The organism is Pseudoblastomonas aquimaris, from assembly GCF_035481675.1.
Classification (GTDB): domain Bacteria; phylum Pseudomonadota; class Alphaproteobacteria; order Sphingomonadales; family Sphingomonadaceae; genus Alteriqipengyuania_B.
On record NZ_JAYJJW010000001.1, the window covers coordinates 166,216 to 223,886 of the forward strand.

Below are 57,671 nucleotides of genomic sequence, written 5' to 3' on the forward strand. Positions count from 1 at the left end.
CAATCGCGTGCCATGCGGCGGTCGAGCTGGCGACAGATGCCAAGCCACCAGTCGTACGCCTCGCGGTCGCCGGCGAAGAATGCCTCCTCCGCGCGCCCCTTGGCATGGCGCGCTGCGGCGATTCCGTGCTGCGCGAAATGGCGCAATGCCTCGTAGACGAGCTTGTCGTTCCGGTCCGCCGAAGGGTTGTCGTTGGCGGGGCGGGACAGGCGCACCGCACATACGCGGCGGACCACCGGGTGGGTGGAGGCGGCAGTGGTGGCGGCGGCGAAACGGATGGTCATGGGACGGGTGCGATCCTGGTCAATCGGGCGCTTCGCCACAGTGGCTGCGCCCGGGTATGAAGATGCCCTAGGCGCAGCCCTGCTAAGGCTTTGTGTGACGCTATGGTTATGAAAGTGTCACTGCGCGGTTTTCGCTCCGCGCGAAGAATAGCGCGGCAGTCAGTCGCCCGATTTCGGACGGTCGAGCCACTGGCCGGAATTGGCGTATTCCGGCTTCACCTCGCCCGAGCCGGGCAGCTTGTCGGCGCGGAACAGCGCATCGCCGCCGCGTTCCTCCACCGCGCGCGAGTATTGCGGCGGCGGCGTATTGGCGACGGCGCGGCCTGCAGCGCCCGCGCCGGTTGCGGGGGGAGTGGACGCGCCCGGCCCTGCGGCGGGTTTCGCCGAGTCCGCGCTCTCGTAAGCCTTGGCGATGGCCAGCGGATCGGTCGTCAGGCTGTCGTCGATGGAAGCGCGGGCGCGGGGCGATGCGGAAGGCTCGTACCCCGCATAGGCGAAGCGGAAGGCGCCCGGCTGGCCCGCGCCGCCCTTGAAGGCGTAGAATCGGTGCGCGCCGATGGTGCCGAGGTGGTGCAAGCTGGGCGCCCAGTAGGGATAGATCGCGGTCGTGTGGTAATGGGTCGCAAGGCCGACGGGGCGGTAGACTGCGCCGGCCAGCGCGGAGCGGGCGACCGCCTGCGCACGGGCCCAGAACACGCGCGACGGGGTGCGCCGCAAGCTGCCGTCGCAGGTGAAGCTGAACTGGCACCCGGTGCGCCGCTCGCTGCCCTGGAAGACCACGCCGCACACGCTGTTGGGATAGGACCGGTGCGCCACGCGGTTGAGCACCACCTGCGCCACCGCGCGCTGGCCCGCATCGGCCTCGCTCGCGGCTTCGTAATAGATCGCCATCGTCATGCACTTGAGCGCGCGGGCCGAGGTATCGCCGCCGCCGAGCGCGACGAGCGGTGCAGCCACGGCGCCCACGCCGGGGATCTCGCTCGTCTCGGTTTCCACCAGCACGCCTTCGGCATTGGCGGTGGAGGCGACTTGCGTGAAATCCGCATCGGACGGCGCGACGTAGCCTTCGTCCTCGAGGTAATAGAACGCCGAACCGGGGAAATTCTCGCCCGCCGTTTCGAACGGCATCGGAGCGATTTCCGCCGGTACGTCCCTGGCCGCGTTCCACTCCCGCTCGGCCGCCATGGCGGGCAGGGCGAGCGCCGCGGCAAGCAGCGCGATCCGCCGTCCGCGCATCGGCTTGTCCGCCTTCTGCGCCGCCCGCGCTTCCTTGCGCTGCCGGCGCGCGGTCGCCAGCCGTGCGGACATCGCGGGTGTCATGGCAAGGGTGGGGACGGAATGGATCAAGCGGGCTCCGGTTGCGGCGTGGGGCGCGCCTCGGCGCGTAGCGTGCGCAGCCGGGTTTCGCAGCCGCCCCGCATCGCCCGTCCCTTAACGGCACGCCGCCCAGCAAATCGTTAACGCGCGGGTAGGAGCGGTCAGGCGTCGCTGGGCCTTGCCTCGCCGCGGCGGCGGGCGTAGGGGCGCGGGCAGCGTTACAGGTCAAGGGAAGTGAGGCGAGAAACCTCCGCTGCCCCCGCAACTGTGACCGGATGGATCGCCGCCACGATGCCACTGCGACAAGCGGGAAGGCGGCGGCGATCGACGATCCGGTCGAGCCAGGAGACCTGCCTGCAACGCGTCGTTCGGCTGCGGGCGGGGTGTACCGACAGCGAAGGGAACCGCGCGCGTAAATTGGCGCTGCGGCGATCTTTCATGAGCGGCAGGTGTGTCGTGATTGAAAGGGAAGAACCTTGCGTAAATACCTGTTTTTGTTCGGCGCTGCGGCGCTTGTCCCCGGCGTGGCCCACGCGCAGGAGCGCGACCGCGAAGTCGAGTTCTGCTATCCCCCCGGTCCCGATGGCGTCCAGTTGCTTGCCGGCTGCGCGTACGAAAACCTGATCGTTGTTCCGGGGAACTTGCCCGATGAGACGGGCCGCGGCGTCACCGTCCTCGACCGCGAGGCTATCGAGCAGGTGCAGGGCGCCGACATCGTCCGCGTGCTTGAGCGCGCCCCTGCCACCACTTTCAGCCGCAACGGGGGACCCGGCAGCTTCACCGGGGTGCGCGTGCGCGGGGCGGAGGCGGAGCAGCTGCTGGTGCTGGTCGACGGCATCCGCGCCGCCGATACCGCCAGCCCGGGCGGGGGCTTCGATTTCGGCAACCTGCTGTCCGGCAATCTCGAGCGGATCGAGCTGCTTCGCGGATCCAACTCGACGATCTGGGGCAGCGATGCGATTGCCGGCGTCCTTGCCGCACGGAGCGTGGGGGGCGATTTCACGCGCATGAGCGCCGAAGTCGGCAGCCGCGAAAGCCTGTACGTCACCGGATCGGCGGGCTTCGATGCCGGGCCATACCGCGCCGCGCTCTATTCGGGCCTTGCGCGCAGCGAAAGCTTCTCCTCCGCCGCAACGGGCACCGAGGCCGACGGGTTCGATCAGGTGACCGCCGGCGCAAACGCCTCGCTCGATCTTACCCGTAATTTAAGCGCCATAGGCTCGGTCCGCTACAGCCGCGGCGAACTGGAGATCGACGGTTTCCCGGCGCCCGACTTCACGCTGGCGGACACGGACGAGACGCAGGAAACGCGGCAGGTCTTCGCCCGCGCCGGGCTGGTCTATGACGACGACCGCCTGCGGATCGTGCCGAGCTACCAGGTCGCCGATACAGAGCGCGCCAATTTCGATCCCGCTTTCGGCACCGATCCGACATACACCACCGACGGCACCAGCGAGCGCGCCGAACTGCGCGGGCGCTGGGGAGCGACCGATGCGATGACACTTCATTTCGGCGGCGAACTGGAATGGCGGCGCTTCTCCACTCTGTTCGACGACGAGCAGCGTGACGATACGCGCGCCGCCTATATCCAAGCGGAATACCGCGCCTCCGGTTTCGAACTGGCCGCCGGCGCGCGCGTGGACGATCACAGCGTCTTCGGGAGCGAAGTCAGTTTCGGCGGGGACCTGACCTACGCAATCAGGAGAGGGCTGCGGTTGCGGGCCTCTTTCGGCGAAGGGTTCAAGACGCCGACGCTGTTCCAGCTGTTCAGCGATTTCGGCAATCGTGCGCTGCAGCCGGAGCGCAGCCGCAGCTACGACGCGGGAATCGTCTTCTCCGACCTCGGGACGGTCGATCTCGGCCTCACCGTCTTCCGCCGCGACACCGAGAACCAGATCGAATTCGCGAGCTGCTTCGGCTCCAGCGACCCGATCTGCACCGACCGGCCGTTCGGCACCTACGACAACATCGGCGTGGCGCGGGCGCAGGGGATCGAACTGGAGGCATCCTACGAGCCGGTCGAGGGGCTGCGCCTGCAAGGCGTCTATGCCTATATCGATACCGAAAACCGCACGCCCGGCGCGGCGAATGCGGGCAATGTCCTTGCCCGCCGGCCGCAGCATGCCGCGACCTTGGTGGCGGATTACCGCCTGCCGTTCGGGCTGGAGCTGGGCGCGGACTGGCGCATTGTGAGCGAAAGCTTCGACGATGCGGCCAATGCGGTGCCGCTGGCAGGCTATGACATCGTCACCCTGCGCGCCGCGATGCCGCTGTATGAGGGCGTCGATCTGTTCGGCCGGGTCGAGAACGTGTTCGATACCGACTACCAGACCGCCGCCGGCTACAATTCGACCCCGCGCGGCGTGTTCGTGGGCATCCGGGGAGAGCTTTGAAGCGGCTCGCCGCCCTCGGCCTGCTGGCGCTCGCGGCGTGCGGGCGGGGCGAGGCTGCGGACGATGGCGAGGCGCTGCGCATCGTCAGCCTCAATCCCTGCACCGATGCGATCCTTGCCGAAATCGCGCCCCAAACACTCGTCGCCGTCTCGCACTACAGCCTCGATCCGCGCGCCTCGTCGATGGACGTCGCCGACGCGCGGCGGTTCGGCGCGACATCGGGCACGGTGGAGGAAATCCTCGCGCTGGAGCCGGATATCGTCGTCGCCTCGACCTTCATCGCGCCCTCCACGGCGGGTGCGCTGGAGCGGCTGGGCATCCGGGTCGAGCGGGTCGGAATTGCTTCGACGGCAGAGGAAAGCGCCGCGCAAGTCCGCGATCTGGCACGGCTGGCAGGGGCTATGGAGCAGGGCGAGAGACTGGCCGCGCGGATGCTGGAGCATGAGGGTGCCACCGGCAATCGCCCCACCGCGCTGCTGTGGCAACAGGGCGGTATCGTGGCCGGCGGGCAGTCGCTCGTCGCGGAGCAGCTGGAGCGCGCCGGTTTTGCCAACCATGCGGCGATGCGCGGTCTGGGGCAGGGCGCTTACCTCCCGATAGAGCGCGTGCTGGCCGATCCGCCCGACGTGATCATTGCCGCAGGCGGGGAGCGGGCGCTAAACCACCCTGCGCTGAAAGCGCTGCCCGATGTTCATTACGCCTCGCTCGACCCCGCGCTGCTCTATTGCGGCGGGCCCACGGTGCCGCGGCTGGCAGCACGGCTGGCCGCGATCCGGGCAGAGCTGCCGTGAGCCGAGCCAACCTCGTGCTGCTGGCCCTGCTGGCCATTGCCCTGCCGCTGTCGCTGCTTGCCGGGCGGGTCTGGATCGACCCGGCGACAACGCCCAACGCAGCCGTCATCCTGATGGAGCTGCGCCTGCCGCGCGGCCTCCTCGCCATCGTGGTCGGAGCTGGGCTGGGCGCGGCAGGCGCGGCGATGCAGGGATATTTGCGCAACCCGCTTGCCGATCCCGGCCTGTTCGGCATCGCGCCGGGCGCTGCCCTTGGCGCGGTGGCGAGCTTCTGGTTCGGTTATGCAGCAAGCGGCTGGCTGCTGCCGATATTCGCGCTGGCGGGCGCGGGCGGAGCCATGGCGCTGCTCGCCCTGATCGCGGGGCGCACCGGCGGCATCGCGCTGTTCACGCTTGCCGGGCTGATGATCGCGAGCCTCGCGGGGGCGCTCACCAGCCTTGCCATCAGCCTTGCCCCCAACGCCTTTGCGATGAGCGAGATCGTGACCTGGCTGATGGGCGCGCTGACCGACCGGGGGTGGGACGACGTGTGGCTCGCCGCGCCGCTGGTCGCGCTGGGCATCGCCTTCCTCGCTCTGGCGGGGCGAAGCCTCGACGCGCTCACGCTGGGAGATGCGGCTGCGCGCAGCCTCGGCACGCAGCCGGGCCGCTTGCTCGCGCTGCTGGTGCTCGGCGTAGGTCTCACCGTGGGGGCGGGCGTGGCGGTGGCGGGGATCATCGGCTTCGTCGGGCTGATCGTGCCGCACCTAGTGCGCCCGCTGACCGATCGCCGCCCCTCGCAACTGATCCTGCCGAGCGCGCTCGCGGGCGCGTTGCTGGTACTTGTGGCGGACAGCATCTGCCGCGTGCTGCCGCTGGTGACCGAACTGCGCCTCGGCATCGCGCTCAGCCTGATCGGCGCGCCGTTCTTCCTCGGCCTGCTGCTGCGGATGAGGAGGGGGCTGGCGTGACGCTGGGTACGACGGACCTTACGATAGGGCAGCGCCTCCGCGATGTCTCCGCCATGGTGGAGCCGGGCCGGATCACCGCGATTTGCGGGCCCAACGGCGCGGGCAAGTCCACGCTGCTGTCTGCATTGGCCGGACTGCTGGCGCCTGACAGCGGGACGGTGTCGCTGGACGGCGAAAGCCTCGCCGCCCTCCACCCGCGCGAGCGGGCGAAGCGGATCGGCTACCTGCCGCAAGATGGCGAGGTCGCCTGGGACGTCGCAGTGAAAAGCCTCGTCGCGCTGGGGCGGCTGCCGCACCGCGATCCCCAGAGCGACCGGGGAGAAACTGCCATCGCCCGCGCCATCGGCGCGCTCGACCTCGAAGCTTTCGCGGACCGGCCCGTCACCAAGCTGTCGGGCGGAGAAAAGGCGCGGGTGCTGCTCGCCCGGGTGCTGGCGGGGGAGCCCGACTGGATCCTCGCCGACGAACCGCTCGCCGCGCTCGACCTTGCCCACCAGCTGACCTTGCTCCGCCACCTGAAGGCAGAGGCCGACAGCGGCGCAGGCGTGGTGATCGTCCTCCACGATCTCGCGCTGGCGATGAACCACGCCGACCGCGTGCTGATGCTGGACGCAGGCCGCCTCGTCGCCGATGGACCTCCCGGCGACGCCCTGTCCGCCGAAACGATCCGGCAGGTCTGGCAAGTGCCTGCGCGCTGGATCGGCGATCCGGGCGCGCGGGCGCTGGTGGTCAGTCCACCCGACGAAGGGTGAAGTTGTTCTCGCCTGCGGTCATCAGCATCTGCCCGCCGGCGAGCTTTTCGAAACGGGGCGAGGCGCGCATGGCGTCCAGCATACGCGCTTCCCCGTCCACCCATTCGCCGCGCTCGGAAAATTCGGGACAGGTCGGCTCGGGTGAAGGAGTGCTGGTGGCGATGGCCGCATCGTCGAAGCTGACGGCGACGGTGTAACCGGGACACGGCGAGAAGCTCAGCGCATCCGCGCCGATGGTCAGGATGGCGCCTTCGTCGATTGCGAAGCCGCGCATGCCCCGCTCGTTGACGATGGCCGTCTGGATCGGATGCCAGCGCCCGGCCAGCTGCTCGATCGTCGGCACGAAGGCGAGGCGGCGCTGCTCGGGGCGTTCCAGGACCAGCTCCTTGCCAGCCTTCGACAGCACCAGCTGACCATCTTCGCCGCGCGAAACTTTCGCGCCGTTCTTCATGAAGAGGAAGAACTCGGTCTCCAGCTCGTCGAGGTTCTCGCAATACATCGCGGTGGATTCGATTGATTGGTCGTCCGGCCCCCGAAGCGTGCCGTCCGGACCCAAGGTCGTTTCGCTGCCCGACCAGTTGCAGCCGAGCCGGTAGCCGGTCCCTTCCGGTCCGAAGGTGACGAAAGCCGTGCGGGACGCGCTTTCGCCGATGCGGAATTCCGGCTGCCAGTCGCCGAAGCGGACCACGTCCCATTCGCCCGCGATGTCTTCGGCGCTCAGCGTGGCGTTGTCATCGGCGGGCTGTCCGTTGCCGCATGCGGCCAGCAGCACGAAGGGCGAGAGAACAGCAAGCAGGCGGGGCGTCATGACGTGGCGAAGTCCGTAGTATTCAACTTCGCGCCGCCATGCGCCCCGCCGCTTGTCGGGAATCTCAACCGCCCGTTTCGTCGGACCCGTCGGCTTCCGCATCCGCGCTGGACCCGTCGAGGCCCTTGGCGGACAGCAGCGCGTCGATCTTAGGATCGCGGCCGCGGAAGTCGCGGTACATCTGGAACAGTTCTTTCGTCCCGCCCTGGCTCAGCACCGTGGCGCGGTAGTGGTCGCCGTTTGCGCGAGTGAGGCCGCCATTCTCGCGGAACCACTGGCGGCTGTCGTGGTCCAGCATTCCGGTCCACAGATAGGCGTAGTAGCCAGCCGAATAGCCGCCGGCGAAGATGTGCCGGAAATAGCTGGAGCGATAGCGCGGCGGGACGAGGTCGGTCTCGAGGCCGAGCTCTGCCAACGCCTGCGCCTCGTAGGCATCGACTTCGGCCGGCGTGTCGATTGCGGCGGCCTCGGCTGCCGAGAGCGAATGCCATTTCATGTCGAGCAGGGCGGCGGTCACGGTTTCCCCGTAGCTGTAGCCCTGGTTGAACTTGCTCGCCGCCTCGATCTTGTCGATCAGGTCCTGCGGGATCGTCTCGCCCGTCTGGTAGTGCTTGGCGTAGTTCTGCAGCACTTCGGGCCAGGTCGCCCACATCTCGTGCACCTGGCTGGGATATTCCACGAAATCGCGTGCCACCGCCGTGCCGGACAGGCTGGCATAGCGCTGGTTGGCGAACAGGCCGTGTACCGCGTGGCCGAATTCGTGGAACATGGTGATGACGTTGTCGAAGGATGCCAGTGCGGGTTCGCCATCGGCCGGCGGGGCGATGTTGAGCACGTTGTAGATGACCGGCTTGGTGCCTGCCATTTTCGACTGTTCGACGAAGTTGCTCATCCACGCACCGCCGCGCTTGTTGTCGCGCTGGAACGGGTCGAAGTAGAACAGGCCGAGCTCGCTGCCGTCGGCATCGTACACGGTATAGACGCTCACCGTGGGGTGGTAGACCGGGATATCGCTGCGCTTCTTGAAGGTGATGCCGTAGAGCTTTTCGGCCATGAAGAAGACGCCGTCTTCCAGCACGCGATCGACTTCGAAATAGGGCTTCACCGCCTCTTCATCGAGGTCGTAGCGTTCCTTGCGGACCATTTCGGCGTAATAGTCCCAGTCCCACGGGCGGACGGTGAAGTCGCCGCCGTCGGCGCGGATGGCCTGGTTCAGCACGCCCGCCTCGCGCCGCTGCGTGGCGGCGAGGGCAGGGGTCAGCTGGCCCATGAAATCGAGCGCGGTCTGCGGCTCCTTCGCCATGTTGTCGTACATCTGGTAGCTCGCCCAGTTGGGCAGGCCGAAGATCTCCGCCTTGCGCGCCCGCAGCGCCGCCTGCTCCGCCAGGTTTGCACGCGTGTCGGTGCTGCCGCCGCGGTCGGTCCGGCGATAGGAGTTGGTGAACAGCTGCTGGCGCGTGGCGCGCACGTCCAGCGCCGGCATGGACGGCTGCTGCGTGGTGTTCTGCAGCGGGATGACATAGCCCGAAACGCCGCGATCGCGCGCTGCGGCGCGGGCGCTCTCGATCTCTCCGGCGGACAGGCCGGCTAGGGCGGAGGCGTCGGCCACCACCAGCGCCTGGTCCTTGGTCGCCTGCGTCAGCTTCTGGCTGAAGTCGGTGCTGAGTTCGGACAGGCGGGTGTTGATCTGCTTGATTTCCGCCTTCTGCCCTTCGTCCAGCAGCGCGCCGGCGTGGACCATCTGTTCGTAGGTTTCTTCCAGCAGCACCGCGTCTTCGGGCGTCATGCTCATCGCGGCGCGGTTGTCATAGACCGCCTTCACCCGCGCGAATAGCACGGGGTCGAGGCTGATGTCGCCGTAATGCGCGGCCAGCTTCGGGCTGATCTCCGCATCGATGGCATCGAGCGTATCGTTGGTGTTGGCCCCCACGACGGCATAGAACACGCCGAGCACGCGGTTCAGCATCTGGCCGCTTTCTTCCAGCGCCACGATGGTGTTGGCAAAGCTGGGCGCGGCGGGGTTGGCCTTGATCGCTTCGATCTCCGCCTTGTGGATGGCGAGGCCCTGTTCGATCGCGGGCTTGTAGTCGCTGTCGCGGATCTTGCTGAAATCGGGAGCGTGGAACGGCAGTTCGCTGGGCTGCGCGAAGATGCCGGTGCCTTCGGGAATGGCGGTGGCCATCACCGGGTCGCCAGTGGCTTCAAGCGGCTCGGTCATGGCGGCGCATCCGGCAAGAAGGGAGGTCGCGGCGATGCCCGCAAGCAGGTGGGATTTCATGGAGTTCCTTTCGGGAGACAATCTCGATCATCGGCGGCGGTTGAACCGCACATTCGTTGCATTTGCAACCGTCATGGCACCTGCCGCGTTAGGCTGGCATGAACCGCACCGATCTGGAGGCGCGCTGGCTTGCGCTGACCCGCGATGATATGCCGGCCGCGGCCGACGCGCGCGGCTGGCCCGTGCGGTTCGACCATTGCTTCCAGCGCATCCTGCTGGACCACGCGGCAGGCGGGCCGTGGCGCGAATCGATTGCCGCGCCCGCCTATCGCAACGCCACCGACGCGCAGCTGGAGGCGGCGGTGCAACTGGGTGAGGAAGCGTTGTCGGGCGAGGCCGACCTGGCTGCGCTTAACCGCCGGTCGCTCGCGTGGCGGGGGAAGCTGCGGGACTAGCGGCAGCTTCGGCTGCGGCTAGCTGCATCGCTTCGGCCAGCGCCTGGTGGTTGATCGTGACGATGCGCGGCGGGCCCGCTTCCTGCTCCACCGCCAGCCACACCGAGCCCAGATGGAAATCGCCGCCTTGTCCGGCGGTTACGGACATTTCCTGCAAGTCGATCTCGGCCAGCGCATCCAGCACTTCGCTGTCGAACACGGTATTGAATAACACGTCGAGCGCGCTTGCATCGGCAAGTTCGCGGCGATTGCCGTCGGCATCGATATAGAGCAGCGGCAGGCGGACCTGCTCCATCATCGCCTTGCGGTCGCGCGACAGGGCAGCCTTGCGGATATCGGCGATGGCCCGTTCGAACTCGCTCGCCGTGGTGCCGGTCGCGCACGAAATCGCGCCGCCGGTCGCGGCATCGAAGCGGCGGTCGAAATCCCGGTCGGGGTTTTGCTGCTTTTCCCAGATCAGCAGCAGGCAATCCGCGTCACCTGCCTTGGCCAGCAGGGTCTTTGTACCCGCCTCGCGCTTGTCGTTTTTCGGTACAGGCGCTGCCTTTGAATCGGCCTGTTGCGACTCGGCCCGCTCTTCCGCCAGTCCGCATCCGGCCAGCGCCAGGGCGCACAGAAGAGCCGCCCCGCTACGCTTCGCGCGGGTCGGCATAATCGGCATCCACGAAGATGTTTGCGCGCCTGTCACTGCGGTGTTCGAGACCCTTGTACTTGGTTCCGCCCGCATTGGCATAATCGAGCTGGTCGGCAATCGCTTCGTAATCCCCGGCGTCGATCGCCGCATTCAGCTGTGGGCTTTTCGCATCGGAAACGTTTCCGACGCCCACATTATAGACGAGATCGACGAGAGCGTCGAATTCATGCTGGTAGAACTTGGTTGTCCCGGCGAGCTTACGCGCGCCTTCCTCGGCAATACGGATGTCCTTGTCGAGAAAAGCAAGCGCCTGTTCCTTGGTGATGGTGTCGCCCACCCGTAGTCCGTCGGCTGGCGTCACAAGATGGCCTACGCCGACGGTCGGATAGCCCGCAACGTCGCGATAAACCGTGTAGCGGACGCCTTCTTCTTCGAGCAGCGCTTCCTTCAGCGCCTCGCTGGCGGTCAGGCGATCGGCTGTCTTGCGAATGTTTTCGGCTTCCTGGACCATTTCGGCCGTCACGGGCGCCTGATTGTTATGCGCGAAGTCGACCGGCAACGACCCGGCCGCGACGGACAATGCGCCAGCGGCGAGCAGGAGCGAGCCTTTGCTCATCCGGGCATCGCTCTTGGTGCGTTTCTTCTGCGGGTCGAACCGTCGCAAAATGGCCGACGGCTCGTCACGAATGCGGCGCAACGCAACCTTCAAAGTCTCGCGCTTGGTCCGCTGACGCTTCGCCGCTGCACGGCCATGCGCGCTGTGGGCGGCATGGTCGGCGGCTAGTCGTCGGGCATCCTGCGAGGTCATATAAAGGGGTCGTCTCCGTAAAAATTTTTTCTTTTCGGGGTTTTGGCCTCCACACTTGGAATGTGGGTGCAACTGCCCCTGTCTTACCTAACCAACGGACAGGCTCGCCATCGTGTCCACGGTTCGGCGTGTCTCGCACTCGTTTCGTGGCTTGGAAGGTCCCGACGGGCGTGATAATTGCTTCCCGGTCATTCCGCTTGGGTCGAGCTTCCATGAAATCCACATCGTTCCGCCGGCTTTGGGTCGGGCCATTGCTCGCCTGCGCCGCTTTGCCCGTTTCCGTCACCGCACAGGAAACCGCCCCTCAAGCGCAGGAAAGTGTGCAGGTGACTGCCGCGCAGCTGTTCGAGTTCGCAGAGCAGGCCAAGGCGCAGGGCGACTTTGCCACTGCTGCCACGGCTTATGAGGCGCTGGCGAACGATCCCGACCAGTCGATCCGCAGCGAGGCGCGGTTCCGCCACGCAATCATGCTGGCCGACCGGCAGGGGCGCTATGCCGATGCCGCGGTGCTGTTCCGCCGTATCGTGGACGACGAGCCCGACCAGGCGCGCGTCCGGCTGGAACTGGCGCGGATGCAGGCGATGCTGGGCAACCGGGACGAGGCCGCGCGCGAACTGCGCGCCGTGCAGACCGCCGACCTGCCACCGCAAGTCGCGCGGCAGGTGCGCTTCTACCAGCAGGCGCTGAGCGGGCGGAAACCCTTCGGCGCGAGCATCGAGCTGGCGCTGGCGCCCGACAGCAACATCAACCGCGCGACCCAGTCCGACACGCTCGGCACGATCATCGGCGATTTCGACCTTAGCGAGGATGCGCAGGAAACCAGCGGCATCGGCCTGTCGGCGCGCGCCCAGACCTATGGCCGGATCGGCCTGCGCGACGATACGGACTTGCTGCTGCGGCTGAGCGGCAGTGGCAGGGCTTATGAAAAGAGCCAGTTCAACGATTATTCGCTGGCGCTGCAGGCGGGGCCGGAGATGGTGCTGGGCAAGACGTGGCGGGTCGACCTCGCCGCGCTGGGCGGGCTGCGCTGGTTCGGCGGCGATCTCTATTCGCGCACGCTCGGCGTGACCTCCACGGTGACCCACGCCGTCGATCCGCGCACCCAGCTGCGGCTGCAAGGCAGCGCCACGCAGGAAGACGACCGCCTCAACGATTTGCGCGATGCGCGCCGGGCGCAGCTGACGCTCGGCCTCGACCGCGCGTTTTCGCAGCGCAGCGGGGGCGGCGTGCGCCTGTCGGGCGACCGGCGCATGGCGAACGATCCGGGCTACTCCACCGCCAGCGGCGGGATCGACCTTTACGCCTTCCGCGAGATCGGCCGAACTACGGCGGTCGTGCGCGGCGGGTACGAGCGGTTGGAGGCGGACCGCCGGCTGTTCCTCTACCCCGAGCGGCGCAAAGACGACCGCTTCGATGTCAGCCTGTCCGGCACCTTCCGCGCCCTGACTTTCGAAGGTCTCGCGCCCCTGTTGCGGGTCTCTTACGAGCGAAACTTGTCAACGGTGGAGATATACGATTATCAACGGATTGCGGCGGAGATCGGGATCACCGCTGCATTCTGAGATCTGGTTTCGCAGAACCAATGGGGGTCGTACAATGAATCGTGTTCGCTTCGCCGCGCAGGCATCGCTTTGCGCCGTGTCCCTTGCCTTGGCCGCGTGTGGCGGCGGTGGCGGCGGTGTGGGAAGCACCCCGCGTCCGCCGGCCCCTGCGCCATCGCCGAGCCCGAGCCCTTCGCCGACTCCGAGCCCCTCCCCTGCGCCGACGCCTGCACCCGGAACCGGCGTGAACAACACGCTCGACGGTGAATTGCAGAGCGAAAGCTTCGCTAATCTTGCCAGCCGTGCGACCTTGGAAGCCAACGGATCCGCTGGAAACGGTACAATTCAGGAAGGCGTGGTCGCCCAGATCGTCTATAACGCCGACAGCAAGAGCTACACTCTGACTACGCCGAGCGGCACACGCACCTTCGCCGAGAGCGACATCGACGCATCTCTGTCGAACGGCAGCGTCACCGTTTATGTGCAGACCTCGGGCGATACCACGAATTCGCTAACGCTTACCCGTGCAGACGCAGGCGGCGTCAATTTCACTTATGTCGGTTCAGCCTTCTGGCAGCAGACTACGCAAAACAGCACGTCCGGCAGCGGGGCGGTGGATTCCATCATCTACGGTGTAAAGACGCCGGATAACGGCGTTCCGACGACGGGTCAGGGCAGTTACGCCCTGACCGCCTATGGTGCGATGACCACCGGGCCTAATATTTTTCCAATCGGCGGTACGGGCGAAGCACGCATCGATTTCGAAAGCGGAAAGATTTTTCTGATCGGTGAGATGATCATTACCGATGGCGATCCCGGTCGCGACCTTATGACTTTTTCCGGCGATGGAGCACTGGCCTCCGACGGCAACAGATTTTCCGGCAGTTTCACCCTTACCGATTTCCAGACGTATGAGGGCTCTTTTGCGGGCATGTTCTTTGGTCCGGCCGCGGAAGAAATTGGCGCGACATGGGCTGCGCAGGACAGTGTCGGTAATGTCGCAACCGGCACGCTCATGGGGCGGGCGGGAGCGGCCTCGGCCAACGACAGCTTCCGTCCCGACGACGGCGGGCCTAGGCTGGAAAACAGCGAATTGTTCGTCGTGCAGGATGTCGCAGTGCGTTTCGACGCGGCGCAGGCCCCCGGACAGAGCAACTCCACCGAAAGTATTTCGTCGGTCGCGATCGATGAAGGTCAACTTTCGATCTTCTTTGATGCCGTCACGAATACTTACCAGCTGTCTCGCGCAGGGGGTCCGGAAGACAGGTTCGACGCTTTCGGCAATTCGATCCTCGGCATGCCGATGGGGTTCAGCAACTGGGAATTGCTGACAGGCCGTACATATGTGGCGAGCAGCGCGTGGCGATATTCCAATCCCGAAATCGATCCGGACTATCTCTATTCCTATGCTGTATTCGGCTTCCCCACGGCGAACGCCGATACACCGCGAACTGGTGAGGCGGCCTATGGCCTGACGTTCGACGGTCGGGTGGTCGACCCCGATTATGCGAATCCGTTTCTGATCCAAGGAACCGGCGCGCTGAGGGCCTCATTCGTGTCCGGCGCGCTAGATCTGTCCGGTAGCTTGCGGTTTGGCGAGGACTATTTCCTTTCAGGCCGTGCCGGCGACAGCTTCACCGGCGTCCTAAGCGGGACCGGATCGATCTCGTCCACTGCTAACAGCTTTTCCGGCACTTTCGATTTTGGTGGCATCGGCAATTATTCAGGCGATTTCTCCGGTATGTTCTACGGCCCGGCGGCAGAGGAAGTCGGTGGGACGTTTGCTGCGCGTGATGAGAACGGCGCGGCGACAGGAACGTTCACCGGTGTTCAGGACGACACAATCACGGATTCCAGTCGCACGCTTGCGGGGGCTACCGAACCGACCGACCTGACCGGCTACTCGATCTATTCAGGCATTTATGTCGATCTGGTCGAGGTAACCTACGATCCGGCGACAGGAGGTTACGCCTTCACGATAGACCCATCGGCAAGCGAACCGATGAAGTTCGCGTTCGACGATGGCGACATCGATGTGGCGTCGAGCACCTCTTCGCGCAACTTTTATGAAACGGGCGGCAACCCGGGCGCATCGGGCTTCATTGCTGTATTGGGCGAAAGCAATCCCGAAATCCAACTCAGTTATCTCACCTTCGGCAGGGTTGCGCCGCGGGATGACACTGGTACACTCAGGGAATATTTCACGGTCTTCGGACTGGAAACGCCCTCCAGCACCCTGCCGCGGGCGGGCAATGCGACATATTCGGGGATCGTTGTGGCCGAAGGCACGAATGCCAATACGGGCTACACCGGCACGGTGAGCGGCATCTCCGAGATCGCGGCCGATTTCGGTGCGGGCACGATGACCTTGTGGCTCAGCCTGGTGCAGGACGATGCTGGTTCGACCGCCATCGGCGATTTCCTGTTCAATGGCCAGATTGCAAACAATGGATTTGGTGGCTCGGTCGACAGCGATGCTTCAAACGGTGCAATCGGCCAGATGCGGGGCGCTTTCTTTGGTGCGGATGCCAACGAGTATGGCGCCGTGTTCGATGTGCTGAACGACGAAGCGGCCGGTCGTTCGAAATACTCCGGCGTGGCTGTCGGCAAGAAGGACTGAAGTCTCGGCGCGGCGGCGGGGGAGTACTCCGCCGCCGCGACTGCATTTTCTCTATTCCCGACTCGTTTGCAGCGTAGTATTTGCAAGTCGTCGCCCGTGTCGATGGGACGTTGCGGTGTCGACTTGGGGATTCGCTTACAACATGTCCAAGTATCGTCTGGCCGCGCAGGCCTCGATCTGCGCCGTAACCATGGTCCTGTCCGCTTGCGGCGGTGGTGGTGGGGGCGTGGGCAGCACGCCGCGCCCGCCCGCCCCGGCTCCTTCGCCTAGCCCCAGTCCTTCACCGAGTCCGTCGCCGAGTCCTTCACCGACCCCGGCGCCAACGCCCGCACCGACACCTTCGCCGACACCTTCGCCCACACCGACCGCGACGAGCCTGGACGGCCTCAACCAGTCGATCAGTTTCCAGGGCACCGCGCGCAGCGGGGTGGGGACCTATCCCAAGTCCGGCGCGACACCGAGCTTTGCCCTGCGCCAGGGTGCCGCCAGCCTCGCCTTCAACGCGGCAAGCGGATCGTGGACGATCACCGCAGACGGCAAGACACTGACCTTCACCTCCGCCGATTTCGATGCGAGCCAGAGCAGCTCCTCGATCGCGACCTACCGCAAGGCGGGCGGCACCACGACCGACTTCCTCAGCATCACGCGCGACGGGCAGAGCGGCAATTTCACCTATAAATACGTCGGCAGCGCCTTCTGGCAGCGGATCGTCGACGGTACGAACAGCGTGGAAGGCAGTTTCGACGCTTTCGTCTTCGGCTTCCCCACCGCCAACACGGCGATCCCCACCGGCGGTGCGTTCTACGACATCACCGTTACCGGCGCGCTCGGCCTGCAGGACAACCTCTACGGCTACACCGGCGAAGGCGAGATGATCGTCGACTTCGGCAGCGGCGGCCTGTTCTTCGATGCCTTCATCCCGGACACCGCAAACGGCCCGGCCACCTTGCAAGGCAGTGGCCGGATCACCAGCGGCGTGAACGAATTCTTCGGCACGCTCGCCCTGATTTCCACCGAGACCTACACCGGCACTTTCAGCGGCCAGTTCTTCGGGCCGAATGCGCAGGAAGTGGGCGCGACCTATCAGGCGCAGCTGCCGCGTGACGGCACCATCACGGTCGGCACGATCATGGGCCGTTCCACCGGGGCGGGCGGTGGCAACACCAGCTTCGCGGCGCTCAACAGCGGCCAGTTCTGGAACGGCGAGGCGCGGTACGTCGAGTTCGACGCCAACGGAAAGACCGGGCCCGCCACCATCACCGGCAGCGGAGAGGCGAATTTCCGCGTCGGCTACACCACGCAACAGGGCGGACTCTACCAGTTCTTCCGCCCACAGCGCACGGTCGCAAAGTTCATGGCGGAAGATAGCGGGCCGCAAACTCTTTTGGATGCTTACGCCGGCAGCTGGCAGTCGGACATCCCGCAGGGCTGGTTGCAGTACGGCTACATGGATTACCTCTCGCCCGGGCGGTGGGTCTACAAGGACGGCGACAACTACCGCTTCGACGAATTCATCTTCGGTTTCGAAACCAATCCCGCCAATCTGCCGACCGGTGAGGCGGGCTACCGCGTAAATCTCGGCGGAACGGCCTTCCTGAGTGGCCAGACCCCGTTCGCGCTGACCGGACAGGGCTCCATCGCGGTGAATTTCGCCACCGGCATTCTGACCGGCAGCGGGGCGATCCGCGATTACGATGCCTTCGAGACCATCGGCACCTGGAACGGCAACGCCGCAATCGGTTCGGGCACCAGCGATTTCGCAGGCGCATGGAACGTGGCGGGCGAAAACGGCGCGCCCGATTTCACCGGCGATTGGTCGGGCGGGTTCTTCGGCCCGGCGGCCGACGAGGTGGGTGCGACTTACAGCGCCAGCGCAACCGACGGTTCGCGCCTTGTCGGCGTGGTCTATGGTGATCGCGACGACACCGTGATTGCCGCAGGAACGCCGCTGGCGGACGTGACGGCCACCACGACGTACGATCTCTCGCCCACCGCCACGCAGGAAGATCGCGGCGGCGATTACTCCTATTCGCGGGGCTGGACGCTCGTCACCTACGACCCGGACACCGACTCCTACCAGATTTCCAAGGATCCCAACGCCGGCAATTTCGGTTACGAACCGATGGACGTGTCCTTCGCCGGCACCGACAGGGTGGCTGCGGAAAGCGACGACCGCTTCGTCGTCTATCGCAAGGGCGACGACGAGCTGAAGGTCCTCAATTTCCGCAGCGACAACCCGGTCATCGATCTCACTTACGTCACGTTCGGCGAAGTCACGCAGAAGACGACCGATTTCCGCGGCGAATTGCTCACCAACCGCTACTGGTCGGTCTGGGGCGACCGCACGCTGGCGGACAATCGCCCGCGTTCGGGCTCGGCCAGCTATAGCGGCATCGTGACCGGTGGCGGCTATGTCCAGGGCTATTCGGACGATGCGAAAATCGACGGCACGCTCGCCATGACGGTGAACTTCGGCGACGTGTCGTTCATCGCGGCCATGGGCCTCGTCGCCAGCGACCGCGACGGTACGCTCGCATCGCTTTCGCTGGGCAATTTCGACTTCGAAGGCAGCCTGTTCAATTCGCAGTTCAGCGGATCGCGCAACGCCTCGCCCTATTCCTACTCGATCGACGGCTGGTTCTTCGGCCCGGCGGCGAATGAGGTGGGCGGCGCTTTCGACATCCGCCGCGACAATGCCACGGACGTGCCCGGCCTCGACATCAACGGCGTATTCGTGGGCAAGCGGAACTAAGCTGCGCCCCGCGTCCGGCTGGCCTTCGGGTCAGTCGCAGCGGACGTAGTTGCGGACCGGATCGGTGCGGGAATGGCGGTAGCGGACGGCGCTATCGCCCTCCAGCGCCAGGTAGATGACCTGCGGCGTGCGCTGGTCGCCATAGGTGTCGAGATAATCGATGGCGATGGAATTGCCGTCCACCTCCACGTCCTGCACCGGGCCGCCGTTCTCGAAATATTGCACGCGGTCGGCCGCCACATCCACATTCTGGAACGTGGGCTGGTAGTCGTAGTCTTCGGCGCAGGCCTGTCGGTCGGGCGCGAAGGTGCCGCGGAAGCGGGTGGGGACGGTGGCGACCATGTCGGTCTTTCCGGCATCGACCGCCTCCGGCCTGTCCAACACACTCTCGGTCTTGGCAGGCGGGCCCTCGTTACCCGGATCGCCCTTGGCAACCCGGGTGTCATCGGCGGCGATGCTGTCGCCATCCCCGTCCGTGGCCGGAGCTTGGTCGCCCGAGCATGCGGCGGCAAGAGCGAGGGCAGCGATGACGGCAATGCTGGGTAGGGGGCGTCCCATAGTGCCAAAACCGGGGCCAGCATCGTCGGTTCCACACTATGGCGGCGCAATCTTAGCGCTCGTGAAGCGAGGATGCTCCGCCCCCAAGTTGTTTTTCCCGTCCGAAATCCCACATGTCCGGAACGCCTTTCGCGCTGGTCCGCTCATCGGGCAGGGCCGCGCTTGACACACTCGAACATAACCGGAACATAGCCACATATGGCACTTACCAAGATCTCCGTGCGGGGCGCCCGCGAGCATAACCTCAAGGGCGTCGACATCGACTTGCCGCGCGATGCGCTGATCGTGATCACCGGGCTGTCGGGTTCGGGCAAGAGCTCGCTCGCCTTCGACACGATCTATGCCGAAGGTCAGCGGCGCTATGTCGAGAGCCTGTCCGCCTATGCGCGCCAGTTCCTGGAGATGATGCAGAAGCCCGATGTCGAGCATATCGACGGGCTTTCGCCGGCCATCAGCATCGAGCAGAAGACCACCAGCCGCAATCCGCGCTCGACCGTGGCGACCGTCACCGAGATCTACGATTACATGCGCCTGCTTTGGGCGCGGGTGGGCGTGCCTTACTCGCCTGCCACGGGCGAACCGATCGAGGCGCAGACCGTCTCCAACATGGTCGACCGGGTGATGGCGTTGCCCGAAGGCACGCGGCTCTACCTGCTCGCCCCGGTCGTGCGCGGGCGCAAGGGCGAATACCGGCGCGAGCTGGCCGAATGGCAGAAGGCCGGCTTCACGCGTGTGAGGATCGACGGCGAGTTCTACGCCATCGAGGAAGCGCCGGCGCTCGACAAGAAGTTCAAGCACGACATCGAAGTCGTGGTCGACCGGCTGGCGGTGAAAAAGGGTCTGGAGACGCGCCTTGCCGACAGTTTCGAAACCGCGCTGAAGCTGGCCGAAGGGCTGGCCTATGTCGATCTGGCTGACGGCGTCGTGCCGGGGCGCGAGGGCGAGGAAGCATCCGGAGGCGCGATGAAAGGCGCGGGCTTGCCCGCGAACCGCATCGTCTTTTCCGAGAAATTCGCCTGCCCGGTCAGTGGCTTCACCATCGAGGAGGTCGAGCCGCGCCTGTTCTCGTTCAACGCGCCGCAAGGGGCCTGCCCCACCTGCGACGGGATCGGCGAGAAGCAGCTGTTCGACCCCCAGCTGGTCGTGCCGAACGAGATGCTGACGCTGAAGAAAGGCGCGGTCGTGCCGTGGGCGAAGAGCAATCCGCCGTCGCCCTATTACATGCAGGTGCTCGGCAGCCTGGCGAAGGAATACGGCTTCGACCTCACCACGCCGTGGCAGGACCTCGACCCGGACCATCGCGACGTCATCCTCCACGGCACGAAGGGCAAGCGGGTGCCCCTCACCTTCAAGGACGGGCGCAAGCAGTACACGGTCAACAAGCCGTTCGAAGGCGTGATCGGCAATCTCAACCGCCGCATGCTGCAGACCGAGAGCGCGTGGATGCGCGAGGAGCTGTCGAAGTACCAGACCGCGCAGCCGTGCGAGACTTGCGGCGGCAAGCGCCTCAATGAAAAGGCGCTGTCGGTGAAGATCCCGGGGCATTCCGGCGTCACCGACATCGCCACGCCCACGAAGATGAGCGTTGCGGACGCGAAGGCGTGGTTCCTCGGCCTGGAGGCGCATCTGACCGACCAGCAGCAGCAGATCGCCCGCGCGATCCTGAAGGAGATCAACGAGCGGCTGGGCTTTCTCGACAATGTCGGGCTCGACTACCTCAACCTCGACCGGACCAGCGGCACGCTGTCCGGCGGGGAGAGCCAGCGCATCCGCCTCGCCAGCCAGATCGGCAGCGGGCTCAGCGGCGTGCTCTACGTGCTCGACGAGCCGAGCATCGGCCTCCACCAGCGCGACAACGACCGGCTGCTGGAGACGCTGAAGCGCCTGCGCGACCTCGGCAACACGGTGATCGTGGTGGAGCATGACGAGGACGCCATCCGCACTGCCGACCATGTGGTCGACCTCGGCCCCGGCGCGGGCGTGCGCGGGGGCGAGGTGGTGGCGCAGGGCACGCTGAAGCAAGTGCTCCGCTCGAAGAAGAGCCTGACCGCAGACTACCTCACCGGGCGGCGGGAGATCGCCATCCCGGCCACCCGCCGCAAGGGCAACGGCCACAGCCTCACCGTCCACGGCGCGCGGGCGAACAACCTGAAGGACGTGACCGCCTCCATCCCGCTCGGCACCTTCACCTGCGTCACGGGCGTGTCGGGCAGCGGCAAGTCGAGCTTCACCATCGACACGCTCTACGCGTCGGCCGCGCGCACGCTCAACAACGCGCGGGTCATCGCGGGCGCGCACGACAAGGTCACCGGCCTCGAATATTGCGACAAGGTGATCGAGATCGACCAGTCGCCCATCGGCCGCACGCCCCGCAGCAACCCGGCGACCTACACCGGCGCCTTCACCCAGATCCGCGACTGGTTCGCCGGCCTGCCGGAAAGCCGGGCGCGCGGGTACAAGCCCGGCCGCTTCAGCTTCAACGTCAAGGGCGGCCGGTGCGAGGCGTGCCAGGGCGACGGGCTGATCAAGATCGAGATGCACTTCCTGCCCGACGTCTACGTCACGTGCGAGGAATGCGGCGGCAAGCGCTACAACCGCGAAACGCTGGAGGTGAAGTTCAAGGGCCTCAGCATCGCCGACGTGCTCGACATGACGATCGAGGATGCGGAGGGCTTCTTCAAGGCCGTGCCCCCCATCCGCGACAAGATGCACATGCTGAACGAGGTCGGCCTCGGCTATGTCAAGGTGGGCCAGCAGGCGACCACGCTGTCGGGCGGGGAGGCGCAGCGGGTGAAGCTGGCGAAAGAGCTGTCGAAGCGCAGCACCGGGCAGACGCTCTACATCCTCGACGAGCCGACCACGGGCCTGCATTTCGAGGATGTCCGCAAGCTCCTCGAAGTGCTGCAGCGGCTGGTCGACCAGGGCAATTCCGTGGTGGTGATCGAACACAACCTCGACGTGATCAAGGTGGCCGACCACATCCTCGACCTCGGCCCCGACGGCGGCGTGCGCGGCGGCGAGATCGTGGCGCAAGGCACGCCGGAGCAGGTGGCAAAGGTGAAGGGCAGCTACACCGGCCAGTACCTCGCGCCGATGCTGGAGCGATCCCCTGCGAAAGCAACGGCCTCGGGCCGCAAGGCGAAGGAGGCGGCGGAGTAACTTCGCCTCAACCGTTCCGCCTTATGTCGCTTGCCGACCGTTACAGGGGGAACGCACATGAAGACGATTATCGCAGGCGCCGCATGCGTCCTGTCGCTGGGGCTGGCCGCATGCAGCGGCGGCGCGCCGCTGGGCGAAACCAAGGAAGAAAAGCTCGCCCGCATGTCCAGGGTGTGCGTGGAGCGCCTGACCGATGGCGGCGTGCAGGACCTTGAGGCGATGAAAGTGTGCGATTGCATGATCGACCGCTCGAAAGGCTGGATCGAGAAAAACCCGGACGCGGACTATTCGCAGGAAGTCCACGAGCGGCTCGTCAAGCAATGCGTGATCTGGAGCTGACCCGGGCCGCGCCGCCGCGGGAAGGGCGCGCGCCGTGAAGCTCTGGATGATTTGGCTGATCGCCACCGCGTTCATGGTGCTGAACGCGCTCTACGAAGCGCAGCGCTCGCCGGAGCAAAAGCTGAATTCCATGCTGCTGGCCTGCGAGGCCCAAAACAAGGATGCGGGCGGCAGCGCCGTATCCGCCAGCCGCACCTGCCGCTGCGCCGAGAAAGACGGCAAGGACTGGCTCTCCCGCCACGAGGGCGAAGCCCTGCCGCAGGAACGCTGGGATGCGTATGTGCGGTGGTGCGGGGGGAGCCGCTGAGACTGCCGGCCACAGTTAAGGCCTCGGCCCCGGAGTCAGCGACGGCGCGCAGCTCCACTGCGGCGTGCGCGACGGCGAGATTTTGGCAGAGGGCACGCGTGAGGCAGTGGCTATTGTGGGTGCGATCTGCACGGCGTAGTATTTGGGGCTGATATAGGCTCGGACGCGAGAGGCTGCGGAATGACTACGGATAATGCGCGAGATCGTTCTCTGCCAAAATACAAGATTCTCGACGGTCATAAGAGAACAAAAAAGAAACTGATCCCCCCGATAGTGGGCATCCCACAAACGAATTTCGTGAGTACGATCGATACCATTGTCCCCGAGATCATTTGGATTGGCATTCTTCTAGATCACTACGGCACACGAGATGGGATAAACATCGCCGCAAAGTTCATGCAATCACTTTGGGAAATCGACAAAAAGATCAACTGGTACCGATTTTCTGAGATTTGCAACAATTCCAGCATGGTCGCGGAGGCGATAGACGACGAAGTTCTGCGTGAAGTTGAGCTGCCATTCTACATCTTTTCACAAGTGTATCCGTGGCCCGATGTGAAATGGGCTAGCGGCGTCGAGACTCTGGAAGAGGCTCAAGTACGAGTTGAGCAAACCGTTCAAAATTACTCAAACCGTTTTGAGCAGCCCTATTTGACCATTTTATCGGTCGTAATTTACGCGATGGGGCTGTCAGATAAAATGAAGTTCGCTCACGAAACTTTGCCAAACATCGAGGCTATTGTGAACGACTGGGGCACTGATGAGGCGGAGATGGCTTCGTGCAGTATTCGCGCAATGTCATTGGCTTTTTTTCCAATGGATATGACAGATCAAAGCCTGGATTGGTGTAAGTGTTTTTGGCGCACAAATTATCAAATTAGCGGTTGCGTTTTATGACCTCTTCCAGTGAAGCCGTAGCAACGTTTGCAAGATCAATATGTCAGAATGCAACAGACAACCTGTTTGAACGGACAGACAATTTTCGTTTTGGCGACGGGTTTGAAACAACAACCAACTCCGTGTTTTCTGCACTGTTAGCAAGGCAAACTTCCCTTTCATTAGGATTAGCCGAAAGCCCCTTCACTTGGAGCGGGCATATTGCACCTTTAATCTTGAGGTCGATGATTGATCTTCTGATCACCTACCGGTGGATTGCGCTCGAACCCCAATCACGAGCAGCGGAATACGTGAATTACGGACTTGGCAGCGAGAAGCTCCTGACCGCACATTATCAATCAGCACTGGAAGAAGGCGGTGAAGACGAGAGCGTTAGGAGAATTGCAGAAGCAAACTTAGCTTGGATTGAGGGTCAACAGTTCCAGATGTTTGTGGAGGTGAATTTAGGGTCTTGGACCGGTAAATCGATACGCCAAATGTGTGTCGAAACCGGCGATGAAGATCTGTACAAATTTTCATATACTCCATTTAGCGCTGCGGTTCACAACATGTGGAACCACGTCGGCAAGTGGAACGCCAAAACCTGTACAAACCCTATGCACAAACAACACTCGATCGGTGTGATTCACGAAGCTTGGCCGATTGTAGACTTTGTGTTTCGTGCCTGTAAGTACCTCGATTTGACCCTCCAAGAATTTGATCACTTCTACGAATATGAAGGTAAAGCGATTTCACCTACGGATTGCTTCAATGAGCATATCGAAGCGCTATCTGATGCTTGGAATGGAGATGAAACACACAACGACGTGAGCTAAGACTCTTCAAGACTGGCAGCAAGGGTTGTTTAAAGTGCTAGCAAAGGATTGAGTTAACCAATCTGTCCTCGGCATACCGGCAAAAATGCGTCGACCCGATTATTCGGGGCGCGTTGCTTTCGAGTTGCGCTAGTCCAACAAGGGGTTAGGTGCGCTTCGCCATTTTCCTACACGCCCCCATCCGCCTAGATAGTCCGGTTCCCTCCCACTCCCTCAGGAGCGAACCATGGATTTTCCCCGTACCAACGTAACGCCGCACATCATCGATCATCCCGACTTTGCCGGGCTCACCGCTGGCGAGGCCAGTGATCAAGTCGCCGATCCGGTCGCCGATCCGGTGGAGGGCGATGCGAGCAAGCCTTGTGGGGGCTCCTCCGGGGTGGAGGGTTGTGATGTCGAAGACTCTTGTTTGCCGACTGAGGTCCCAGCCTGCGCGGGGATTCGCGAGGGGGCTCACACCGAACCATCGCGCCACACCGTCTTTACTCCGCGGGCGAAGGGGGAATTCCTCCAGTCGTTGCAGCTGTTCGGCAATGTCCGAGTGGCGTGCCGGGTCGCGCGGATCTCTGCGCAGACGGCCTATCGCGCGCGCCGGGCTTCCCCCGTGCTCGCGCGGTTGTGGGATGCGGCGCTGCTCGCCGCGCGGGCCCATGCGGAGGCCACGCTGGCGGACCGCGCCATCAAAGGGGTGGAGGAAGCGGTGTTCTATCACGGCGAGGAGGTGGCGCGGCGGCGGCGGTTCGACAGCCGCCTGCTGCTCGCCCACCTGGCGCGGCTCGACCGGCTGGAGGAGCGGCCCGAGGTCACAGGCGCGCTCGACCTGCTCGACGATGCGATTGCGGCGCTTGCGCGCGGCGGGGAGGCGGAGGATGCGCTGCCGCCGGCGCGGGTGGCGCAGCTGTTGCGGCCGGTTTCCCCTCAGAAGGGTGTTCCACCCGTTCCATCGGGAAGGGTTGGCGCGGGCGCGGCTCCTACACCGGTCCAACAGGTCACGGCGGACGATGTGGCGCCGCCGTGCACCTGCCCCGCGGCGCGCGCCGGCGTGGACAACGGGCGGCCGCATTACCGCATGACGGGGGCGGGGCCGAAGCCGGTGGTGAACGCGGGCGGGCCGGGATCGCCGTGCTGCGAGCGGCCGGACTTCGCCGAGTGCCGGGAGTGCCCGCACTTCCCCGCCGTCTCGCGCATGTATGGCGAGATGGACGAGGCGCGGCCGGAGGGGGCGCCGACAATGGAGGAGCTCGCCGCGCTGGCGGGGGAGGGCGGCTATGCCGAGGTGGAGGCCTGCCAGCTCCAGGCGTACGAGGACGGGTTCACGGACTGGTGGCGCGTGGGCGCGGACTTCGCGCTGTACTACCGCGAGGAGGACGGGACGCTGGTGGAGGTGGAGGAAACCCCGCCCTCGGAAACGCTAGTCGAGGACCTCGAGGCTGACGGTGCCGGTGCCTGAGCGGATCAGGCCGAGCTCGCCTGCGGCGGCGCGGCTGACGTCGATCACGCGGTTGCCGTGGAAGGGCCCGCGGTCGTTGATGCGCACGATCACGCTGGCGCCGGTCCGCGTATTGGTCACGCGCACGCGGGTGCCGAAGGGCAGGGTGCGGTGCGCGGCGGTCATGGCGTTCATGTTGAACGCCTCGCCGCTGGCCGTGCGGCGGCCGTGGAAGCGCCGGCCGTAGTAGCTGGCGCGGCCGCCGGCGATGGCGGTCGCGGCAGGGGCAGCCTCGATCGGGGGCTCGATGGTCTCGAGGTCGACGGCATGCTCGGGGATGGCGACCGGTTCCGCGGCAGGGGCGGGGACGGTGGCGAATGCGGCGTCGAAGCTGGCGGTGGCAGCAGTGTCGACCAGCGCGGCAGGCGCAGCAGGCTCCTCGGCCAGCGCGACCTCGGCCTGGGTGAGCGGAGCCACCAGCGCGAAGGCTGCGGCAGATAGTGCGGTCATGCGTAGTGTGGTGCGCAACATGTTGTGCCCCTCCGTCAGGTTTCGGCGCTCATACAGGAGCCGCGCAAATGCGGAATGCGCGGAGTCGACGAGCGGTGAGGGGGCTGCGGCAGGACGAGCAAATATGGCGATTTCGCGGCAACGACGGCCGCTTTCGGGCGCAGAATCGGTCCGGATTGCCGCTTCCGGAGGGTCGGGATGGCGGGTTAAGGCGCAAAGAAAATGGGGCCGGCATTGCTGCCGACCCCACTCTCGCCGTCGCGTGGCATTGGTCCGAAGACCGATGGCTTGGCTACCGGCGTCTTGCTGCAATCCCGGGGGGATATGCGGCATTGTCGCTGGCGCTCGCGCCGGCATCCGGTTCCGTCAGGCGGTGGTTCCGGCTTTGCGAAGCGAGTTCGCGCTACCTTCCCCGGTCCGCCCGGCGGTTCCGAGACCGTCCTCCTGGCCCGTCTTGCGCCGGCTTTCCCGTGGTTCCTGCCGAAGCATTCCCCGTGGGTCCGCGTATTCCGGCGAGGCTTGCTGCGGCCGAAGCCGCCATTCCCCCTCACCATCCGGTCCGGGTCCTCCGCTGCCGAAGCAGCTTCGTTCCGTGGACCGCGCAAGCCGGAAAGTCCGGCCTTCCGATGCGGTTCCGCTGCATTCCCGAAGGTCCGCTGCGAGCTCCCGCATCGTGTCGAAAGTCTTCAACAAATCTCTCGTCACTTCAGATCGTTAGACCGTCCATTTCGAAGAGGTTCTCGCCCTTTCGACAAGTTGAAACTGCGCCGGAAATGCGATTCGCTCAAGCATTGCAAGACCGACTTATCCACTTTCCACGGATTCAGCAGTGGACAACTGTGGATAACCATTGTGCGCTTGCGAAGGTTAAGGTGAAACGATCTTGCCCCGGTCAGCGACTTTGGGAAATTATCGCGAATCCCGCTTGGCGAGCAGCTTCAGACGGAGTGCGTTGAGGTTGATGAACCCGGCTGCATCCCGCTGGTCATAGGCACCGGCGTCATCCTCGAACGTCACGTGCGCTTCGGAGTAGAGCGTATCCGCGCTCTTGCGGCCGACCACATCGGCGTTGCCCTTGTACAGCTTCAGCCGGACCGTGCCGTTCACCCGCTGCTGCGACAGGTCGATGGCGGCCTGCAGCATCTCGCGCTCGGGGCTGAACCACAGGCCGTTATAGATGAGTTCCGCGTAGCGCGGCATCAGCTCGTCCTTCAGGTGCGCGGCCCCCCGGTCGAGCGTGATCTGCTCGATACCGCGATGCGCCCGGGCATAGATTTCGCCGCCCGGCGTTTCATACATGCCGCGCGATTTCATGCCGACAAAGCGGTTCTCGACGAGGTCGAGCCGGCCGATGCCGTGCTTGCGGCCAAGCTCGTTGAGCGCCTCGAGCAAGGTGGCGGGGTTCATCGCCCTGCCGTTCAGGGCAACCCCGTCGCCCTTCTCGAAATCGATAGTGATGTATTCCGGCTCGTCCGGCGCGTCTTCCGGGTTGACCGTGCGCGAGTAGACGTAGTCCGGCGTTTCCTCCCACGGATCCTCCAGCACCTTGCCCTCCGAGGAGGTGTGCAAGAGGTTCGCATCGGTCGAGAAGGGGCTCTCGCCGCGCTTGTCCTTCGGCACCGCGATCTGGTGCTTTTCCGCCCAGGCGATGAGAGCGGTGCGGCTGGTAAGGTCCCATTCGCGCCACGGGGCGATGACCTTGATGTCCGGGTCGAGCGCATAGGCAGACAATTCAAAACGGACCTGGTCGTTGCCTTTGCCCGTGGCGCCGTGGGCGATGGCATCGGCCTCGGTCTCGCGCGCGATTTCGACAAGGCGCTTGGAAATCAGGGGGCGGGCGATGCTGGTGCCGAGCAGGTAATCGCCTTCGTAGCGGGCGTTGGCCCGCATCATCGGGAAGACGAAATCGCGCACGAACTCCTCGCGCAAATCTTCGATGAAGATGTGCCTGTCGGGGATACCCATGGCGCGCGCCTTCTGCCGGGCGGGCTCTACTTCCTCGCCCTGGCCGAGATCGGCGGTGAACGTGACCACTTCCAGCCCGCGTTCCACTTCAAGCCATTTCGCGATGACGGAGGTGTCGAGCCCCCCAGAATAGGCGAGGACGACGCGCTTGATGGCGAGGCTGGCGGTATCGGACATTGCATTGCGCTCCATGAAGTCGGCGCGCGGGTATCAGCGCGGCGGGACGGGCGCAAATGTTTCGGGTGAAACCGCCGGCTCAGTCGACCGCGGCGGCCCCCAGTTCGGGGTTCTTTGCGGCGATGTAGTTGAGCCAGCTCTTGGGGCGCCGCACGTATTCGCGCGGCACGTCCGCCTCCAGCCCGGCAATGCGCGCGATCGCGGCGACAAAATGCACGCAGTTGTTGCTGTCGAGCTGGTAGAACTTGCCCGGCATGTCCTCCCACGTGAAGACCTCCGCCTTCATCGCCAGGTAGGTGGCATCGTCGACGGTCACGGAAAAGTGGGCGTTGCTGGCGGCGATATATTCCGCCCCCTCGCTATGGACCTCGTGGCGGACCCAGCTGGTGAGGACGGCCGGTGTCACGCTCTTCGCGGTGAAACCGAAATTCTCGCTGACTTGGGTGCCGGTCGAATCCAGCGTGCCTTCGAAGCTGACGAAAGTGTGCGGATAACGACCGAAAAGGCTGCCGTTGAAGCTGTGGAAGGTCACCGTCACTTCGGCAGCGGCGGGTATTGCGGAGAGGATCAATCCGAGTGTGGCAGCGAGCAGGGCGAGAAGGCGCGACATCATCCGGCGACAGTCGCAAAGCACAGGCGTGCTGGCAAGCGTTTCGGTCGGCCGCGACATCGTGCTACGCATCGCCGATGTCCGATGCGAAAACACAGCCCACCGATGCCTCGCCGGAAACTTTCATCGAGGCGATCGATCACGAGCGTAAGCGCGAGGAGGCGAAGACGCTGGATGCGCTGTTTCGAAAGGTCACAGGACAGGATCCGGTGATGTGGGGGCCGTCGATCATCGGCTACGGCGACTATCGGACCACTTACGATAGCGGGCGCGAGGTGCATTGGCTGCGCACCGGGTTCAGTCCGCGAAAAGCGAAACATTCGTTCTATTTCATGGGCGGATATTGCGACGATGCGACGGGCGAGCGGCACGATGTTCAGCTGGCGCAGCTGGGCAAGCACACGACTGGCGCGAGCTGCGTGTACGTAAACAAGCTGGCCGATATCGACCTAGACGTACTAGAGGAGATCATCGCCGAGGACTGGGCGACGATGAACCGCCTTTATCCGCCCGAAGGCTAAGCCGCAGCGGTACGTCCTTCCCCGAAAGCGAATTGCGCGCTGCGCCCGAAAATCAGCCTGTTCACGATGAGCGCGGTGCCGACCGACAGGAACAGCGTGATCGCCATGCCGTGAATGTAATGGAACGGCTGCCAGTAGAAATTGAACCACGCATAGAAGGCGACGCCCGCGATCACGCCGACGATGGCCGCACCCGCCGCCACGTTGCGGAGAACGAGCCCGACGACGAAGGCCGAGAGGATCGGCATCGACAGCAGGCCATAGAGTTGCTGCACGGTATTGATGAGGCTTTCCTGCGTGGCGAAGAAGGGGACCAGGGCCAGCGCCAGAACGCTCATGACAATGGACACGATCGCTCCGATGCGCCCGACCCGCTTTACCTCGCCGACATAGGCTTCGTGCAAGTCGCACACATACAGCGCGGCGGACGCATTCAGGATCGAGTTGAAACTGGTGAGGATGGCGGCGAAGATCGCGGCGGCAAAGGCCCCCGAAAGCCATGACGGCATCACTTGCGCCACGATCATGCCATAAGCCCCGTCGGACGGGACATCGCCGAACAGCTTGAAGGCGACGATCCCGGGGATCACCACGATGGCCGGCACGATGAGCAGGCGAATGGCAGCGGCGGCCATCACGCCCTTCTGCGCTTCTTTCAGCGAAGGAGAGGCCATGGCCCGCTGCGTAATCGTCTGGTTGGTGGACCAGTAGAAGGTCTGGATGAAGATCATGCCGGTGAGCAGCGTGTGCCACGGAATGTCGCTGTCGCTGTCCCCGATCAGCGTGACCCGCTCCGCCGGGATGCCGGACAGGTCGAAGCCGACTGCGCGCAGCGCCAGGTAGACCAGCAGCAGCGAGAGGCCGAGGACCAGCACGCCCGAATAGGTGTCCGACACGGCAATGGCGCGCAGTCCGCCGAACACGGCGTAGGCGCCTGCCACTGCGGCGAGGACCACGGAGCACAGCAGCAAGTTGTCGATACCCCCGTCCGCGCCGATCATCGACAGGAAAAAACGCGATCCGCCGTAGAGGATGGCGGGCAGGAAGATGAAGATGTTGCCGGCCAGGAACAGCAGCGAGATCAGCGCGCGGATATGCTTGCAGCCGAACTTCTTCTGCAGCAGCTCGGTCGTGGTGGTGCAGTTGTTGCGGTAATAGACCGGCAGGAACACAAAGGTCAGGATGAACAGGCCGACGACGGCGGCAAATTCCCACCATGCGACCAGCAGCATCTGGTTGCCGTTCATGCTGACCAGCTGGTCGGTGGACAGGTTGGTGAGAGTGATGGACCCGGCGACGAAATACCAGGCGAGCCCGCCGTTCGCGAGGAAATAGCCCCGCTCGTCCTGCGTGCCAGACCGCGCGCCGCGGCAATGCCACCATGTCAGCGCCGCGATGAGCGCCGCGATGGCGAGGAATACCGCCAGCTGGATCGGCTCTGTCACTGCATTCTCTCCCTGTCCCCCTGCCGCGCTAGCGCGGATAGGAGAGCGAGGGAATATGCTGCTGGCAATCCGCCCAGGGGTAAGTCTAGGAAGTTCGGCGATGGACGGTTTCGGCAGCGAGGATGGGGACAGGATCGTGTGGCTGCGCGGCGGCGCCACGGCGCTGGCCCTTTCATGTGCCAAAGGCCGGCGGCCGCGCATCCTGTATTGCGGCGTCGATATCGACGGGCTTGAGGCGCATGACATCGCGCTGCTGCAAACACGCCAGCATGTCCATGGCGGACCTGCGCGACCGATCGAGCCGACACTGCTCAACGAAAGCGGGGTGGGCCTTGCGGGCGGGCCAGGCTTGCTCGCGCACCGGCAGGGCCGCGATTGGGCTATCGACTTGCGGGTCGTCTCGTTGGAGGCGGACAGTGGATCGGCCACGCTCGTGACGCGTGATAAAGCCGCCGGGGTCGAGGTGCGGCACGGCTTCGCCATCGACAGCGCGAGCGGCGTCCTGACCGCGTGGAGCGAAGTGAGCAATCTCGACGCGGGCGCGCTCGCAGTCGAATGGTGCGCCGCGCTTTGCCTGCCGCTCGACGACCGGTTGACCGACATCCTCGGCTTCACCGGACGCTGGGCGGGCGAGTTTGCGATGGAGCACGTCGCCAGTTTCACCGGCAGCTACCTGAGAGAGAATCGGGCGGGCCGGACCAGCCACGACTGCTATCCGGGTCTGTACCTGCTGGAGCCGGGAGCGACCGAAGAACGCGGGCTGTGCGCGGCGGTGCACCTTGGCTGGAGCGGGAACAGTCGCCTGCGTGTGGACCGGCTGGCGGACGGCTCGGCCAGCGTGCAATCGGGGGAATTGCTGTTGCCGGGCGAGATCGTTCTCGCTTCCGGAGAGGTCTATCGCACGCCGGATCTTCACGCCGTATGGTCGGACGAGGGCGCATCCGATGTCACACGGCGCCTGCATCGCTTCGTGCTCGAATCGATCCTCGATCGGCGCACCGAGGCACGGCCGCGCAAGGTGACTTACAACACTTGGGAAGCGGTCTATTTCGATCATTCCGAAGCGAAGCTGCTGGATCTTGCTGAGCGTGCCGCTTCGGTAGGCGCGGAGCGCTTCGTGCTCGACGATGGCTGGTTCGGCGGACGGCGCAGCGATGCTGCAGGCCTCGGCGACTGGACGGTGTCGGCAAACGTTTATCCCGATGGGCTGGCCCGGGTGGCAAACCATGTCCGCAGCCTCGGCATGAAATTCGGCATCTGGTTCGAACCGGAAATGGTCAATCCCGACAGCGACCTCTTCCGCGCACATCCCGACTGGGTATTCGAAACCGGCGGCGCAGAGCCCATCGCTTCGCGCAACCAGCTCACGCTCGACCTGACGAAACCCGAATTGGGCGAATATCTCTTCGCCCGCCTCGACGCGATCGTGCGCGAGCTTGGCGTCGCCTACATCAAGTGGGACATGAACCGCGACACGCATCATCCGGTCTCCGCTGGTCGCGCGGCCATGCATGGCCAGACGCGCGCTCTTTACCAATTGATCGACCGCTTGCGTGCCGCGCATCCGGAGTTGGAGATTGAGAGCTGCTCTTCGGGCGGGGCGCGGGCCGATTACGGCATCCTGCGGCGCACGGACCGGATCTGGACTTCGGATAATAACGATGCGCGCGACCGGCAGGCGATACAGCGCGGGGCGAACCATTTCCTCCCCCTGTCTGTAACTGGCAGCCATGTCGGCCCGGCAAAGTGCCATATCACCGGCCGCGTCCTGCCGATGGAATTGCGTGCCGCCACGGCGATCATGGGACACATGGGCATCGAGGCGGACCTGTCGCTCGAGACGGAAGGGGACCTCGCCATACTTTCCGCGGCGACTGCGCTGTACAAACAGCATCGCGCCTTGATCCACGGCGGCGATTACCGGCGGCTGGATGCGCACGCCGCATACAATGCCATCGCCATCGTTGCTGCCGAACGCGGAGAGGCCATCGTGTCCTGCGCGCAGGTCGAGGCGCTCCGTGAGAGCCATCCGCCGCGACTTCGGATTGCCGGTCTCCACCCCGCCCGGCGATACCGCCTCCGCCAGGTCTGGCCGCAGCGCGACGTTTCGCTGACCGCCCCTTCCATCGTCACGGAAGCCGACCTTTTGGGCAAGGGCGCGCAATTCTCCGGCGCCGCGCTTGCCGAGCTTGGCCTGCGACTGCCGCTGACCTATCCCGACACCTGCCTGATCTTCCACTTGGAGGCTGCGACGTGAGCGAGCAATTCGACCTGCTGGTTATCGGTGGCGGCATAAACGGGGCCGGGATCGCCCGCGATGCGGCAGGGCGCGGCATGCGCGTGTTGCTGGTGGAGAAGGACGACCTTGCCGGCCATACTTCGTCGGCCAGCACCAAGCTCGTTCACGGCGGGCTGCGCTATCTCGAACACTACGAATTCCGCCTGGTGCGCGAAAGCCTGATCGAACGCGAGCGCCTGTGGGGTCTTGCGCCGCACGTCATCTGGCCGCTGCGCTTCGTACTGCCGCATGACAGGGGCCTCAGGCCGAAGTGGATGCTGCGCCTCGGCCTGTTCCTCTACGATCATCTCGGCGGGCGCAAACGCCTGCCGCCGACGCGCACCATCAACCTGACGCAGCCGCCGCACGGGCGGATACTGCAGGACAGGCTGACAAGCGGCTTCGAATATTCCGATTGCTGGGTCGAGGATTCGCGCCTCGTATCGCTCAACGCCGTGGACGCGGCAGCGAAGGGTGCGGACGTGCGAACGCGGACCGAATGCACCGCGCTGGAGCGGGGCGAAAGCGGCTGGGCGGCAACCTTGCGTTGCGCCGATGCCGAGACAACGGTGTTGGCGAAAGCAGTCGTGAATGCTGCCGGGCCGTGGGTCGACAAAGTGCTCGGCCGGGCCATTCCGGAAGAGCGCCATGCGAACCTGCGGATGGTGAAGGGCAGCCACCTCATCTTCCCGCGCCTGTTCGAAGGCGATCACTGCTACATCTTCCAGAACCGCGACGAGCGGATCGTGTTTGCCATTCCCTACGAGCGTGATTTCACACTGGTCGGCACGACCGACCTCGGCTTCGACGGTGATCCGCAAGTGGTCGAAATTTCGCCCGAGGAGGCCGATTACATCTGCGCTGCGGCAAACGAGTATCTCGCCGCGCCGGTTAGCCCGGACCAGGCGGTGTCGAGCTATTCCGGCGTTCGGCCGCTGTACGAAGACAAATCGGCCAGCAATTCAACCGTCACGCGCGATTACGTGTTCGAACTCGATAGCGAAGGCGGCGCGCCGATCCTGTCGATCTTCGGCGGCAAGATCACGACCTACCGCAAGCTGGCGGAGCATGCGCTGGAGCGATTGTCCGGTGTCATGGCGATACCGGGCGAAGAATGGACGGCGATGGAGCCGCTGCCGGGCGGGGACATGGTGAAGGGGGACTTCGATGCTTTCCTTGCACAAGTCCGCGACCGCTATCCCGCCTTTGCGCCCGAGCACCTCCTGCGCCTGGCCCGCGCGTACGGCACCCGCATCGATGCCGTGATCGGCGATGCAGCGCGGCCGCAGGAGATGGGCGAGCACTTCGGTGGCGATCTCTACGAAGACGAGGTCGCCTACCTGGTCGAACACGAATTTGCCCACACCGCCGAGGACGTGCTTTGGCGGCGGAGCAAGCTCGGCCTCCATCTCGATTCGCCTGCGCAGGCGAGGCTGGCCGACTGGTTCGCACGGCGCGGCCTGACCGAGCACTGATCGCTAGCGCTTCTTGCCCGCAATCCGGGACACGATCCGGTCGGTCAGCGGTACCTTGCGCTGCGGCGGCGGCAGGCGGCCCGACATCTCGAATAGCATGTTGCCCAACAGCACGGCCTGTTCCTTGCTGAGCAGCAGGCGCGTTTCGACCACTTCGGGCTGGCCGCCGGTGACCTGCTTTGTGTTCTGCAAGCGCACCACCAGGTTCGGTCCGTAATCCTGTGCCGACCAGCCCAGCAGCGCGCCGAGATCGTCGTAACGTTGCACTTTGGCAGGGTCGGACGTTTCGCTCATGTAGGTGGTGTGCTGCGCCCGGGCAAAGGGTGCAACGGCGCGCTCGGCCCTGTCCCGCGCAGGCACGTCAAATGCCCGCGTACCACTGGTAGCCGGAGCGGTCCTCCCAGTATCCGCCCTTGCCGCCCTCGATATCGTCGAGCGAGGCGACCGCTTCAATCCCGGTGAGGTACTTCGCGTGCTTGTAGCCCAGCTGCCGCTCGATCCGCATGCGCAGCGGCGCGCCGTTCTTCTCCGGCAGGTCCTCGCCGTTCAGCCGGTGTGCGACGATGGTCTGCGGATGCATTGCATCCACCATGTCGATGCTCTCGTAGTATCGCCGCCCGCTCAGCGTATCGGCGCAGCGGAAGACGATGAAGCGCGCTTCGGGCTTCAGGCCGGCCGCTTCCAGCAGCATCGACAGCTGCGGCCCCTGCCATTCGCCGATCGCGCTCCAGCCTTCGACGCAATCGTGCCGCGTGATCTGGGTGCGCTGGGGCAGGCGGCGGATATTGTCGAGCGTGAGCGACAGCGGGGTGTCGACCAGTCCGCCGACCTCCAGCTTCCAGTCGGGGAAGCCGGCGGCAAGCTGTGCGCGGTATTCGGGCGTATCGACCGTGCGCGAGCCGTTGCCACGGAAGTTGCGGTCGATCATGCTGGCGGGATACTCGCGCGCCAGCGCCGTGCGGCGGCCGAGCACATTGTGCAGCCCTTCGTGGAAACCGTCGTTGGCGGCGAACAGGCGCTTCATCGGCGCGCTTTCCTGCACCTTCTTGCACCCGGCGAGGAAACCGGCGGCGAGCACGGCGATGGCGGAGCGGCGCTTCATCGTTCCGCCTCCAGTCTGCCGCCCGTTATCATGTCGCGGATCTGCCCGATGGGGCCGGCGAGGATGACCAGCGCCACGTGCAGGACGAAGAAGCCGAGCAACGCAAAGGCGCAGATGAAATGGATCGACCGCGCGCTCTGCCGCCCGCCGAGAAGGTGGAGGAACACTTCGAGGCTGGCGGACATCGCCGGGCTCATCATCAGGCCGGTTACGATCAGCAGTGGCAGGATGACGAACACCACCACGCCGTAAGTCACTTTCTGCAGGAAGTTGTACTTGGCATTGCCGTGCTCGAAGTTGAGCTTCAGGTGCTGGACGATGTCGTCGCGGATGTTGGACCATCGCCATTCGCGCGGCCGGGTGGTGAGGTCGCGCTGCGCATGGCGATTGACCAGCGACCAGACGAGGAAGGCGAGCAGGCCGAAAGCGAAGGGCCAGGCCATCAGCAAGTGCCAGTCGCGCGCGGCGGCGAGGTTATAGTTACCGGGTATCAGGGCCCAATCCGGGAAGTCGGCATAGGCCAGCCATTCGGTGCCTTCCTCGAAGCCCGAACTGCCCCAGTACAGCCGGTTGTGCGCGTTCGCGATGTTCAGCCCGCTCATGAACAGGATCACCACGCAGGCAAGGTTGATCCAGTGCCAGATACGGGTCGCTGCAGAATGGCGTTTCATGTCCCGGCCCCCTCTCGGGCGAGGAAGATGACATCGCGCGGCTGGTCGAGCAAGTGCTGGCCGGAATCCACGAACAGCGTCTGGCCGCTGGCCAGCGTACCGGAGGCGAGGAACAGCGCCGCGTTGGCAACCTCGCTTGCCTCGGTCCGGCGGGCCAAGAGGTTGAGCCGGTGAGAGCGTTCGGTCTCGGCCTCGTCCTGGTCGTGGCTGGCGAGGATAGCTCCGGGTGCAAGGCCATAGATGCGGTCGGCAGGGCTTTCGGCCGCTTTGGCCAGCATCGGGATCGTGGCGGCGAGCGCGTGCTTGCTCATAGAGTAGCTGAAGAAGTCGGGGTTGGGGTTGGCGAGCTTCTGGTCGGTCACCTGGATCACGGTTCGCGCATCGGCGCGGCTGTGGGCGAGGAAGGCCTGCGCAAGCCGGGCGGGTGCGACGGCGTTGATCCGCATGGCCCGTGCGGCCAGTGCGGGATCGAGCGAGGCCGCGTCGTCATACTCGAACACCGAGGCCGAGTTGACGAGGCAGCGCCAGTCCGCGTGCTGCCCGGCCAGTTGCTGCGACAATGCGGCAGCCGCGCCTTCTGCCAGCAGGTCCGCCTGCACCGTGCTTGCCTCGGGCAGGCTGTCGGCCAGTTCCTGCGCGGCGCATTCGGACGTGCGATAGTGGATGATGACATGCCATCCCGCCTCGCCAAAGGCTCGCGCGATGGCCGCACCGATCCGCCTGGCACCGCCCGTGACGAGGACCGCCGGGCGCGTCATGCGCAAGCCGTTTCCAACGGGATGGAACACATGGAACACGGTCCAGGGCAGAAATGCGCCAAGGCATTCGGGGCGCGAAAAGTCAGGTCGAAGCTGGGATTGCGCCGGGTCATGGCCCCCTTTCACCACAATGGCGGATTGTAGGAAAGGGGTTGGATCGGGTTCCCGTCAGCTCGCTCCTAGGCCCAGCCGCTTGTCGATGTCGCGCACCAAGCGGTCCGACACGCGCGGCAGGCTGCGCAATTCCTCCAGTTCCGCCCGCGATCCCTTGTTCTTGCCGTACACGGCGAGGAAGGCGCGGCGCACGGGCCATTGGGCGCTGCCGGTCTCGATCCGTTCGAGATTACCGCCTGCCGATGCGGACCCGGCTTCCAGCACGCGGTAGAACCAGCCGCTGATGCCCACTTCGACCATTGCGGCGACGATGCCCTTCGTGCCGAGATGCCGTTCGATCGTGGCGCAGGGCTGGCGCGGCTGGGTCAGCTCGATCAGCGCACTGCCGAGGCGGAAGCGGTCGCCGATATGCACCTGCGCCTCGTCAATGCTGCCGGCGGACAGGTTTTCGCCCATGCTGCCGGGGCCGGCGAGCCGGGGGAGGGAGCCGAAGCGCGCGCGCAGCCAGTCGTAATGGGCTCGCGGGAACTGGTGCAGCGCCATTGCCGGATATCCGTGATGGCGGCGATCCGCCTGCTCGTCTGCGGCGATACCGCGCGGGCCGATTGCGATGCTGCCTTCCTGGGGCTGCTTGGCGATGCCGCTGGGCTTGCCGCGCGGCATGGGGGCAATCCCGCCCGCACAGATGGCATCGATAGCGACCTTCACGGCTTGCGCACCGTCAGCGCCAGCCAGTCGCGCTGCGTTCCGTCGCAGCCCTTGCCGGGATAGCGCTCGGTCTCGACCACGTAGAATCCCGCGTGCCCATACTGCCCGACAAGCCATTCGGGCGAGGGGAGGCTGGTCCACCGGCCGAACAGGTCGCGCCCTTCGTCCGGATGACCCGCATCGCCGAGCTTGAAATTGGCGAAATGCCAGCCGCCCGCCTTCAGCGCACGGAATATCCGGCGGAGCGCATCTGGCAGGTTCGCGCGCGGCAGGTGCAGCAGGCTGGCATGGGCCCAGACCGCATCGTAGGCCGCTTGGGCATCGAGCTCGTCGAAGCGCATCTGCCGCGCCTTTATGCCGAAACGTTCGCGCGCCTTGCGTACCATCGCCGCCGCGCCGTCCGTCGCATCGAGAGCGAAACCGCGCTCGGCCATGCGCGCCGCATCGCGCCCGACTCCGCAGCCGAGTTCGAGGATGCGCGCACCATCGGACAGCCGGTCGAGGAGGGGGTCGAGTTGCCGGACGTGCATCTCGGCCGTGCTGGCGGTGTATTTCGGCGCCTCCCGCTCGTAAAACGCGAGAGTGGCCGGATCGCTCATTCGGCCGCGAGTGCCTGTTCGTCCGCAGCCGCAGCCGCTTCGCGATCCCGCTCCGCGCGGCTCTTCTTCTCCGCCGCCGTCTTCAGCTGGCCGCAGGCGGCGTCGATATCGCGCCCGCGGGGGGTGCGCACCGGGGCGCTGATGCCAGCTTCGAACACGATGTTGCTGAACGCCTTGATCCGCTCGGGCGTCGAGCATTCGTAGGCGCTGCCCGGCCACGGGTTGAACGGGATCAGGTTCACTTTCGCCGGCAGGTCGTATTCGCGGATCAGCCGCACGAGTTCGCGCGCATCATCGTCGCTGTCGTTCTTGTCCTTCAGCATCACGTATTCGAACGTGATGCGCCGCGCGTTCGACGCCTTGGGATAGGCGGCGCAGGCGGACAGGAGTTCCGGAATGCCGTATTTCTTGTTGAGCGGCACGATCTCGTCGCGGATGTCCTTGGTCACCGCGTGGAGCGAAACGGCGAGGTTCACGCCGATCTCGTCGCCGCATTTCTCGATCATCGGGACCACGCCGCTGGTCGACAGGGTGATGCGGCGCTTCGACAGGGCGAGGCCTTCGCCGTCCATCACGATGCGCAGCGCGTCGCGAACGTTGTCGAAATTGTAGAGCGGCTCGCCCATGCCCATCATGACGATATTCGTCAGCAACCGACCGTCAGCGGTGTATTCCGCCTCGTCCGCATCCTCGGACACGTCCATCCGACCTTTCGGCCATTCGCCCAGCGCGTCGCGTGCCAGCATGACCTGCCCCACGATCTCGCCCGGGGTCAGGTTGCGCACCAGCTTCATCGTGCCGGTGTGGCAGAAGCGGCAGTTGAGCGTGCATCCCACCTGGCTCGACACGCACAGCGTGCCGCGATCGGCATCGGGGATGAAGACCATCTCGAAATCGTGGCCGTCGTCGGTCCGCAGCAGCCACTTGCGCGTGCCGTCGGTGGAATGCTGCGCCTCGACCACGTTGGGCCGGCCGACGACGAAGCGTTCCGCCAGCCACGGGCGCATGGTCTTGCCGATGTCCGTCATGGCGTCGAAATCGGTCACGCCGCGGTGATAGAGCCAGTGATAGACCTGCTTGGACCGCAGCTTCGCCTGCTTCGGGTCGAGCCCCGCCTCGGCGAAGATTTCGGCGATCCGCCTGCGCGGCAGGCCCAACAGATCGATGCGCCCGTCGGCGCGCGGGGTGATGTCGCGCGAAACGGGCACCGGATCGACGGCGCCGGGAATGGTCATGAGGTTCGTGTCGGCCATGGGAGCGGCCCATATAGGCCCCGCGGCAGGATTTTTCACGGACGAATGTAGTTTACCTGCCGGAGGGGCCTTGGCGTTCGTCGAAAATCCGGGAACCCGATCCTGAATAATCGTTCAAGTCATTGTTTTTATTGGCCCGCGCCAAATGGGCCGTGACATTCGTGCAACAATCTTCTTGTTGTGCAGCGTTCAGGAAACTGCGCCGCCAAGAAAGAATTGTACAGTCACACGCAGCACGAAAGCTGCTGATGAATGGAGTACATAATGAAAAAGACCCTCTCTGCACTGCTGGTCGCCGGTTCGGCGATGGCGATCGCCACCCCTGCTTTCGCGCAGGACAACGCTGCCTTCACCGGCCCGCGCGTCGAAGTGCTGGCCGGCTACGACCAGACCCGTGCCGGCGACGAAATCGACAACGACGCGCCGAACAACAGCGACGACGAGTCGATCGAAGGCGTCGCCTACGGCGTGGGCGTCGGTTACGACTTCGCCACCGGCGGTGCCGTGATCGGTGTGGAAGCCGAGTACAGCGACTCCACCGCGAAGTTCGACCAGTCGGCTGCCGACCCGGAACTGTTCAGCATCGGCGAAGTCGATAGCGGCCGCGACCTGTATATCGGTGCCCGCATCGGTGCGCTGGTGACCCCGGATACGCTGCTCTACGTCAAGGGCGGTTACACCAACGCCCGTTACAACGTGCTCGCCAGCGACGGTTCGAACGAACTCGACGGCAACATCGATGCTGATGGTTACCGGATCGGTGCCGGTGCGGAATACGCCATCGGCACCAACAGCTTCGTGAAGCTCGAGTACCGCTATTCGAACTACTCGGAAGCGAACTACGACTTCGGTTCGGCCGACATTCCCGATAGCCCGAGCTACAATGTCGACCTCGACCGTCACCAGGTGATGGCAGGTGTCGGCTTCCGCTTCTAAGCGAACCGATTACCGACAGAATGGGGCCGGGGGAGCGATCCTCCGGCCTTTTTCGTGCGCGTCAGAGGCGTGCGCAGGCCACGCTGGCGGCATCCATCGCCGTCGCCGCGCCATCCAGGCTGTAGGTCGTGGAGAAACGCCTCCCGCCCGCGTCGGTCGCGCCGACGGTCATCTGCCCAGCGCTGCGCATGGCGGCAACGATGGCCGCATCGCCCGCGCGGTTGGCCGCCCAGGCCTGGTTCCCGCCGCCGACGAGCGGGAAACGTCGACCGCCGATCGACAGTGTGATCGCGCTGCCTTCCCGCACGGTGCGGGACAGTTGGAAATTGACTTGCCCGCGGACCCGGCGCTGCGGCCACGTGCCGACGCTGGCAAAGGGCGTGTGCTGGCGGGCCGCGCTGCTCGGCCGGGCCTTGGCGATGGCATAGCAGCGCGGCGTCGCGGGATCGCGGAACGCGCCCCAATCGCCGAAAATGCCGAGGCTGTCCTTCGCCGCTGCCGGGGCGGCGACGGCAAGCAATGCGGCCGTGAGGGCAAGCGTGGGGCGAAGGGCCATGCGCCCTTGTAACCGCCTTGCGGTGCAGGTCAAAATCGGATGCCGGACGTCCGGTTTTACTGGCGAAACGGGCCTATTTCGGGTACAAGAATTGGACCGGAGGGGGCTTCCGACAAAGCCCGGTAAATAGAGAGGGCGCACGCGGGCATCGTTCGCGGAGCGTGGAGAGAAATGAGCCTGCTTGCAGACTATAACCTGCCCTTCGCAATTGCGATGGGGCTGATGTTTTTGCTCGTCCTGTTGCAGGTCATCGGGCTTGGCGGCGATATTGATGCCGATATCGACTTCGATGCTGACGTCGCCGACCCGACCGCGGTGGGCTTCGGCGGGGCGCTGACCTCGCTGCTCGGGCTCGGCAAGGTGCCGCTGTTCGTGTGGCTGATCGTGTTCCTGCTGCTGTTCTCTGGCGTCGGGCTCGGCATCCAGGCGCTGGCGACGGACCTGACCGGATCGCCGCTCTATCGCTGGCTGGCGGCAGTCTTCGCCGCCGGCGGCAGCATTCCCGCCACAGCGCTGCTGGTCCGCCCCCTCGGCAGGCTGATGCCGCAGGACGAGACGACCGCCGTGGGCCTCGATGCCCTCGTCGGGCGGCGCGGCATGGTGACCACCGGCCGCGCGGCGAAGGACAGCCCGGCGCGCACCAAGGTCTACGATCACCACGGTCAGGCGCACCATGTCATGGTGGAGCCACACGAGGATGCCAGCGAGATGCTGGAAGGGGACGAGGTGCTGCTGGTGCGGCGCGAAGGACAGCGGTTCTTCGGCATCCCGCTCGCCAACCGGGCGCTTTCGCCCACCGAATAACCATTCCCGGCGAAGGCCGGCAATAATGACAAGACAGGAGAAAACATGGAAAGTCTGTTCGAAAGCGGAATGATAATGGGGGTAGCGATCATCGTCGCGGTGATCGGTATATTCGCCACGATCCTCAAAATGTATCGTCGCGCCAGCAAGGAGATCGCCTTTGTGCGGACCGGTGTGGGCGGCGAGAAGGTCGTCATGAACGGCGGCGCAATCGTTCTGCCGGTGTTGCACGAGACGATGCCGGTGAACATGAACACGCTGGTGCTCAGCGTGGTCCGCCGCGACGGGGAAGCGCTGATCACCCTCGACCGGCTGCGGATCGACGTGAAGGCGGAATTCTACGTCCGCGTGAAGCCCGACGCCGAAGCCATCGCCATGGCCGCACAGACGCTCGGCATGCGCACCATGCAGCCCGAAGCGCTGAAGGACCTGGTCGAAGGCAAGTTCGTCGACGCGCTGCGCAGCGTGGCTGCCGGCATGAGCATGAACGAGCTGCACGAGCAGCGTGCCGACTTCGTGCAAAAGGTGCAGCAGGTGTCGTCCAACGACCTCGCCATGAACGGCCTGGAGCTGGAATCGGTCTCGCTGACCGGTCTCGACCAGACCAGCATCGAGCACTTCAACGCCAACAACGCCTTCGACGCCGAAGGTCTCACCAAGCTGACCGAGCAGATCGAGGCGCGCAAGAAACTGCGCAACGACATCGAGCAGGACACGCGCGTGCAGATGGAAGGCAAGAACCTCGAAGCCGACCAGCGCAGCTTCGAAATCAGCCGCGATACCGAATACGCTCGGCTCGAGCAGGAGCGAGAGGTGGAGGTTCGCCGCGCCAAGCAATCTTCCGAAATCGCCCGCGAACAGGCCGAGCGCAGCCGCGAGGCCGATGCCGCGCGGATCGAGGCCAAGAAGCAGGTCGACGCGCAGCAGATCGAGGCCGACCGCCTCGTCGAGGAAGCCCGCATCGACCAGCAGCGCGCCCTCGAAATTGCCCGGCAGGAACAGCAGATCGCGGTCCAGAACAAGAGCCGCGAGGAAAGCCAGGCCAAGGCGGAAGCCGACGAGGCGCGTGCGAAGGCCGTCGCTGCCGAGGAACAGGTCGCGACCAGCCGCGAAAGCGAAATCGCCGAACGCCAGAAGAAGATCGAACTGATCGAGGCGGCCAAGCAGGCCGAGCGCGAGGCCATCAAGGTCAAGGTCGATGCCGAAGCGGAACGCGATGCCGCCGGCAACCGCGCCGAAGCCATCCGCCGCGAGGCAGAGGGTGAGGCCGAAGCGGTCAAGCTACGCGCCGAAGCCGACCGTGTGCGGTTCGAAGTGGAAGCGGCCGGCCAGCAGGCGGTCAACGAAGCGGCGAACATCCTCTCCAGCGACCAGATCTCGCTGCAGATGAAGATGGCACTGCTGAAGGTGCTGCCGGAAGTCATCCGCGAAAGCGCCAAGCCGATGGAAGCCATCGACAGCATCAAGATTGTGCAGGTCGACGGGCTGACCCAGCGCGGCGGCGCGGGCGGAAATGGCGGCGGCGTTGGCGGGGCCGGTACGGGCAACCTCGCCAACGATGCGGTCTCGGCCGCGCTCGCCTACCGCGCGCAGGCGCCGATGCTCGACGGGTTGCTCAAGGAACTGGGCCTCAACGGCGCGTCGCTCGGCGCGCTGGCGGCCGGGGCATCCGACGGGGTCGTGACCGAAGGGTCCGTCGGCCTGACCGAGCCCTTTAAGGCGCCGCAAGGCTCCATCCTGCCGACCTTCGACTTCAGCAACGACGAGGTTGACGGGGAAGACACGGCGGAGGATACCGACGCTGCCGAGTAACGTCGGACCAAACACCTCACGGGCCCCTGGCGATACGCCGGGGGCCCTTTTTTATGCGTGTTCCTGTCCCGGATAGGCGATCGCCAGGATTTCCCATTCCTTTTCGCCCGCCGGCAGCCGCACGGTGCGCAGGTCGCCGACCGATGCGCCGCGCAGGGCACGCGCCATCGGGCTGGACCAGCCGATCCGCCCATGCGCCGCGTCCTGCTCGTCGTCACCGACCAGCGTCACGGTCTTCCTCGCATCGTCCTCGTCCGCGATGGTGACGACTGCGCCGAAGAATACGCGGCTCTGGTCCGGCGTTTCGGACGGATCGATCACCCGCGCGGCTTTCATCCGGCGGGCAAGGTGCGCCGCTTCCCGGTCGATCTCGCGCATGCGCTTGCGGCCGTAGAGGTAATCGCCGTTCTCGCTGCGGTCGCCATTGCCCGCCGCCCAGCTGACGATCTCCACAATCTCCGGTCGTTCGGTGCCGAGCAGATGGTCGTAGCGCGCCTTCATCGCGGCATAGCCGGCAGCGGTAACGGGATTGCCGTCGGGCTTCATCGCCCCGTCGCCCCAATCAGTTCCGGAAGTACCAGCTCGCGGGCTTGGGGCCGCCGTAGCCGGCGCGGTCGGGGTTGAGGGCTTCGTAGACTACGGCGTTCTCGATCACGCGCTGGACGTAGTTCTTCGTCTCGTAGATCGGGATTTCCTCGATCCAGCGCTGGTAGGTGATGGTCCCGCGGCGAGGGTCGCCGTTGGCGCGCAGCCACTTGTTCACGTTGCCCGGACCGGCGTTGTAGGCCGCGATGGCGAGCGGGTAGGCCCCGCCGTAGTATTCCAGCATGCGCTTGAAGTACCCGTCGCCCAGCATGATGTTGTAGGCCGGGTCGCCCTTGATGCTGGCGGACATGTAGGACATGCCCATCTTGCCCGCCTGCTCGCGCGCGGTGGCGGGCATCAGCTGCATCAGGCCGCTGGCGCCGGCGTGGCTGGTGCGGGTGGTGTCGAATTCGCTTTCCTGCCGGCTGATCGCGTGGATCATCGTCCAGTTGCCGGTCGGGTGGGTTTCGACCACCGGATAGCCTTCCAGCTGCACGGCATCGAAGCCCTTCTGCGCTGCGGCCTCCCCGATCACCACCGCAAAGTCGCGGCGACCCAGTTGCTTTGCGTATTCCGCCACCAGCGCCAGTTCTTCCGGGCTCTGCGCCTGGTCGGCGATGTGGGTGAAGAAATAGCGTGCGGTGCGCCAGTCGCGGCCGCGCGCGGCCTCCTGCACGGCGGCGGTCAGCGGCTTGCTGAAGAATTCGGCGCGCTGTTCGGGCGTGGGAGTGACGCGGCCGACGGGCTGGGACCACAGGTCCTTGTGATCGCGGCCCAGCGCTTCCAGCGCCAGAAGCCCGTAAAACTGGCCGCGATATTTCGCCGCCATCTCGTAATAGCGGACGGCCTCGGCCTGCTGGCCCGCCTGCGCAGCCGCTTCGCCGGCCCAGTAGAAGCCCTTGGAACGAGTCTGCGGGGTCTGCGCGGCCGCGCCGTAGCGATAGAACAGCGGGGCCGCGGCGGCGCCGTCATAGAGATTCCACAGCGCGTTCGTCCCGCCGAGCCACATCAGCGAGGTGTAATCGTCGCGCAGGCGATAGCTGCCCTGGCTGATGTCGGTGCCGGGCGGGAAGGCATCGTCGATCTTGCTGGCGATGCGCACGCTGTCGCGCGTGTCGGCGGCGCGGGCGACACGCAGCAGCTGGGTCACCCACAGCTCGCGATTCAGCACAGGTTCGGCGAGGGCAGGGCGGTCGGCCAGGATGCGCACGGCTTCCGCCACGCGGCCATCGGCGCGCAGGCCCCGCACGCGGTCATAGACATAGCCCGGATCGCTGAGGTCGCGAGCGCTCGGCGTGCCGTCGGTGCGGTGTGCGAGGCGCGAGGCGAACACGGCCTGAGCGGAGGGGGAGACGCGGGTCAGCTGGCGCCGTGCGGCCTCGAACTCGCTCGCCCACATCAGTGCGTTCATGCGCGCGTCGTGGTCTTCGGGCGTAAAGGCGCCGGCATAACGGCCGAGCAGCATCAGCTCCGCACTGTCGCTCATGGTGCCGCCGCGCCAGGCCTTGCGGGCCCACTCGTCGGCGCGCGGATCGCCGTTCACCATCAGCGCGATGGCATAGGATGCCGCGCCAGCGTTGGTGAGCGGCGGGAAGCGGTCGAAGAAGCGGATCAGCTGCGGGGCATCGACCGGCTCGACGGCCAGTCGCACCTCGGCGAATTCGCGCAGGCGGTCCTCGCGCGGGAAGCCGGGATTGTTCAGCAGGAAGCCGGAATACTGCGCAAAAGAATAATTGCCGCTTTCCTGCAGCGCTTCCCAGTTGCTCACCACGCCCGCCCATGCGGTGGGGCGGGACGTCAGCAGCTCGCGCCGCTGTTCGTCCCAGCGGGCCTCCTGCGCTTGTGCCGCGACGGGAACGCCGGCGGCGGCGATGGAGAGGAGGGCGAGATTCAGCAGGGGTTTACGGCTCATGCTGGACATTATGGGGGGCGGCTCCTTATCACGCGCTGAACGGTCGCCGGCGGCGACTGCCATTCGATACTCTCAACGCAGGATCAGCGTAAATGTTCTCCGGCTCGATACCCGCCCTGACGACTCCTTTTCGCGGCGGAGCGTTCGACGAAGCCGCCTTCCGCCGCCTCGTCGACTGGCAGATCGAAAGCGGCAGCAAGGGGCTCGTCCCCTGCGGCACGACGGGTGAGGCCTCGACCTTGTCGAATGCCGAGCACCACCGGGTGATCGAGGTCTGCATCGAACAGGCCGCAGGGCGCGTCCCGGTGATCGCCGGCTGCGGCAGCAACGATACCCGCAACGCGTTGCTGCATATGCAGTTTGCGAAGAAGGCGGGCGCGGCCGCGGGCCTGTGCGTCGCGCCCTATTACAACCGGCCGAGCCAGACCGGGCTGATCGCGCATTTCAGCCACCTGGCGGAAAATTCCGACCTGCCGATCGTGCTCTATAACGTGCCCGCGCGCACGGTTACCGACCTGGAGGACGAGACAGTGGTGGAGCTCGTCTCAAAGTATCCCGATCGGATCGTGGCGATCAAGGATGCGAGCGGCGACCTGTCGCGCGTGGCCGATCACCGGATGGGCCTGGACCACGACTTCTGCCAGCTGTCCGGCAACGACGAGCTATGGCTGCCGCACAGCGCGGCGGGCGGGGCGGGGTGCATTTCGGTGACCGCCAACGTCGCTCCGGCCCTGTGCGCCGAATTCCACGAGGCGATCGCCGCCAACGACCTCGTCAAGGCGCGCGAGCTCAACGACCGGCTGTTCCCGCTGCACTACGCCATGTTCTCCGACGCGAGCCCCGCACCGGTGAAGTACGCGCTGACCCGCGTCATGGAGGGCTTCACAGACGAAGTCCGCCTGCCGCTGTGCCCGGCAAGCGACGCCGCGCGCAAGGCCGTGGACGAGGCGCTGGAGCACGCCGGACTGGTTTAGGGCCAGGACCCATTACTGGCACGGGCGTGGCGGCAAGATGACGAAGATATCGGACGAAACTGCGTGCAGCGAAGGCTGGATGCCTTAGCAAACGCGGTTTTGTTCGAGATCGAAGTCATCTTGCCGTCCTTCGGATTGGGTCAATTGGCCCCTGTGCGGCGTCACGGAAGCTTGAAAATGCCACGGCATTTCCCGCGCTCCCGTTCCTTGCACACCGCTTTGCTGGGGCCAATTGCTCCCAACTACGCTCCGCGCCAGTAATGGGTCCTGACCCTAAAGGCCGACAAGCCGGGTCGCCGCCATTCGGCAACCCGGCTCGCTTCGGCGATCAGTCCGCCGGGTTGTGCTTTTCGACGAAGCGTACCGTTTCTTCCAGCATCTTGAGACGCGTGGCTGACAGCGAGAGCCAATGGTCCTCGCCGTCCAGCTCGACCAGCTCGTACGGCTTGCCCGCGCTGCGCAGCGCGTCGGCCATGATCGTGCTCTGGCGGTACGGCACCACCGTATCGTCGCGCCCGTGGATCAGCATGATCGGCGCATCGGCCTGCGCGGCCAGCTTGCGAGGCGAGATCGAGTCGAGCTCGTCCTTCGGCCCCATCTTTTCGATCCAATATTCGACCAGTTCCTTGCTGCCGGTCTCGCGGCGTTCCTGGTCGACCATGGAGGCAAGGTCGCTGACCCCGGCAACCGCCACGGCGCAGCGATAGACGCCCTGTTCCACCGTTACGCCGGCGAGCGCCGCGTAGCCGCCGTAACTGGCGCCGACGATGCAGGCGCGTTCCGGATTGACGATACCGTCTGCGGCAAGAGCCATCATGCCGTCGGTAATGTCGGTCTGCATCTTGCGGCCCCATTCGCCGTTGCCGGCATCCACGAAGGCCTTGTCACGATTGGTCGAGCCGCGGAAGTTGGGCTGGAACACGGCATAACCGCGCGATGCCAGCGCCTGCGCCCACCAATCGAACTGCTCGTAATCGTGCGAGGCGGGGCCGCCGTGCGGCAGCATGACGACAGGCAGGTTCTTCGCCTCGATCCCCGGCGGCAGGGTCAGGATGCCTTCCAGCTCCAGCCCGTCCGCGGCGGTGTATTCGTACGTCGAGACCGCACCGACGAAGCGCGGGCCGATCTGCGGGCGTTCGCGGCCGATGACCTGCGCGCCCTTGGCGACGGTGTCGAGCAGGTACCACGTCCCGCTATCGGCATTGCCGCCGGTGGTCACGAGCACCTTGGACAGGTCGGGCGTCCATTGCGCGATCGAACCGTTCTGCGCGTCGAAGCCCTGATAGATGTTGCGGACCTCGGTCTCCCAGGCCTCGTCGAAGAACACCGGCTTGCGCTCGTTATTTTCGGTCCGATAGCCGACGATGCGGCCATCCCACGGGTTACGGTAAGTGGCTTCGATATCCTCGCCCGCGAACATTTCCTGCGGCGTGCCGCCAGTCAGCGGGACCGCGTAGTATTTGATCGTTTCGACATCGTCGTCGATGAAGGTGTAATAGATCACGCCGCTACCGTCCTGCGAGAAGGCAGTCAGGCCGGCGCTTCCGTCCGGCGTCGTGCCGCTCGCAAGCTCGGTGCCGTTGGCGGTTTTCAACGACCAGCGGTCCGTGGCATACTCGTAATCCATCGTGACCGAAATCTCGCCGCGCCCGTCGATAAGGTAACGGCGACCTTCGCCGCGGCTACGCCCGGCATCCACCCGCTTGGTCGATCCGGACTCCAGATCGACCCGGTAAAGCGTGCGCGGTGCGCCATTATAGAAGTAGGACCCGCCCTGGTTCCGCTCCATCGGCATACCACCGTAGAAGCCGTACCACTTGCCGCCGATCTGGCGCACGCCATAGTTCCCCTGCACCGCATTCATGATCTCGCGTTCGTCCGCAAACACGGTGCGGACCGGTTTGCCGGGATCGACAGGTACGATCATGATATTGGCGAATTCGGCCTGGCTGGCGATGTAGCGGTCACCCAACTCCTGCGTATCCGAGCGCGTGACGAGCACCATGTCGTCGCCCGCCCAGTCGATGCCGCGCACCTTGATGTCGCCCACCTTGAGCATGTTCAACGGCTTCAATTCGGGATCCAGCATCAGCACGACGCGGTCCCCGTTCACCGTCGCCAGCATCGCGATCCGGCCCGAAGGCGAAAGCGCGGCGTCCTGCAATGCGGGCAACTCGCCATAGGCGGAAATCGGCGGTGCGTCCGGCAACGCTTGCGCCAGCGCGGGCGTGGATACGGCAACGGCCATCGCGCCAAGCGCGGCGTAAATAAAACGATTCATTCTGGTATGCTCCCCTTCGTCCGCGACGAATATTGCGCAGATTTGTGACAGTCGCAAGTCGTTGCGGTTGCCGATGCCCGCCGGAGCCACTAAGTCGCGCGGCCTATGGCGCGTCCGACCCCCAAGACTTTCGACAAGCAGAAGATCGTCGCCGAAAACCGGCGTGCGAAATTCGACTACGCGATCGAGGATACGTTCGAGGCCGGGCTGCAATTGCAGGGCACCGAAGTAAAGGCGCTGCGCGCAGGCGAAGGCAATATTGCCGAAAGCTATGCCGAGGTGCGCGGCGGGGAAGCGTGGCTGGTCAACGCCAACATCCCGGAATTCAGCCACGGGAACCGCCACAACCACACGCCCACCCGCCCGCGCAAGCTGCTGCTCCATGCGCGCGAGATCGAGCGGATGGTCGGCGCGGTGGAGCGCAAGGGCTTCACGCTGGTGCCGTTGTCGATCTACTTCAACGCGCGCGGCCGGGCGAAGGTGGAACTGGCGCTCGCCAAGGGGCGCCAGACGAAGGACAAGCGCGATTACATCAAGGATCGCGACTGGCAGCGGGACAAGGCGCGGATTATGCGCGAACGCGGCTGACCCGCGCGACGGGTTCCGCCGCCGTCATTCAGCGTACCGACACGCATGCCGCGCCTAGTGTCGCACTGCCGCAAGAATTGTCCGTCATCGCCCTTGCACGGACCCGCCCGCACCCCATAAGCGATTGAGCACGATGACCCGCAAACGCTCCAAGGATAAAGTCGCACGGTGGATCGGCGCCCGCATGCCGACGCGCGAGGAGATGGCGCGGAACAAGTATCTCAAACCCATCGCGCACCGTTTCTTGAGCCCGGAACTGTGGCGCTTCACCCGCCGCAGCGTGCCGCGAGGGGTGGCGCTGGGCCTGTTCTGCGGCTTCATCATTCCTATCGGCCAGATTTTCCTCGCCGCGTTCCTCGCCCTGCCGGCGCGCGCCAACGTGCCGATCTCCGCGCTTGTCACGTTCGTCACCAACCCGTTCACCTTCCCGTTCTGGGCGTGGGTGGCCAACCGGCTCGGCGACTTCATGCTGGGCATCGACCGGTCGGTCGGATCCGGCGTGATTCAGGAGCAGATGCAGACCGAGGGCTGGCGCAGCTACCAGGGCGTGTTCGCCGCTGTGGGCGAGACGGTGTTCGGTTTCGTCATCCTCGCCATCGTGACGTCGGCCGTCGGCTATTTCCTGTCCAAGTGGTTCTGGCGCTGGAAAGTGGGCCGCCGCCGCACGAAGCGCTTGCGGGCGATGGAACGGCGCATGGAAGAACGGCTCGAGGCGCAGAAGGGATGAACAGCGCCGCCCTGATCGACCTGACAACGCAGAAGCCGCGCGTCCTCCATATCGCCCTTGCAACGGCGGTCGTGCTGACGGCGGCGCTGCTGTGGCTGGCGACGCGCTCGCCGGTGGTCGCAATCGCCTATCTGGGCGGGGCGACGGTGCTGGGGCTGGGCGCCATGGCGGCCCTGTCGCGGCGCGCACCGGTGGCGGCGGAAAGCTTTGCCGCGCCCGACTGGTCTGTCACGGTCGCCGCGCTCGACCGGCCCGACTGCGCCGTCGCGATTACCGACCGCGCCAACCGGCTCGCCTGCGCCAACGAGGCTTATCGCGACTGGTTCACCGCCTCCACCGGCCCCGCCGCGCTGGCCCTTCCGGCAGGCGCTGCCGGCGAGATTGCGCGGCTCCAGCGCCTCGCCTGGCGTGACGGTCATGCCGCTGGGCGGATCGAACGCGGCGGGGAAGTCTTTGCCGTCGAACTGAAACGCGCAGGCCGGGCGGACGATCACCTCGTCTGGTGGTTCTCCCCGCTGACAAAGTCGGACATGGCCGCCGATCTTGCGGGCCGGATCGCGGGCCAACTCGGCGCGATGCTCTCGGCCGCGGGGATCGAAGCGGCACTGGTCGGGCCGGAAGGGCGCATCAAGGCCGCCGCGCGGGGCTTTGCCCGCCGCGCCGTGGGCGACGAGGCGGCCACCATGGCGGGCGAGGATTACGCCGCCCACCTGCGTACCGACGCCCGCGAGCGCATCTATTTCGCGCGCGAGGCGAAGCGCGGTGCGCCGCAGGTCCTGCTGCAGGTGCCGCTGGCGGAACCGGGCAGCGATAGCGCGGCTGCGCAGTCGTTGATGCTGCTGGTGGATGCCGGCGTCGGGCTCGGCGCGTCGGCCAATGCGGACGTCGCCGGCGGCGCACCGCAATTGCAGAATTTGCTGGAGGCGCTGCCGCTCGGTCTCGCCATGGCGAACCGCGACGGGCGGTTCCTATTCGCCAACCCCGCCTTCCGCCGGGCGATCCGCCTGGGCGACGCGTCGCTGCCGCCGTACCCTTCCGACCTCGTGGTGCGGGAAGACAAGCCCGCGCTCGCCGATGCGGTGCGCCGCTTCGCGCAAGGCAGCGCCAGCAACGGCGACATGGCGATCCGCCTGAAGGACGAGCCCGACGAGCCGGTCAGCATCGGCCTTGCCGGGGTGCGCGGCATGGGGGAGGCGGCGGTGCTGCTCAGCCTGGCCGACTCCACCGAGGAAACGCGCCTGCGCCGCCAGGTGATGCAGGCAACCAAGATGCAGGCCGTCGGCCAGCTGGCAGGGGGCGTCGCGCATGATTTCAACAACGTGCTCACCGCCATTATCGGCTATTGCGACCTCATGCTGCTGCGCCACACGCCGGGCGACAGCGATTATGACGACATCCAGCAGATCCGCGCCAATTCCAACCGCGCCGCCAGCCTGACGCGCCAGCTGCTCGCCTTCAGCCGCCAGCAGACGCTGCGGCCCGAAGTGCTCCAGCTGCCCGACGTGGTGAGCGAGGTCAGCCAGCTGCTGAAGCGGCTGATGGGCGACAAGATCAAGTTCCGCGTCCACCACGACCGCGACCTCGGCGCCATTCGCGCCGATCCGCAGCAGCTGGAGCAGGTCATCGTCAACCTCGCCGTCAACGGCCGCGATGCGATGCTGGAAAACGGCGGGTCGGGCCGGCTGACGCTCGCCACCCGCAAGGTGCCGGCGAGCGAAATCCGCCGGATGAAGAGCGAGATCATCCCCACCGCCGACTACACCTCGCTGATCGTGGAGGACACGGGCGGCGGCATTCCGAAGGATGTGCTCGGCAAGATTTTCGAACCGTTCTTCACGACGAAGGAGCAGGGCAAGGGAACCGGCCTCGGCCTCTCCACCGTCTACGGCATCGTCAAGCAATCGGGTGGCTTCATCTTCGCCAGCAACGTGCGGGCGAAGGAAGGCTCGCCCGCAGGAGCGCGCTTCACGCTTTATTTCCCCGTCCACCACGGCGCTGCAGAAGCGCCCAAGCCGGACAACCTTGCCCCGGTCGAGGTAGAGGACGAGGCGAGCGAATTCACCGGCGGCGGCCGCATCCTGCTGGTGGAGGACGAGGACATGGTCCGCGCCGTCGCCAGCCGCGCGCTCGAACGACAGGGCTATGAAGTCGTGCTGGCAAGCGACGGCGACATGGGACTGGAAGCGATGGCGGAAAACCCCGCTTTCGACCTCGTCGTCACCGATGTCGTCATGCCGGGCATGGACGGCCCGGCGATGGCCCGCGAAATCCGCAAGCAGTGGCCGGACATGCCGGTCCTGTTCATGTCGGGCTATGCAGAGGAACAGCTGCGCGCCGACATCGACATTGCCGACATGCACTTCATCGCCAAGCCTTTCAGCGTCTCCGCCATCGCCGACAAGGTGGCGGCCGTCCTCAAGCGCAAATGACTGGACATGTTTCCGCAATAGCGGTTGGTTAGGCCCGTCCTGGTATTTGGGGAGGGCCGCGATGAAATTCCGCAAGCTGGTGAAATCGGGTCTTGGCGCGCTGGCGCTGGTATCGGCAGGCGCGGCGGCGCAGGATCCCGACTCGACCGCACAGGGCGACGTGTCCGTCACCATCTACAACGGCGACCTCGCCGTGGTGCAGGACCTGCGCAGCCTCGACATCGCTTCGGGCCGCAGCACCATCGCCTTTCCCGACGTGTCTGCCCGCATCCGCCCTGAAACATTGAGCTTCGTGGCCGACGGCGCCGGCATCGTGGAGCAAAACTTCGATTTCGACCTCCTCACCCCGACCAAGCTGATGGAGAAAGCCATCGGCCAGACGGTGACGCTGGTGCGCACCAATCCCGCAACCGGCGCCGAAACGCGCGAGCGGGCGGAGGTCCTGTCAAGCGCAGGTGGCGTGGTGGTCCGCATCGGCGACCGGATCGAGGTGCTGCGCGACGATGGCCTGCCCACCCGCGTCGTCTTCGACGAGGTGCCGCCCAATTTGCGTGCGCGGCCGACCCTTTCGGTCACGGTCGAAAGCGCCCGCGCCGGACGCCGCCCCGCGGCCATACGGTATCTCACCCCCGGCCTCGGCTGGAGCGCGGACTATGTCGCCCTGTTCGACGACCAGCGCGGTACGATCGACATGCAGGGCTGGGTCACGCTTACCAACACCACTGGCACCACCTTCCATTCCGCCGACACGCTGCTGGTGGCCGGCAACCCGAACAACCGCGGATCGCGGCGCAGCGGCAATCCCGGCATGGTCCGCCCCGGCACGCAGACCGCGGAGCGGGAGCGGCTGGGCGATTTCTACTTATACCCGCTGGCCGAGCGGACCACGATCGCCAACGCCCAGACCAAGCAGGTCGGCTTCCTCGACGCGACGGCAATCCCTGCCAACAAGCAATACGCGCGGATGGTCGGCTGGCTGGATACCGACCGCCAGCCGCAGCCAGTCGACAGCCGCATCCAGTTCAACACCTCGCGCGATGGCGGGCTGGGCGACGCGCTGCCGGCGGGCACGATCCGTTTCTACCAGCGCGACAGCCAGGGCAACCCGCAGTTCATCGGCGAAAACGACATCGGCCACACGCCGATGGGCAGCCTGCTGCAGCTCGACACCGGCACCGCCTTCGATGTCTATGTCCAGGCCGAGGTGGAAGACCGCGAGAAGATCGACAGCGGGGAATGGCGCCGCGCTGCCCAGTACAAGGTCTTTCGCGACGGCGAGGAATTCGAACGCGTCGATGTCGAAATGCCGATCGAATACTGGCAGACGACCATGCGCTACACCCTCACCAACGCGCGGAGCGAGCCGGTGACGGTGCAGCTGGTGCAGGACGGGCTGGGCGGCGGAAACTTCTGGCGCGACTGGCGGCTGGTCAGCGAGGACGTGCCGGGCGAGCAGGCCAATGCCGAGCGCCGCGTGTGGCAGGTGACCGTGCCCGCCAATGGCGAGCGGGTGGTGCGCGCGACTTTCCAGACCCGTTACTGAGGGGCGGGACGATGCGCCCCGTAGCGCTCTTCCTCGCAGCAACCATGCTCGCCGCGCTTCCGACCGCCGCGCAGGAGGCGGTGGAGGAGAGGATAATCGTCGAGGCATCCCCGCCGCAGGGTGTTGCCGTGACGATCTACCGCGATCCGTATCGGGGCGAGGGCGGGCAGATGAACGCCCGCTTCCCGCGCGGCTTCGGCATGATCAGCGAAACGCGCACCGTCACCCTGCCTGCCGGGCGCTCCACGATCCGCTTCGAAGGCGTGGCGGAAGGCATGGTGGCGGTAAGCGCCATCGTTACCGGGTTGCCGGGCGGCACGATCGAGAAGAACCGCAACGCCGACCTGCTCAGCCCCGCCGCGCTGGTCGACGGCACGCTCGGCAACCAGGTCACCATCACCCGCACAAATCCCGCCACCGGCGAAGCGGTGAGCGAGCCTGCCACTGTGCGTACCCGCGCGGACGGCGGGCTGGTGCTGGAAACGGAGGAAGGCTTCACCGCCGTGCGCTGTTCCGGCGTGCCGGAGCGGCTGACGTTCAACCGCGTGCCCGACGGCCTGTCCGCCCAGCCGGTCTATTCGGTCGACACGTTCAGCGAGACCGGCGGCATTTACACCGTGCAGCTCAGCTACTTGTCCAGCGGCTTCGACTGGCAGGCGCACTACGTCGGTACGCTCAGCGCCACGGACGAGAGGATGCGACTGGTTTCGTGGCTGACGGTGCTCAACACCAACGGGCAGAGCTTTCCCGACGCGGAGATGCTGGTCGTCGCCGGCGGGCTCAGCGTGACGAGCGATTTCCGCCGGATGTCGCAGCCGCCGCAGAGCCGCCCGCTGCGGCTGGAATGCTATCCCATCGGCAGCACGGCGCGCGGATCGCCTGTTCCGTATTACGGGCCAGTTGCCCTAGCGGTGCCGCCACCACCGCCACCGCCACCGCCTGTCGTGGCCGCCGCTTTCGAAGCTGATTCGATTATCGTGACCGGTTCGTCAATGAAGCGTTCGTTCGAAGATGCGACCGTGGGATTGTCGGTCGTCGCGCAGGAAGAGGAGCTGGGCGACCTCAAGCTGTTTCGCGTTCCGGTGCCGGTCAATGTGGCGGCCAGCGGGATCAAGCAGGTCGCCTTCCTGCAGCAGGACGCGGTCGCCGCATCGCTGCTCTATCTCGCCGATTGCAGGCCGAACGACGATTTCGACGACGATACGGACGAGGGCGATTACGACCCGCTTGGCATGTTGCTGAAAGGCAAGAACGACCTCGAGAACGGTCTCGGCCAGGCGCTTCCGATGGGAGAGCTGAGCCTGTTCGAACCATCGGACTTCGGACCGCAGCTGGTCGCCCAGCTGGACCTGCGCGACTTCGCGCGCGGGCAGGATATCGAACTGGAACTGGGTGAAAGCGCGCAGGTCCAGGGCACATGCGGCTATCGCGGCGACGATGTTCCCTACGATAGGCCGGGCAAGTGGACACGGATGCGCGGGGAAATTGCGAACGCCAATCCCCATCCCGTGCGTATCCGCATCCGCCTCGCCGACACGCCGGACCTGCAGGTGCGCTGGCCGGACGGGACGGACTTCGTGAAGGACGGCTACCGTGTCGCGGAGGTGACGGTGCCCGCCAACGCCACCCGCCGCTACGACTGGCGCGTGCGCGACCGCTCGGGTCGGTAGGATACTTCCTACAAATATTTTCGTTCCACTCTTGTTCTTTTGGAACAAAGCGAATACATCGCTCATATGTTGAAGGCCTGCCACAGGGGGTAGGCAACTGACGGAGGCGATGTCATGGCTGCCAATCTCAAGCTTGTGGAAGGTAAGGAAACCAACGTGGACCGTCAGAAGGCACTCGATGCCGCACTCGCACAGATAGACCGCGCATTCGGCAAGGGCTCGGCGATGAAGCTGGGCTCCAAGGAAGCGATGAACGTCGAATCGATTTCGACCGGTTCGCTCGGCCTCGATATTGCGCTTGGCATCGGCGGCCTGCCGAAAGGCCGCGTGATCGAGGTCTACGGGCCGGAAAGCTCCGGCAAGACCACGCTGGCGCTGCATGTCATCGCCGAAGCGCAGAAGGCCGGCGGCACGGCGGCTTTCGTGGATGCGGAACACGCGCTCGACCCCGTCTATGCCAAGAAGCTGGGCGTCGACATCGACGAACTGATCGTCTCGCAGCCCGACACGGGCGAGCAGGCGCTGGAAATCACCGACACGCTGGTGCGTTCGAACGCGATCGACGTGCTCGTGGTGGACTCAGTCGCCGCGCTGGTCCCGCGGGCGGAAATCGAAGGCGAGATGGGCGACAGCCACGTCGGCCTGCAGGCGCGCCTGATGTCGCAATCGCTGCGCAAGCTGACCGGATCGATCAACCGCAGCAAGTGCATGGTGATCTTCATCAACCAGCTGCGCATGAAGATCGGCGTGATGTACGGCAACCCGGAAACCACGACCGGCGGCAACGCGCTGAAGTTCTACGCGTCCGTCCGCCTCGACATCCGCCGCACCGGCCAGATCA

General features: G+C 65.4%; 49 protein-coding genes and 1 riboswitch (2 of these 50 only partly in view). Of the genes, 27 read left to right on the forward strand and 22 right to left on the reverse strand.

What is annotated here, in order from left to right:
- Positions 1-284, reverse strand: partial view of a hypothetical protein gene (locus VCJ71_RS00875; protein WP_324638435.1) — the 5' portion only. Its footprint begins 40 nt before the window's first position; only the first 284 of its 324 coding nucleotides appear in the window; the start codon lies at positions 282-284; the stop codon falls past the left edge of the window.
- Between the two features lie 159 nt (positions 285-443).
- The gene (locus tag VCJ71_RS00880; RefSeq protein ID WP_324638437.1) at positions 444-1,592 is read right to left on the reverse strand and encodes a cell wall hydrolase; all 1,149 of its coding nucleotides are present in this window, start codon (positions 1,590-1,592) and stop codon (positions 444-446) included.
- A 214-nt stretch (positions 1,593-1,806) separates the two neighbouring features.
- Positions 1,807-1,973, forward strand: a riboswitch (cobalamin riboswitch).
- Positions 1,974-2,077: 104 nt separating this feature from the next.
- Here VCJ71_RS00880 and VCJ71_RS00885 point away from each other — a divergent pair.
- Genes VCJ71_RS00885 through VCJ71_RS00900 form a run of 4 tightly spaced genes read left to right on the forward strand, consistent with a single transcriptional unit; the run spans position 2,078 to position 6,487 of the window.
- Complete coding sequence (locus tag VCJ71_RS00885) at positions 2,078-3,994, forward strand: TonB-dependent receptor plug domain-containing protein (protein WP_324638438.1); 1,917 nt, start codon at positions 2,078-2,080, stop codon at positions 3,992-3,994.
- Complete coding sequence (locus tag VCJ71_RS00890) at positions 3,991-4,785, forward strand: ABC transporter substrate-binding protein (RefSeq protein ID WP_324638439.1); 795 nt, start codon at positions 3,991-3,993, stop codon at positions 4,783-4,785. Before VCJ71_RS00885 ends, VCJ71_RS00890 begins: the two co-directional genes overlap by 4 nt.
- A complete protein-coding gene (locus VCJ71_RS00895) occupies positions 4,782-5,735 on the forward strand; it encodes a FecCD family ABC transporter permease (RefSeq protein ID WP_324638440.1) in 954 nt (317 codons plus the stop codon). The genes VCJ71_RS00890 and VCJ71_RS00895 overlap by 4 nt, the downstream gene beginning before the upstream one ends.
- A complete protein-coding gene (locus VCJ71_RS00900; protein WP_324638441.1) occupies positions 5,732-6,487 on the forward strand; it encodes an ABC transporter ATP-binding protein in 756 nt (251 codons plus the stop codon). The genes VCJ71_RS00895 and VCJ71_RS00900 overlap by 4 nt, the downstream gene beginning before the upstream one ends.
- Here the strand turns inward: VCJ71_RS00900 and VCJ71_RS00905 are convergent.
- Together VCJ71_RS00905 and VCJ71_RS00910 are read right to left on the reverse strand one after the other, a co-directional pair.
- Complete coding sequence (locus VCJ71_RS00905; RefSeq protein WP_324638442.1) at positions 6,465-7,295, reverse strand: META domain-containing protein; 831 nt, start codon at positions 7,293-7,295, stop codon at positions 6,465-6,467. The genes VCJ71_RS00900 and VCJ71_RS00905 overlap by 23 nt on opposite strands.
- A gap of 64 nt (positions 7,296-7,359) precedes the next feature.
- Complete coding sequence (locus VCJ71_RS00910) at positions 7,360-9,573, reverse strand: M3 family metallopeptidase (RefSeq protein WP_324638443.1); 2,214 nt, start codon at positions 9,571-9,573, stop codon at positions 7,360-7,362.
- A gap of 98 nt (positions 9,574-9,671) precedes the next feature.
- On the opposite strand from VCJ71_RS00910, the gene VCJ71_RS00915 reads away from it, so the two are divergent.
- On the forward strand, positions 9,672-9,968 hold the full coding sequence (locus tag VCJ71_RS00915) for a GCN5-related N-acetyltransferase (protein WP_324638444.1): 297 nt from the start codon (positions 9,672-9,674) through the stop codon (positions 9,966-9,968).
- On the opposite strand, the gene VCJ71_RS00920 is transcribed toward VCJ71_RS00915, so the two are convergent.
- Positions 9,925-10,620 (reverse strand): hypothetical protein, encoded by a 696-nt coding sequence (locus tag VCJ71_RS00920; RefSeq protein ID WP_324638445.1) that lies wholly within the window; start codon positions 10,618-10,620, stop codon positions 9,925-9,927. The two genes, VCJ71_RS00915 and VCJ71_RS00920, sit on opposite strands and share 44 nt — an antisense overlap.
- A complete protein-coding gene (locus VCJ71_RS00925) occupies positions 10,598-11,482 on the reverse strand; it encodes a lysozyme (RefSeq protein WP_324638446.1) in 885 nt (294 codons plus the stop codon). Before VCJ71_RS00925 ends, VCJ71_RS00920 begins: the two co-directional genes overlap by 23 nt.
- 140 nt (positions 11,483-11,622) lie before the next feature.
- Between VCJ71_RS00925 and VCJ71_RS00930 the strand changes: the two genes are divergently transcribed.
- The 3 genes from VCJ71_RS00930 to VCJ71_RS00940 all read left to right on the forward strand — a co-directional run bounded on the left by VCJ71_RS00930 (position 11,623) and on the right by VCJ71_RS00940 (position 18,323).
- Positions 11,623-12,972: a surface lipoprotein assembly modifier gene (locus tag VCJ71_RS00930; RefSeq protein ID WP_324638447.1), complete on the forward strand. Its 1,350-nt coding sequence runs from the start codon at positions 11,623-11,625 to the stop codon at positions 12,970-12,972.
- Between the two features lie 223 nt (positions 12,973-13,195).
- Positions 13,196-15,571 (forward strand): transferrin-binding protein-like solute binding protein, encoded by a 2,376-nt coding sequence (locus VCJ71_RS00935; RefSeq protein ID WP_324638448.1) that lies wholly within the window; start codon positions 13,196-13,198, stop codon positions 15,569-15,571.
- Positions 15,572-15,713: 142 nt separating this feature from the next.
- The gene (locus VCJ71_RS00940) at positions 15,714-18,323 is read left to right on the forward strand and encodes a transferrin-binding protein-like solute binding protein (RefSeq protein WP_324638449.1); all 2,610 of its coding nucleotides are present in this window, start codon (positions 15,714-15,716) and stop codon (positions 18,321-18,323) included.
- A 30-nt stretch (positions 18,324-18,353) separates the two neighbouring features.
- On the opposite strand, the gene VCJ71_RS00945 is transcribed toward VCJ71_RS00940, so the two are convergent.
- On the reverse strand, positions 18,354-18,881 hold the full coding sequence (locus tag VCJ71_RS00945; RefSeq protein WP_324638450.1) for a hypothetical protein: 528 nt from the start codon (positions 18,879-18,881) through the stop codon (positions 18,354-18,356).
- A gap of 198 nt (positions 18,882-19,079) precedes the next feature.
- Here VCJ71_RS00945 and uvrA point away from each other — a divergent pair, with 198 nt between their 5' ends.
- The 6 genes from uvrA (at position 19,080) to VCJ71_RS00975 (ending at position 25,848) form a co-directional block, all read left to right on the forward strand.
- Complete coding sequence (uvrA, locus tag VCJ71_RS00950) at positions 19,080-22,040, forward strand: excinuclease ABC subunit UvrA (protein WP_324638451.1); 2,961 nt, start codon at positions 19,080-19,082, stop codon at positions 22,038-22,040.
- 57 nt (positions 22,041-22,097) lie between these two features.
- Positions 22,098-22,379, forward strand: a complete 282-nt coding sequence (locus VCJ71_RS00955) for a hypothetical protein (protein WP_324638452.1) — start codon at positions 22,098-22,100, stop codon at positions 22,377-22,379.
- 34 nt (positions 22,380-22,413) lie between these two features.
- Complete coding sequence (locus VCJ71_RS00960; protein ID WP_324638453.1) at positions 22,414-22,686, forward strand: hypothetical protein; 273 nt, start codon at positions 22,414-22,416, stop codon at positions 22,684-22,686.
- 180 nt (positions 22,687-22,866) lie between these two features.
- On the forward strand, positions 22,867-23,583 hold the full coding sequence (locus VCJ71_RS00965) for a hypothetical protein (protein ID WP_324638454.1): 717 nt from the start codon (positions 22,867-22,869) through the stop codon (positions 23,581-23,583).
- The gene (locus tag VCJ71_RS00970) at positions 23,580-24,398 is read left to right on the forward strand and encodes a DUF5677 domain-containing protein (RefSeq protein ID WP_324638455.1); all 819 of its coding nucleotides are present in this window, start codon (positions 23,580-23,582) and stop codon (positions 24,396-24,398) included. The genes VCJ71_RS00965 and VCJ71_RS00970 overlap by 4 nt, the downstream gene beginning before the upstream one ends.
- Positions 24,399-25,002: 604 nt before the next feature.
- Positions 25,003-25,848, forward strand: a complete 846-nt coding sequence (locus VCJ71_RS00975) for a hypothetical protein (RefSeq protein ID WP_324638456.1) — start codon at positions 25,003-25,005, stop codon at positions 25,846-25,848.
- Here VCJ71_RS00975 and VCJ71_RS00980 read toward each other — a convergent pair.
- From VCJ71_RS00980 to VCJ71_RS00990, 3 genes are all read right to left on the reverse strand, one after another.
- Positions 25,810-26,337, reverse strand: a complete 528-nt coding sequence (locus tag VCJ71_RS00980; protein WP_324638458.1) for a septal ring lytic transglycosylase RlpA family protein — start codon at positions 26,335-26,337, stop codon at positions 25,810-25,812. The genes VCJ71_RS00975 and VCJ71_RS00980 overlap by 39 nt on opposite strands.
- Before the next feature lie 909 nt (positions 26,338-27,246).
- Positions 27,247-28,479 (reverse strand): argininosuccinate synthase, encoded by a 1,233-nt coding sequence (locus VCJ71_RS00985; RefSeq protein ID WP_324638459.1) that lies wholly within the window; start codon positions 28,477-28,479, stop codon positions 27,247-27,249.
- Positions 28,480-28,558: 79 nt separating this feature from the next.
- Positions 28,559-29,092 (reverse strand): hypothetical protein, encoded by a 534-nt coding sequence (locus tag VCJ71_RS00990; protein WP_324638460.1) that lies wholly within the window; start codon positions 29,090-29,092, stop codon positions 28,559-28,561.
- Positions 29,093-29,166: 74 nt separating this feature from the next.
- On the opposite strand from VCJ71_RS00990, the gene VCJ71_RS00995 reads away from it, so the two are divergent.
- Positions 29,167-29,610 (forward strand): DUF1801 domain-containing protein, encoded by a 444-nt coding sequence (locus tag VCJ71_RS00995; protein WP_324638461.1) that lies wholly within the window; start codon positions 29,167-29,169, stop codon positions 29,608-29,610.
- Here VCJ71_RS00995 and VCJ71_RS01000 read toward each other — a convergent pair.
- Entirely contained in the window at positions 29,607-31,055 is a 1,449-nt protein-coding gene (locus VCJ71_RS01000) for a sodium:solute symporter family transporter (RefSeq protein ID WP_324638462.1), read from the reverse strand. The genes VCJ71_RS00995 and VCJ71_RS01000 overlap by 4 nt on opposite strands.
- 100 nt (positions 31,056-31,155) lie before the next feature.
- Here VCJ71_RS01000 and VCJ71_RS01005 point away from each other — a divergent pair, with 100 nt between their 5' ends.
- Positions 31,156-33,312, forward strand: coding sequence for an alpha-galactosidase (locus VCJ71_RS01005; RefSeq protein ID WP_324638463.1), 2,157 nt, complete (start codon positions 31,156-31,158; stop codon positions 33,310-33,312).
- Positions 33,309-34,808: a glycerol-3-phosphate dehydrogenase gene (gene glpD / locus VCJ71_RS01010; RefSeq protein WP_324638464.1), complete on the forward strand. Its 1,500-nt coding sequence runs from the start codon at positions 33,309-33,311 to the stop codon at positions 34,806-34,808. The genes VCJ71_RS01005 and glpD overlap by 4 nt, the downstream gene beginning before the upstream one ends.
- Before the next feature lie 3 nt (positions 34,809-34,811).
- On the opposite strand, the gene VCJ71_RS01015 is transcribed toward glpD, so the two are convergent.
- From VCJ71_RS01015 to rlmN, 7 genes are all read right to left on the reverse strand, one after another.
- Positions 34,812-35,102 (reverse strand): hypothetical protein, encoded by a 291-nt coding sequence (locus VCJ71_RS01015; RefSeq protein ID WP_324638465.1) that lies wholly within the window; start codon positions 35,100-35,102, stop codon positions 34,812-34,814.
- Positions 35,103-35,169: 67 nt separating this feature from the next.
- A complete protein-coding gene (locus VCJ71_RS01020; RefSeq protein ID WP_324638466.1) occupies positions 35,170-35,910 on the reverse strand; it encodes a molybdopterin-dependent oxidoreductase in 741 nt (246 codons plus the stop codon).
- Positions 35,907-36,581: a cytochrome b/b6 domain-containing protein gene (locus VCJ71_RS01025; RefSeq protein WP_324638467.1), complete on the reverse strand. Its 675-nt coding sequence runs from the start codon at positions 36,579-36,581 to the stop codon at positions 35,907-35,909. The genes VCJ71_RS01020 and VCJ71_RS01025 overlap by 4 nt, the downstream gene beginning before the upstream one ends.
- Positions 36,578-37,339 carry an SDR family oxidoreductase gene (locus VCJ71_RS01030; protein ID WP_324638468.1) on the reverse strand — a complete coding sequence of 254 codons (762 nt, stop codon included), beginning with the start codon at positions 37,337-37,339 and terminating at the stop codon, positions 36,578-36,580. The genes VCJ71_RS01025 and VCJ71_RS01030 overlap by 4 nt, the downstream gene beginning before the upstream one ends.
- Before the next feature lie 168 nt (positions 37,340-37,507).
- On the reverse strand, positions 37,508-38,161 hold the full coding sequence (locus VCJ71_RS01035) for an MOSC domain-containing protein (RefSeq protein WP_324638469.1): 654 nt from the start codon (positions 38,159-38,161) through the stop codon (positions 37,508-37,510).
- Positions 38,158-38,760 carry a class I SAM-dependent methyltransferase gene (locus VCJ71_RS01040; RefSeq protein WP_324638470.1) on the reverse strand — a complete coding sequence of 201 codons (603 nt, stop codon included), beginning with the start codon at positions 38,758-38,760 and terminating at the stop codon, positions 38,158-38,160. The genes VCJ71_RS01035 and VCJ71_RS01040 overlap by 4 nt, the downstream gene beginning before the upstream one ends.
- A complete protein-coding gene (gene rlmN, locus VCJ71_RS01045) occupies positions 38,757-40,013 on the reverse strand; it encodes a dual-specificity RNA methyltransferase RlmN (protein ID WP_324638471.1) in 1,257 nt (418 codons plus the stop codon). Before rlmN ends, VCJ71_RS01040 begins: the two co-directional genes overlap by 4 nt.
- Before the next feature lie 264 nt (positions 40,014-40,277).
- On the opposite strand from rlmN, the gene VCJ71_RS01050 reads away from it, so the two are divergent.
- Positions 40,278-40,949, forward strand: coding sequence for an outer membrane protein (locus VCJ71_RS01050; protein WP_324638472.1), 672 nt, complete (start codon positions 40,278-40,280; stop codon positions 40,947-40,949).
- A 61-nt stretch (positions 40,950-41,010) separates the two neighbouring features.
- Here VCJ71_RS01050 and VCJ71_RS01055 read toward each other — a convergent pair whose 3' ends face one another.
- Positions 41,011-41,505 (reverse strand): invasion associated locus B family protein, encoded by a 495-nt coding sequence (locus VCJ71_RS01055; protein WP_324638473.1) that lies wholly within the window; start codon positions 41,503-41,505, stop codon positions 41,011-41,013.
- Positions 41,506-41,676: 171 nt separating this feature from the next.
- Between VCJ71_RS01055 and VCJ71_RS01060 the strand changes: the two genes are divergently transcribed.
- Positions 41,677-42,309, forward strand: coding sequence for a YqiJ family protein (locus tag VCJ71_RS01060; RefSeq protein ID WP_324638475.1), 633 nt, complete (start codon positions 41,677-41,679; stop codon positions 42,307-42,309).
- A 75-nt stretch (positions 42,310-42,384) separates the two neighbouring features.
- The gene (locus VCJ71_RS01065; RefSeq protein ID WP_416379152.1) at positions 42,385-44,121 is read left to right on the forward strand and encodes a flotillin family protein; all 1,737 of its coding nucleotides are present in this window, start codon (positions 42,385-42,387) and stop codon (positions 44,119-44,121) included.
- A gap of 51 nt (positions 44,122-44,172) precedes the next feature.
- On the opposite strand, the gene greB is transcribed toward VCJ71_RS01065, so the two are convergent.
- Positions 44,173-44,667, reverse strand: coding sequence for a transcription elongation factor GreB (gene greB / locus VCJ71_RS01070; protein WP_324638477.1), 495 nt, complete (start codon positions 44,665-44,667; stop codon positions 44,173-44,175).
- A gap of 16 nt (positions 44,668-44,683) precedes the next feature.
- On the reverse strand, positions 44,684-46,627 hold the full coding sequence (locus VCJ71_RS01075) for a lytic transglycosylase domain-containing protein (RefSeq protein WP_324638478.1): 1,944 nt from the start codon (positions 46,625-46,627) through the stop codon (positions 44,684-44,686).
- An 83-nt stretch (positions 46,628-46,710) separates the two neighbouring features.
- Between VCJ71_RS01075 and dapA the strand changes: the two genes are divergently transcribed.
- The gene (dapA, locus tag VCJ71_RS01080; protein WP_324638479.1) at positions 46,711-47,592 is read left to right on the forward strand and encodes a 4-hydroxy-tetrahydrodipicolinate synthase; all 882 of its coding nucleotides are present in this window, start codon (positions 46,711-46,713) and stop codon (positions 47,590-47,592) included.
- 328 nt (positions 47,593-47,920) lie between these two features.
- Here dapA and VCJ71_RS01085 read toward each other — a convergent pair whose 3' ends face one another.
- Positions 47,921-49,873: an alpha/beta hydrolase family protein gene (locus VCJ71_RS01085; protein WP_324638480.1), complete on the reverse strand. Its 1,953-nt coding sequence runs from the start codon at positions 49,871-49,873 to the stop codon at positions 47,921-47,923.
- A 105-nt stretch (positions 49,874-49,978) separates the two neighbouring features.
- Between VCJ71_RS01085 and smpB the strand changes: the two genes are divergently transcribed.
- The 6 genes from smpB to recA form a co-directional block, all read left to right on the forward strand.
- Positions 49,979-50,461, forward strand: coding sequence for an SsrA-binding protein SmpB (gene smpB / locus VCJ71_RS01090; RefSeq protein ID WP_324638481.1), 483 nt, complete (start codon positions 49,979-49,981; stop codon positions 50,459-50,461).
- A gap of 133 nt (positions 50,462-50,594) precedes the next feature.
- Complete coding sequence (locus VCJ71_RS01095) at positions 50,595-51,188, forward strand: DUF2062 domain-containing protein (protein WP_324638482.1); 594 nt, start codon at positions 50,595-50,597, stop codon at positions 51,186-51,188.
- On the forward strand, positions 51,185-53,617 hold the full coding sequence (locus VCJ71_RS01100; protein WP_324638483.1) for a hybrid sensor histidine kinase/response regulator: 2,433 nt from the start codon (positions 51,185-51,187) through the stop codon (positions 53,615-53,617). The genes VCJ71_RS01095 and VCJ71_RS01100 overlap by 4 nt, the downstream gene beginning before the upstream one ends.
- Positions 53,618-53,678: 61 nt before the next feature.
- Complete coding sequence (locus tag VCJ71_RS01105; RefSeq protein WP_324638484.1) at positions 53,679-55,160, forward strand: DUF4139 domain-containing protein; 1,482 nt, start codon at positions 53,679-53,681, stop codon at positions 55,158-55,160.
- Between the two features lie 11 nt (positions 55,161-55,171).
- Positions 55,172-56,830, forward strand: coding sequence for a DUF4139 domain-containing protein (locus tag VCJ71_RS01110; RefSeq protein ID WP_324638485.1), 1,659 nt, complete (start codon positions 55,172-55,174; stop codon positions 56,828-56,830).
- Positions 56,831-56,944: 114 nt separating this feature from the next.
- Positions 56,945-57,671 carry the 5' portion of a recombinase RecA gene (recA, locus tag VCJ71_RS01115; RefSeq protein ID WP_324638486.1) on the forward strand. It continues 335 nt past the right edge of the window, so the window shows 727 of its 1,062 coding nt (coding positions 1-727); its start codon is at positions 56,945-56,947; its stop codon lies off the right edge, out of view.

Bases quoted from the DNA above. Each gene is read 5' to 3' on its own strand.
- VCJ71_RS00880 (WP_324638437.1), bottom strand. From the start codon at position 1,592: ATGTCCGCACGGCTGGCGACCGCGCGCCGGCAGCGCAAGGAAGCGCGG.
- VCJ71_RS00905 (WP_324638442.1), bottom strand. From the start codon at position 7,295: ATGACGCCCCGCCTGCTTGCTGTTCTCTCGCCCTTCGTGCTGCTGGCC.
- VCJ71_RS00910 (WP_324638443.1), bottom strand. From the start codon at position 9,573: ATGAAATCCCACCTGCTTGCGGGCATCGCCGCGACCTCCCTTCTTGCC.
- VCJ71_RS00915 (WP_324638444.1), top strand. From the start codon at position 9,672: ATGAACCGCACCGATCTGGAGGCGCGCTGGCTTGCGCTGACCCGCGAT.
- VCJ71_RS00920 (WP_324638445.1), bottom strand. From the start codon at position 10,620: ATGCCGACCCGCGCGAAGCGTAGCGGGGCGGCTCTTCTGTGCGCCCTG.
- VCJ71_RS00930 (WP_324638447.1), top strand. From the start codon at position 11,623: ATGAAATCCACATCGTTCCGCCGGCTTTGGGTCGGGCCATTGCTCGCC.
- VCJ71_RS00940 (WP_324638449.1), top strand. From the start codon at position 15,714: ATGTCCAAGTATCGTCTGGCCGCGCAGGCCTCGATCTGCGCCGTAACC.
- VCJ71_RS00945 (WP_324638450.1), bottom strand. From the start codon at position 18,881: ATGGGACGCCCCCTACCCAGCATTGCCGTCATCGCTGCCCTCGCTCTT.
- uvrA (WP_324638451.1), top strand. From the start codon at position 19,080: ATGGCACTTACCAAGATCTCCGTGCGGGGCGCCCGCGAGCATAACCTC.
- VCJ71_RS00955 (WP_324638452.1), top strand. From the start codon at position 22,098: ATGAAGACGATTATCGCAGGCGCCGCATGCGTCCTGTCGCTGGGGCTG.
- VCJ71_RS00965 (WP_324638454.1), top strand. From the start codon at position 22,867: ATGACTACGGATAATGCGCGAGATCGTTCTCTGCCAAAATACAAGATT.
- VCJ71_RS00970 (WP_324638455.1), top strand. From the start codon at position 23,580: ATGACCTCTTCCAGTGAAGCCGTAGCAACGTTTGCAAGATCAATATGT.
- VCJ71_RS00980 (WP_324638458.1), bottom strand. From the start codon at position 26,337: ATGACCGCACTATCTGCCGCAGCCTTCGCGCTGGTGGCTCCGCTCACC.
- VCJ71_RS00985 (WP_324638459.1), bottom strand. From the start codon at position 28,479: ATGTCCGATACCGCCAGCCTCGCCATCAAGCGCGTCGTCCTCGCCTAT.
- VCJ71_RS00990 (WP_324638460.1), bottom strand. From the start codon at position 29,092: ATGATGTCGCGCCTTCTCGCCCTGCTCGCTGCCACACTCGGATTGATC.
- VCJ71_RS00995 (WP_324638461.1), top strand. From the start codon at position 29,167: ATGTCCGATGCGAAAACACAGCCCACCGATGCCTCGCCGGAAACTTTC.
- VCJ71_RS01005 (WP_324638463.1), top strand. From the start codon at position 31,156: ATGGACGGTTTCGGCAGCGAGGATGGGGACAGGATCGTGTGGCTGCGC.
- VCJ71_RS01015 (WP_324638465.1), bottom strand. From the start codon at position 35,102: ATGAGCGAAACGTCCGACCCTGCCAAAGTGCAACGTTACGACGATCTC.
- VCJ71_RS01020 (WP_324638466.1), bottom strand. From the start codon at position 35,910: ATGAAGCGCCGCTCCGCCATCGCCGTGCTCGCCGCCGGTTTCCTCGCC.
- VCJ71_RS01025 (WP_324638467.1), bottom strand. From the start codon at position 36,581: ATGAAACGCCATTCTGCAGCGACCCGTATCTGGCACTGGATCAACCTT.
- VCJ71_RS01030 (WP_324638468.1), bottom strand. From the start codon at position 37,339: ATGACGCGCCCGGCGGTCCTCGTCACGGGCGGTGCCAGGCGGATCGGT.
- VCJ71_RS01040 (WP_324638470.1), bottom strand. From the start codon at position 38,760: ATGAGCGATCCGGCCACTCTCGCGTTTTACGAGCGGGAGGCGCCGAAA.
- rlmN (WP_324638471.1), bottom strand. From the start codon at position 40,013: ATGGCCGACACGAACCTCATGACCATTCCCGGCGCCGTCGATCCGGTG.
- VCJ71_RS01050 (WP_324638472.1), top strand. From the start codon at position 40,278: ATGAAAAAGACCCTCTCTGCACTGCTGGTCGCCGGTTCGGCGATGGCG.
- VCJ71_RS01055 (WP_324638473.1), bottom strand. From the start codon at position 41,505: ATGGCCCTTCGCCCCACGCTTGCCCTCACGGCCGCATTGCTTGCCGTC.
- VCJ71_RS01060 (WP_324638475.1), top strand. From the start codon at position 41,677: ATGAGCCTGCTTGCAGACTATAACCTGCCCTTCGCAATTGCGATGGGG.
- VCJ71_RS01065 (WP_416379152.1), top strand. From the start codon at position 42,385: ATGGGGGTAGCGATCATCGTCGCGGTGATCGGTATATTCGCCACGATC.
- greB (WP_324638477.1), bottom strand. From the start codon at position 44,667: ATGAAGCCCGACGGCAATCCCGTTACCGCTGCCGGCTATGCCGCGATG.
- VCJ71_RS01075 (WP_324638478.1), bottom strand. From the start codon at position 46,627: ATGTCCAGCATGAGCCGTAAACCCCTGCTGAATCTCGCCCTCCTCTCC.
- dapA (WP_324638479.1), top strand. From the start codon at position 46,711: ATGTTCTCCGGCTCGATACCCGCCCTGACGACTCCTTTTCGCGGCGGA.
- VCJ71_RS01085 (WP_324638480.1), bottom strand. From the start codon at position 49,873: ATGAATCGTTTTATTTACGCCGCGCTTGGCGCGATGGCCGTTGCCGTA.
- smpB (WP_324638481.1), top strand. From the start codon at position 49,979: ATGGCGCGTCCGACCCCCAAGACTTTCGACAAGCAGAAGATCGTCGCC.
- VCJ71_RS01095 (WP_324638482.1), top strand. From the start codon at position 50,595: ATGACCCGCAAACGCTCCAAGGATAAAGTCGCACGGTGGATCGGCGCC.
- VCJ71_RS01100 (WP_324638483.1), top strand. From the start codon at position 51,185: ATGAACAGCGCCGCCCTGATCGACCTGACAACGCAGAAGCCGCGCGTC.
- VCJ71_RS01105 (WP_324638484.1), top strand. From the start codon at position 53,679: ATGAAATTCCGCAAGCTGGTGAAATCGGGTCTTGGCGCGCTGGCGCTG.
- VCJ71_RS01110 (WP_324638485.1), top strand. From the start codon at position 55,172: ATGCGCCCCGTAGCGCTCTTCCTCGCAGCAACCATGCTCGCCGCGCTT.